The sequence below is a fragment of the Streptomyces candidus genome, from assembly GCF_014207445.1.
GTDB lineage: Bacteria > Actinomycetota > Actinomycetes > Streptomycetales > Streptomycetaceae > Streptomyces > Streptomyces candidus.
Window position 1 is genome coordinate 224,413 of record NZ_JACHEM010000011.1, and the last position, 56,390, is coordinate 280,802.

General features: G+C 73.4%; 48 protein-coding genes and 1 pseudogene (1 of these 49 running past the window's edge). 22 read left to right on the top strand and 27 right to left on the bottom strand.

The genetic code is table 11. The annotated features are described in order from the left end of the window. Positions 1–89 precede the first annotated feature (89 nt). Positions 90–740: a maleylpyruvate isomerase family mycothiol-dependent enzyme gene (locus HNQ79_RS21710; protein ID WP_185033592.1), complete on the bottom strand. Its 651-nt coding sequence runs from the start codon at positions 738–740 to the stop codon at positions 90–92. Between the two features lie 71 nt (positions 741–811). On the opposite strand from HNQ79_RS21710, the gene HNQ79_RS21715 reads away from it, so the two are divergent. Beyond that, entirely contained in the window at positions 812–1,939 is a 1,128-nt protein-coding gene (locus HNQ79_RS21715) for a LysR family transcriptional regulator (RefSeq protein ID WP_185033594.1), read from the top strand. Positions 1,940–2,003: 64 nt separating this feature from the next. Here HNQ79_RS21715 and HNQ79_RS21720 read toward each other — a convergent pair whose 3' ends face one another. Further along, positions 2,004–3,080 carry an enoyl-CoA hydratase/isomerase family protein gene (locus tag HNQ79_RS21720; RefSeq protein WP_185033596.1) on the bottom strand — a complete coding sequence of 359 codons (1,077 nt, stop codon included), beginning with the start codon at positions 3,078–3,080 and terminating at the stop codon, positions 2,004–2,006. A 216-nt stretch (positions 3,081–3,296) separates the two neighbouring features. Then, positions 3,297–4,892 carry an MFS transporter gene (locus HNQ79_RS21725; RefSeq protein WP_185033598.1) on the bottom strand — a complete coding sequence of 532 codons (1,596 nt, stop codon included), beginning with the start codon at positions 4,890–4,892 and terminating at the stop codon, positions 3,297–3,299. A 147-nt stretch (positions 4,893–5,039) separates the two neighbouring features. Here HNQ79_RS21725 and HNQ79_RS21730 point away from each other — a divergent pair, with 147 nt between their 5' ends. Further along, positions 5,040–5,531: a GNAT family N-acetyltransferase gene (locus HNQ79_RS21730; RefSeq protein WP_185033600.1), complete on the top strand. Its 492-nt coding sequence runs from the start codon at positions 5,040–5,042 to the stop codon at positions 5,529–5,531. 93 nt (positions 5,532–5,624) lie between these two features. Here the strand turns inward: HNQ79_RS21730 and HNQ79_RS21735 are convergent, their stop codons facing one another. From HNQ79_RS21735 to HNQ79_RS21755, 5 genes are all read right to left on the bottom strand, one after another. Beyond that, positions 5,625–5,852 carry a hypothetical protein gene (locus tag HNQ79_RS21735; RefSeq protein WP_185033602.1) on the bottom strand — a complete coding sequence of 76 codons (228 nt, stop codon included), beginning with the start codon at positions 5,850–5,852 and terminating at the stop codon, positions 5,625–5,627. Positions 5,853–5,953: 101 nt separating this feature from the next. Continuing rightward, the gene (locus HNQ79_RS21740) at positions 5,954–6,445 is read right to left on the bottom strand and encodes a hypothetical protein (protein ID WP_185033604.1); all 492 of its coding nucleotides are present in this window, start codon (positions 6,443–6,445) and stop codon (positions 5,954–5,956) included. Between the two features lie 278 nt (positions 6,446–6,723). Continuing rightward, positions 6,724–7,620 (bottom strand): C40 family peptidase, encoded by an 897-nt coding sequence (locus HNQ79_RS21745; protein ID WP_185033606.1) that lies wholly within the window; start codon positions 7,618–7,620, stop codon positions 6,724–6,726. Between the two features lie 258 nt (positions 7,621–7,878). Continuing rightward, positions 7,879–11,643 (bottom strand): nSTAND1 domain-containing NTPase, encoded by a 3,765-nt coding sequence (locus HNQ79_RS21750; RefSeq protein WP_185033608.1) that lies wholly within the window; start codon positions 11,641–11,643, stop codon positions 7,879–7,881. Positions 11,644–11,718: 75 nt separating this feature from the next. After that, entirely contained in the window at positions 11,719–12,012 is a 294-nt protein-coding gene (locus HNQ79_RS21755) for a hypothetical protein (RefSeq protein ID WP_185033610.1), read from the bottom strand. Between the two features lie 125 nt (positions 12,013–12,137). On the opposite strand from HNQ79_RS21755, the gene HNQ79_RS21760 reads away from it, so the two are divergent. Beyond that, entirely contained in the window at positions 12,138–12,329 is a 192-nt protein-coding gene (locus HNQ79_RS21760; RefSeq protein WP_185033612.1) for a hypothetical protein, read from the top strand. Positions 12,330–12,601: 272 nt separating this feature from the next. Here the strand turns inward: HNQ79_RS21760 and HNQ79_RS21765 are convergent, their stop codons facing one another. Then, entirely contained in the window at positions 12,602–13,021 is a 420-nt protein-coding gene (locus HNQ79_RS21765) for a CBS domain-containing protein (protein WP_185033613.1), read from the bottom strand. Between the two features lie 578 nt (positions 13,022–13,599). Here HNQ79_RS21765 and HNQ79_RS21770 point away from each other — a divergent pair. Beyond that, on the top strand, positions 13,600–14,751 hold the full coding sequence (locus HNQ79_RS21770; RefSeq protein WP_185033615.1) for a MerR family transcriptional regulator: 1,152 nt from the start codon (positions 13,600–13,602) through the stop codon (positions 14,749–14,751). 113 nt (positions 14,752–14,864) lie between these two features. Here the strand turns inward: HNQ79_RS21770 and HNQ79_RS21775 are convergent, their stop codons facing one another. Then, positions 14,865–15,863 (bottom strand): iron-containing redox enzyme family protein, encoded by a 999-nt coding sequence (locus tag HNQ79_RS21775; RefSeq protein WP_185033617.1) that lies wholly within the window; start codon positions 15,861–15,863, stop codon positions 14,865–14,867. 5 nt (positions 15,864–15,868) lie between these two features. After that, on the bottom strand, positions 15,869–17,515 hold the full coding sequence (locus HNQ79_RS21780; protein WP_229923597.1) for an FAD-dependent oxidoreductase: 1,647 nt from the start codon (positions 17,513–17,515) through the stop codon (positions 15,869–15,871). A gap of 113 nt (positions 17,516–17,628) precedes the next feature. Here HNQ79_RS21780 and HNQ79_RS21785 point away from each other — a divergent pair, with 113 nt between their 5' ends. The 3 genes from HNQ79_RS21785 (at position 17,629) to HNQ79_RS21795 (ending at position 19,579) form a co-directional block, all read left to right on the top strand. Beyond that, positions 17,629–18,294 (top strand): HemK2/MTQ2 family protein methyltransferase, encoded by a 666-nt coding sequence (locus HNQ79_RS21785; RefSeq protein ID WP_185033619.1) that lies wholly within the window; start codon positions 17,629–17,631, stop codon positions 18,292–18,294. Positions 18,295–18,439: 145 nt separating this feature from the next. Continuing rightward, positions 18,440–18,640: a CDGSH iron-sulfur domain-containing protein gene (locus tag HNQ79_RS21790; RefSeq protein WP_185033733.1), complete on the top strand. Its 201-nt coding sequence runs from the start codon at positions 18,440–18,442 to the stop codon at positions 18,638–18,640. A gap of 72 nt (positions 18,641–18,712) precedes the next feature. Further along, complete coding sequence (locus tag HNQ79_RS21795) at positions 18,713–19,579, top strand: DUF72 domain-containing protein (RefSeq protein WP_308437353.1); 867 nt, start codon at positions 18,713–18,715, stop codon at positions 19,577–19,579. A gap of 216 nt (positions 19,580–19,795) precedes the next feature. Here the strand turns inward: HNQ79_RS21795 and HNQ79_RS21800 are convergent, their stop codons facing one another. After that, complete coding sequence (locus HNQ79_RS21800) at positions 19,796–20,803, bottom strand: MarR family transcriptional regulator (protein WP_185033621.1); 1,008 nt, start codon at positions 20,801–20,803, stop codon at positions 19,796–19,798. Positions 20,804–20,967: 164 nt separating this feature from the next. On the opposite strand from HNQ79_RS21800, the gene HNQ79_RS21805 reads away from it, so the two are divergent. From HNQ79_RS21805 to HNQ79_RS21820, 4 genes are all read left to right on the top strand, one after another. Continuing rightward, positions 20,968–21,357, top strand: coding sequence for a hypothetical protein (locus HNQ79_RS21805; protein WP_185033623.1), 390 nt, complete (start codon positions 20,968–20,970; stop codon positions 21,355–21,357). Positions 21,358–21,938: 581 nt separating this feature from the next. Next, positions 21,939–23,765 (top strand): rhamnogalacturonan lyase, encoded by a 1,827-nt coding sequence (locus HNQ79_RS21810; RefSeq protein WP_185033625.1) that lies wholly within the window; start codon positions 21,939–21,941, stop codon positions 23,763–23,765. Positions 23,766–23,919: 154 nt separating this feature from the next. Then, positions 23,920–24,849, top strand: coding sequence for an oxygenase MpaB family protein (locus HNQ79_RS21815; RefSeq protein ID WP_185033627.1), 930 nt, complete (start codon positions 23,920–23,922; stop codon positions 24,847–24,849). Further along, positions 24,831–27,113, top strand: coding sequence for a serine/threonine-protein kinase (locus tag HNQ79_RS21820; RefSeq protein WP_185033629.1), 2,283 nt, complete (start codon positions 24,831–24,833; stop codon positions 27,111–27,113). The genes HNQ79_RS21815 and HNQ79_RS21820 overlap by 19 nt, the downstream gene beginning before the upstream one ends. A gap of 65 nt (positions 27,114–27,178) precedes the next feature. On the opposite strand, the gene HNQ79_RS21825 is transcribed toward HNQ79_RS21820, so the two are convergent. Next, entirely contained in the window at positions 27,179–28,300 is a 1,122-nt protein-coding gene (locus HNQ79_RS21825; protein ID WP_229923596.1) for a CopD family protein, read from the bottom strand. 140 nt (positions 28,301–28,440) lie between these two features. On the opposite strand from HNQ79_RS21825, the gene HNQ79_RS21830 reads away from it, so the two are divergent. Further along, positions 28,441–30,015 (top strand): phytoene desaturase family protein, encoded by a 1,575-nt coding sequence (locus HNQ79_RS21830; protein ID WP_229923595.1) that lies wholly within the window; start codon positions 28,441–28,443, stop codon positions 30,013–30,015. A gap of 108 nt (positions 30,016–30,123) precedes the next feature. Here HNQ79_RS21830 and HNQ79_RS21835 read toward each other — a convergent pair whose 3' ends face one another. The 5 genes from HNQ79_RS21835 to paaK form a co-directional block, all read right to left on the bottom strand. Continuing rightward, positions 30,124–31,977 carry a serine hydrolase domain-containing protein gene (locus HNQ79_RS21835; RefSeq protein WP_185033631.1) on the bottom strand — a complete coding sequence of 618 codons (1,854 nt, stop codon included), beginning with the start codon at positions 31,975–31,977 and terminating at the stop codon, positions 30,124–30,126. Between the two features lie 251 nt (positions 31,978–32,228). Next, on the bottom strand, positions 32,229–32,402 hold the full coding sequence (locus HNQ79_RS21840; RefSeq protein WP_185033632.1) for a CsbD family protein: 174 nt from the start codon (positions 32,400–32,402) through the stop codon (positions 32,229–32,231). 95 nt (positions 32,403–32,497) lie between these two features. After that, positions 32,498–34,831: a terpene synthase family protein gene (locus tag HNQ79_RS21845; protein ID WP_185033635.1), complete on the bottom strand. Its 2,334-nt coding sequence runs from the start codon at positions 34,829–34,831 to the stop codon at positions 32,498–32,500. Between the two features lie 175 nt (positions 34,832–35,006). Further along, a complete protein-coding gene (locus HNQ79_RS21850) occupies positions 35,007–37,397 on the bottom strand; it encodes a penicillin acylase family protein (RefSeq protein ID WP_185033637.1) in 2,391 nt (796 codons plus the stop codon). Positions 37,398–37,515: 118 nt separating this feature from the next. Continuing rightward, entirely contained in the window at positions 37,516–38,802 is a 1,287-nt protein-coding gene (gene paaK / locus HNQ79_RS21855; protein WP_185033639.1) for a phenylacetate--CoA ligase PaaK, read from the bottom strand. Positions 38,803–39,042: 240 nt separating this feature from the next. Here paaK and HNQ79_RS21860 point away from each other — a divergent pair, with 240 nt between their 5' ends. The 3 genes from HNQ79_RS21860 to HNQ79_RS21870 all read left to right on the top strand — a co-directional run bounded on the left by HNQ79_RS21860 (position 39,043) and on the right by HNQ79_RS21870 (position 41,711). Beyond that, positions 39,043–39,504 carry a hypothetical protein gene (locus tag HNQ79_RS21860; RefSeq protein WP_185033641.1) on the top strand — a complete coding sequence of 154 codons (462 nt, stop codon included), beginning with the start codon at positions 39,043–39,045 and terminating at the stop codon, positions 39,502–39,504. A 241-nt stretch (positions 39,505–39,745) separates the two neighbouring features. After that, entirely contained in the window at positions 39,746–41,245 is a 1,500-nt protein-coding gene (locus HNQ79_RS21865; RefSeq protein WP_308437352.1) for an alpha/beta fold hydrolase, read from the top strand. Between the two features lie 88 nt (positions 41,246–41,333). Further along, positions 41,334–41,711, top strand: a complete 378-nt coding sequence (locus HNQ79_RS21870) for a DoxX family protein (protein ID WP_185033643.1) — start codon at positions 41,334–41,336, stop codon at positions 41,709–41,711. A 42-nt stretch (positions 41,712–41,753) separates the two neighbouring features. Here the strand turns inward: HNQ79_RS21870 and HNQ79_RS21875 are convergent, their stop codons facing one another. Beyond that, complete coding sequence (locus tag HNQ79_RS21875; protein WP_185033645.1) at positions 41,754–41,963, bottom strand: DUF4236 domain-containing protein; 210 nt, start codon at positions 41,961–41,963, stop codon at positions 41,754–41,756. Between the two features lie 101 nt (positions 41,964–42,064). On the opposite strand from HNQ79_RS21875, the gene HNQ79_RS21880 reads away from it, so the two are divergent. Further along, positions 42,065–43,048, top strand: coding sequence for a ketopantoate reductase family protein (locus tag HNQ79_RS21880; protein ID WP_185033647.1), 984 nt, complete (start codon positions 42,065–42,067; stop codon positions 43,046–43,048). Here HNQ79_RS21880 and HNQ79_RS21885 read toward each other — a convergent pair. Next, positions 42,999–43,529 carry a DUF4232 domain-containing protein gene (locus HNQ79_RS21885; RefSeq protein WP_185033649.1) on the bottom strand — a complete coding sequence of 177 codons (531 nt, stop codon included), beginning with the start codon at positions 43,527–43,529 and terminating at the stop codon, positions 42,999–43,001. The genes HNQ79_RS21880 and HNQ79_RS21885 overlap by 50 nt on opposite strands. Positions 43,530–43,533: 4 nt before the next feature. Beyond that, positions 43,534–45,057: an ATP-dependent DNA ligase gene (locus HNQ79_RS21890; protein ID WP_185033651.1), complete on the bottom strand. Its 1,524-nt coding sequence runs from the start codon at positions 45,055–45,057 to the stop codon at positions 43,534–43,536. 95 nt (positions 45,058–45,152) lie between these two features. Between HNQ79_RS21890 and HNQ79_RS21895 the strand changes: the two genes are divergently transcribed. Further along, a complete protein-coding gene (locus tag HNQ79_RS21895) occupies positions 45,153–45,581 on the top strand; it encodes an SRPBCC family protein (protein ID WP_185033654.1) in 429 nt (142 codons plus the stop codon). Positions 45,582–45,723: 142 nt separating this feature from the next. On the opposite strand, the pseudogene HNQ79_RS33865 reads toward HNQ79_RS21895, so the two are convergent. Beyond that, positions 45,724–45,937 (bottom strand): annotated as a pseudogene (locus tag HNQ79_RS33865) (AMP-binding enzyme); the annotation flags it as partial. A gap of 248 nt (positions 45,938–46,185) precedes the next feature. On the opposite strand from HNQ79_RS33865, the gene HNQ79_RS33875 reads away from it, so the two are divergent. The 3 genes from HNQ79_RS33875 (at position 46,186) to HNQ79_RS21910 (ending at position 47,652) form a co-directional block, all read left to right on the top strand. Continuing rightward, positions 46,186–46,422 carry a DUF397 domain-containing protein gene (locus HNQ79_RS33875; RefSeq protein ID WP_185033656.1) on the top strand — a complete coding sequence of 79 codons (237 nt, stop codon included), beginning with the start codon at positions 46,186–46,188 and terminating at the stop codon, positions 46,420–46,422. A 55-nt stretch (positions 46,423–46,477) separates the two neighbouring features. Next, the gene (locus tag HNQ79_RS21905) at positions 46,478–46,996 is read left to right on the top strand and encodes a mycothiol transferase (RefSeq protein WP_185033658.1); all 519 of its coding nucleotides are present in this window, start codon (positions 46,478–46,480) and stop codon (positions 46,994–46,996) included. 158 nt (positions 46,997–47,154) lie between these two features. After that, positions 47,155–47,652, top strand: a complete 498-nt coding sequence (locus HNQ79_RS21910; protein ID WP_185033660.1) for a glycosyltransferase family protein — start codon at positions 47,155–47,157, stop codon at positions 47,650–47,652. Here HNQ79_RS21910 and HNQ79_RS21915 read toward each other — a convergent pair. The 3 genes from HNQ79_RS21915 to HNQ79_RS21925 all read right to left on the bottom strand — a co-directional run bounded on the left by HNQ79_RS21915 (position 47,649) and on the right by HNQ79_RS21925 (position 51,501). Continuing rightward, a complete protein-coding gene (locus tag HNQ79_RS21915) occupies positions 47,649–49,562 on the bottom strand; it encodes an N-acetylmuramoyl-L-alanine amidase (RefSeq protein WP_185033661.1) in 1,914 nt (637 codons plus the stop codon). The two genes, HNQ79_RS21910 and HNQ79_RS21915, sit on opposite strands and share 4 nt — an antisense overlap. A gap of 259 nt (positions 49,563–49,821) precedes the next feature. Next, entirely contained in the window at positions 49,822–50,085 is a 264-nt protein-coding gene (locus HNQ79_RS21920; protein WP_185033663.1) for a GlsB/YeaQ/YmgE family stress response membrane protein, read from the bottom strand. 300 nt (positions 50,086–50,385) lie between these two features. Beyond that, positions 50,386–51,501 carry an aminoglycoside phosphotransferase family protein gene (locus HNQ79_RS21925; RefSeq protein ID WP_185033664.1) on the bottom strand — a complete coding sequence of 372 codons (1,116 nt, stop codon included), beginning with the start codon at positions 51,499–51,501 and terminating at the stop codon, positions 50,386–50,388. Between the two features lie 234 nt (positions 51,502–51,735). On the opposite strand from HNQ79_RS21925, the gene HNQ79_RS21930 reads away from it, so the two are divergent. Further along, positions 51,736–53,223, top strand: a complete 1,488-nt coding sequence (locus tag HNQ79_RS21930) for a DNA-binding protein NsdB (protein WP_185033666.1) — start codon at positions 51,736–51,738, stop codon at positions 53,221–53,223. Positions 53,224–53,273: 50 nt separating this feature from the next. Here HNQ79_RS21930 and HNQ79_RS21935 read toward each other — a convergent pair whose 3' ends face one another. Then, on the bottom strand, positions 53,274–54,698 hold the full coding sequence (locus HNQ79_RS21935; RefSeq protein WP_185033668.1) for a PP2C family protein-serine/threonine phosphatase: 1,425 nt from the start codon (positions 54,696–54,698) through the stop codon (positions 53,274–53,276). Positions 54,699–54,874: 176 nt separating this feature from the next. Continuing rightward, positions 54,875–56,113, bottom strand: a complete 1,239-nt coding sequence (locus HNQ79_RS21940) for a glycosyltransferase 87 family protein (RefSeq protein WP_185033670.1) — start codon at positions 56,111–56,113, stop codon at positions 54,875–54,877. Between the two features lie 126 nt (positions 56,114–56,239). Between HNQ79_RS21940 and HNQ79_RS21945 the strand changes: the two genes are divergently transcribed. Next, positions 56,240–56,390, top strand: partial view of a hypothetical protein gene (locus tag HNQ79_RS21945; RefSeq protein ID WP_185033673.1) — the 5' portion only. It continues 14 nt past the right edge of the window; the window shows 151 of its 165 coding nt (coding positions 1–151); it begins with the start codon at positions 56,240–56,242; its stop codon lies off the right edge, out of view.

A 56,390-nucleotide genomic window follows, 5' to 3' on the forward strand; every position in this document is an offset into this window, starting at 1 on the left:
GCCCGCCTCTGCCGCATCGCCGTTCCGTACGCGTGTGTACGGCGCGTACCCCGGGCGGGCCCGGAAACTCCGCCTCGGCGGGCGGGTGTTCAGTGGGCCGCGGCGTCGGCGGTGAACCGGTCGCGGGCCGTCCCGCGCAGCCGGCCCGGTGGCACCTTCCGCCCGAACAGGAGCACCACCAGGTCCTGGGCGGACCCGGTCACGACGCTGCCGCTGCCGTACGCCCAGTCCAGGTCGTCCGCCTGCAGCCGTACGCCGTCCAGCTTCGCGCCGAAGAACCTCGTGCCCAGGGGGCTCGCCGTGCCCAGCACGATGCGCAGCCGCTCCTCGGGCACCCGGCGGTCCAGGCCGAGCGCGATGCTGATGTCCAGCCCGTGCACCACGTCGTGGCCGAGCGCCGCGGGCAGGCCGCCGACCGGCGGTTTCCAGGGGTGGTGGGCGTTGTCCCGCAGCGCCGCCGCCATTGCCCGCGTCGGCATCGAGGCGGCCTCCCTGCGGGCCACCCGGTCGGTCATCCGGTCCACGCTGCCCCGCGCCCGCACCAGCTCCGCCAGCACCTTGGGCAGAGGGTGACGGAACCCGAAGGACAGGTGCGCCGCGACCTCCCGCACCCGCCATCCCGCGCACAGTGTCGGCTCGTCCCACCGCTCGGCGGGCAAGGCGTCCAGCAGGTCCGCCAGCTCCCGGCGCTCGGCCGCGATCGCTTCCCTGACCTGCACGGCATCTTTTGTGTTCCCCATGGTCACAAGGGTGTTGGGGCGGGTCCCATAAGTCCAGGAAGGGTTTCTGCTGCCCACTAGCATCAACGGTTATGGAACTGCGTCAGCTGCGGTACTTCGTCACCGTCGTGGAAGAGGAGAGCTTCACCCGCGCCGCCGCCCGCCTGCATCTCGCCCAGCCCGGCGTGAGCGCCCAAGTGCAACAGCTGGAACGGGAGTTGGGACAACGGCTGCTGGACCGTACGGGTCGGCGCGTCACCCTCACCGAGGCGGGTGAGGCAATCCTCCCGCACGCCCGCGCGGCGCTCGCCGCGGCGGACGCGGTACGCGGCACAGCGGACGGGTTCACCGGGCTGCTGCGCGGCCGCGTCAGGCTCGGGACGCTGACCGGGGCCCCGGCCGACGAGTTCGGTTTGCCCGGCGTGCTCGCCGACTTCCACGACGCGCACCCCGGAGTCGAGTTCGCCCTCAGCGAGGACACCTCCGCCCGCCTGCTGGCCGCCCTGCAGCGGGGTGAACTCGACATGGCGCTGGTGGGCCCGCCCGACGAGCATCCCCCGCCCGGCCTCAGCTTCCAGGTCCTGCTCGACGAACCCCTGGTGGCCGTCGTTCCCACGGACGACCCGCTGACCGTCTCCGCGGACGGGACGGAGCCCGCGGCGGAGCCGGGACCGCGCGACGGGGTGAACGCCGGCGCGGTCGCGGGGGACGCCGCTCCGGCCTCCGGGTCGGGCTCGGGTTCCGCAGTTCCGCCCGGCGGCTCCGGCAGCCCCGGCAGCCCCGGCATCCCGCTCACCGCGCTCCGGGGACGCGCCCTGATCAGCCTGCCCGCCGGTACGGGGGCGCGCGGGGCACTGGAGCGCGGCTGCGCGGCGGCGGGATTCCGGCCGGCGGTCGCCTTCGAGGCCTCGGCGCCGCCGGTGCTCCTCCAACTCGCCGCACGCGGCCTGGGAGTTGCCGTACTGCCCTACGGAACGGCGACCGGGGCCGGGCCGGGCCTGCGTACGCTCGTGCTCACCGACCCCTGCCCGCGCGCCCGTATCGCCCTCGCCCGTCGCACGGCGGGACCTGCGGGTTCGGCGGCCCGGGCGTTCCTGCGGGTCCTGGCCACCGCACTCCCCGAGCGTCTCGGGCACCAAGCCACCGGTCGGCCGCCCGCGAGCGCGCGCACGGTCTTCGCCCCGTCTCCGCGGCCCTCAGGAGCCGCGGCCGACGCGTAGCGCCGCACCCGCCGCCCGGGGGCCGAAAAAAGGCGCGTGCCGCGAGGCGGACACGCGGGGGCGGTCACACGCCCGGCGTGTCGCCGAACGTCAGCTCCCGTCCGGCCCCGCGCGACGCGAAGTGGCGGGCCACCGTCGTCCCGGACACCTCGCCCAGCGTCGCGGGCGACCAGCGCGGATCGCGGTCCTTGTCGATGATCTGCGCACGCACCCCCTCCACCAGGTCCGGTCCGCGCAGCGCCGTGCACGACACCCGGTACTCCTGCACCAGGACCCGCTCCAGCGAGCCGAGTGCACGGGCCCGCCGGACGGCCTCCAGGGTCACCTTCACCGAGGTCGGCGACTTGGCGAGGAGCGTCTCGGCGGCCTCCTTCGCCGCCCGCACGCCGGTGTCCGTCAGACGGCCGACGATCTCCTCCGCCGTGTCCCCCGCGAAGCAGTGGTCGATCCACTCGCGCGCTCCGTCCAGCAGACCGTCCTGCGGGGCGTCGGTGGCCCGGCGCCGCACCGCCTCCCGAGCGGGTACGACGGCCAGGTCGGCGACCAGGTCCGCCAGGCGGTCCGACGGTACGAAGTGGTCGGCGAGCCCGCACTGCAGGGCGTCGGCCGCGCCGACGGCCGTACCGGTCAGCGCCAGGTACGTACCCAGCTCCCCGGGGGCCCGCGCCAGCAGATGCGTACCGCCGACGTCCGGAACGAAACCGATGCCGGTCTCCGGCATGGCGACGCGGGAACGCTCGGTGACGACGCGCACGCCGCCGTGGGCGCTCACGCCGACGCCGCCGCCCATCACGATCCCGTCCATCAGGGCGACGTACGGCTTCGGAAAACGCGCGATGCGCGCGTTCAGCCGGTACTCGTCCCACCAGAACGCCTCCGTCGCCCGCCCGTCCCCGTCCCGCGCGTCGTCGTGGATGGCCCGGATGTCTCCCCCCGCGCACAGCCCGCGCCCGCCCGCGCCCGAGAGCACCACGGTCTCGACGCCGGGGTCCGACTCCCAGGCGGCGAGCGCGGCGTCCAGGGTCCGGACCATGGGGTGGGTGAGGGCGTTGAGGGCACGGGGCCGGTTGAGGACGAGGTGTCCCGCGCGGCCCTCGATGTGCACGAGCACGGGGGCGTCCGCAGGGTCTGCGTGCTGCATGGGCTCAGCCTTTCGGAGACGGATCGGCCCGGTGGCCCGGTGCGGACGGAGGCCGGCGGCGGGGCAGGACCGCCTCGGCGGCCGCCTCGCGCGGGATCTCGCTCACCTTGTCGATCCACATGATCGAGAAGGCTAGTCGACGACCGAACCTGCCCCGTCGGCACGGCCGACAGGATCCCGTCCGGCCGGGCGGGATCCTGTCGGTACGTGCGGTGGTCAGTGCGTGTTCTCCGTAGGGCGCAGGTCCCGCGGGATCCATGCCCACGTCACCGCCGCCGCGCCCAGGGTCAGCACCGCACCGGCCAGGAAGGCCGGGGTGATGGCCGTCGTGTAGGCGGCCGCGACCGTGTCCAGCAGAGTCCGGCCCGCGTCGCCGCCGAGGGCGTGTGCGACGTGCGCGGCCTCGCCGACGGAGTCCCGTACCGAGGCAGCCGTGCCGCCGTCCAGGTCGAGGGCCGGGAGGCCGGCGCGGTACAGGGCGGTGGCCAGGCTGCCCAGGATCGCGACGCCGAGCGCTGCGCCGAGCTCGTAGCAGGTCTCCTCGACGGCCGCCGCACCGCCGACCTCGTCGGCCGGCGTGGCCGCCATGAGCGTCACCGAGGCGACGGTGGTGGCGACGCCGACGCCCATGCCGAGGACGGCCAGGGCCACCGCGACCGCCGGGTAGCCGATGTCCGCGAACCGCTGGACGGTCCACGGCATGGCGAGACCCGCCGTCATGACGAGCAGGCCGATCCCCAGGATGTGCCGGATCGGGAAACGCTGCATCAGGGCCGGGGTCACCATGGACGTGAGGACCAGGCCGAGCGAAGCGGGCAGCAACCGGATGCCCGCCTCGAACGGGGTGTAGTTCTGGCCGTACTGGAGCCACTGCGTGACGAGGAAGAGCACCGCGCCCATGCCGACCATGCCGAGGAAGATCGCGGTGGCGGCGACGGAGAAGGCCTGGTTGGCGAAGAGCCTGACCTGCAACAGGGGGTTCTGCAGTCGGAGCTGACGGCGGACGAAGACCGTCAGGGCGAGTGTGGCCAGCGCGAGGAGCGCCCACGGCAGCGGGTCCGCGAAACCGCTCTTGCCGAGCTGCTTGATGCCGCCCGCGAGGGCGAGCATGCCGACGATCGACTGGCCGACGCCCCACCAGTCCCACCGGCCGCTGCGCGGTGCGTAGGACTCGGGCAGGAACCGGGCACCCAGGGCGATCACCAGGGCGGCCACGGGAATGTTCAGCAGGAACGCCGAGTGCCAGCCGAAGTCCTCCACCAGCAGGCCGCCGACGACCGGGCCGAGCGCCATGCCGCCACCGAAGACGGCCGCCCACACGGCGAACGCGAACGCCCGCTCGCGAGCGTCGGTGAAGACGTGCCGCAGGATCGACAGCGTGGACGGCATGATCGCCGCACCGCCGACGCCGAGCAGCGCACGGGCCGCGATCACGTGCCACGCCTCGGTGGAGAGCACGGCGAGCAGCGAGGCCAGGGCGAAGAGGACGAAACCAGTCAGCAGCATCCTCTTGCGGCCCAGCCGGTCGCCCAGCGCACCCGCCGTGACCAGCAGCCCCGACAGGGCCAGCGCGTACACGTCGATGATCCACAGCTGCTCGACGGAACCCGGCTTCAGGTCGGAGACCAGGGACGGGAACGCGACGTTGAGGACCGTGGTGTCCATCGCGATCAGCAGCAGGCTGCCCGAGAGGATCGCCAGCACGACCCAGCGTCGCGGGTCGAGACCGGAACCGCTCCGCCCGGGGTCCGGCCGGGATTCCGCGGGCGGGGCGGTGGACCCGGCGTCGGGCCGGGCGGCGGGGGAGGACATGGTGCTTCCATTCGAGACAGGGGTGACGTTGCTGAGACGTTACTGTCTCACAACGTCTGTCGATGTCTCAAGGTCGTTTCCCGGGGTCCGTGTGACGCACGGGAAAATGACTGGCGGCGGGCGGGTGCCGGGCCGCACTGTGTCCCGATGCTGATCAGAGAAGCCACCGCCGACGACTGGGCCGCGATCTGGCCCTTCTTCCACACGATCACCGCGGCCGGGGACACCTTCACCTTCCCGACGGACCTCGACCGGGACACCGGACGCGGCTGGTGGATGCTGAACGCGCCGAACCGCACGGTGGTCGCCGTCGACGAGGCGACCGGCACGGTCCTCGGCACCGCCAAGATGAACAACAACCAGCACGGGAACGGCGCCCACATCGCCAGCGCCAGCTACATGGTCGACCCCCGGCACGGCGGCCGCGGCGTCGGCCGCGCCCTCGTCGAGCACACCCTCGACTGGGCGCGCGACGCGGGTTTCCGCGCGATGCAGTTCAACGCCGTCGCCGCGACCAACACCCATGCCGTTCGCCTCTACGAACGCCTCGGGTTCAACATCGTCGGCACCGTCCCGGAGGGCTTCCGCCACCCGGTCCAGGGGTACGTCGGACTGCACATCATGCACCGACCGCTGTGAGCGGCCCGGCGGCCCCGCCGCGGCCCGTGGGGTGACGCGAGCGGGGGAGGGCCGGGCGGGCCGTGACGCCGCGTCCGGCCCGTCCGCCGTGGCTCAGCTCTTGCGGTGACCGTCGTCGTGGTCGGGCCGCCGCGTCTCCCGGTCGCCGCCGCGGGAGCGGGCCAGGGCGCGGTCCCGCGGCTCGGAGTCCGGGGCGGGGCGGTCGGCCTTGCGCGGCTTCCCGCGCGGGACGGCGGCCTCGGCGCCGGGGACCGGCTCCGCGGAGCGGGCGGCTTCGGCGCGGATCATCGCGTTCAGGGCGAGGAAGGGGTCGATGGGCATGGCGGGAACATCCTTTGCGATACGGAAAGGCCCTGCGCGCACCGGGGTGGGCAGGCGGACGCGGTGCACCGGCGGATGCGGACGCGCCGGTACGGGACCTTTCAGCAGCGCAGGACCGCGCAGCGCACCACGTACGGGGCGGGGCCCCGGGCCGGTGCGGTACCGGCGGGCGCCCCGGCCTGCGGGAGACGCACCGGACGGGCCCCGGTGACGACGGCGGGTGGACGGTGCCGCGGCCAGGACGGAGCCACGGAGGGACGGCGCGCACTGCCCGCCTGTGGCCGGAGTTCGGTGTCGACGGACCCGTCCGGCACCGCTTCGCCCTCACCGGAGGCACCGGGAAGCCCGGCGGCCCCGTGGAGCCCGGCCGTCCCGGGGAACCCGGCGGTCCCGGAGCCGCCCGGGAGTCCGAGTGCTCCGCCCTGTTCCGACGCGCCGGACGACGACGCCCCGTTCCCGGCCCCCGCATCGGCGAGGCCGCCCGGGCCGCCCCCCGTCGGCAGCGCGAGAACGGCGGCGCACGTCAACAGCGCGACGAGCGCACGCCACAGGACCTTCCGATGACGGAGTCGGGGGCGGGGCGCGGCGGACATGGGGCACAGGTGCCCCGGCCGGGCGGGGGGTGCAGCCCGGCGGGGGGACAATTCGCCCGGTCGAGGTAGGCCGGATGGCGGACGGCGAGCGGTTCGCACGGCAAAGCGGAGAGGAACGCCCGTATGCCGACGAGCGGCTGTGCGGCCGACCCGGTGAACGGCGCGCACCGGACGTGCGCCGGCGCGCTCGGGGCCCCTCGGCAGGGACGGCGGCCCCGAGCGGGGACGGGACGGTGGTCCGGCGCGCGGCGGGTGTGCTCTGCCGGGCCGCGACCCGCCTACGGGCAGGTCGGGACTCCCTCCAGCCAGGCCGGACCCTTGATGTAGATGTTCGTGATCCACGACTTGTGGTCCGGGAGGTAGGACCAGGCGTCGTTGGTGATGCCCTCGGCCGTCACCCGCTGGGCGCGCTTCTGGCACTGGATGCGGACCGGCGTCGGTCCGGCGAACCTGTGCACCCTGGCGCTCGTCGTCGACGCCTCGGAGTGCGTCCACACGCCGGTGCCCCAAGTGCTGTGGTCCTTGCCCTGACCCGGTTCCGTGTCGATGCGCACCGCTCCGAAGAAGTCGCCGCCCAGCCGCACGTCGCTGACCATGATCCTGGTGCCCGACTCCTTGGCCTCGACCATCTTTCCGTCGCCGAGGTAGACCGCGATGTGGTGGATCTTTCGCGCGTTGCCCCACACCACCAGGTCCCCGGGCACGAGCGGGGCCAGGCCCTGCGCGGCGGTGAAGCGCGTGCTCACCCGGCTGGAGTGGTACTGGCTGTGCGCGTTGCCGTTGAGGATGTCCCGGCCGGTGGCCTGGGCGTAGGCCCACCGTACGAATCCCGAGCAGTCGAATCCTTTGCGGTACGGGTCCTGGGAGCTGTCCGGGTCGGTCGGGTCGACCTGGCCGTACGTGGGGCCGGGCTGCGGTCCGTGACCGCCGCCCCACGAGTACCAGACGCCGAGCTGCGTGCATGCGGCCCGCACCGCCTTCTGCGCCGTGGCGGAGGCTCCGGGTGCCAGGACGTCGCACGCGGCAGCGGCGGCGCCGGCCAGCCGCGTGGCCCGCGTGCCGGTCGCGTCCGCGGTGGCGGAGGCCAGTGGTCCGGCCGCGGACAGGGCCAGGATCCCTGCGGTGGCGACGGCGGCGCTCGATGCCCTGCGCCGGAGACGGCTGGTGTGCTGCATGAGTGGGTTCCCCGTTCGATGCGGAAGTGTGCGTGGACGGCGAGGACGGGCACGTGCCGACGGTGCGTCCGCCGGGCGCCGGTGGAGCGTCCTGCCGGTTCGAGCCTGGAGCGGGCGTGCGGCGGGTGTCGAGACTCCGGCTGTCTCCCGGGCGACGGGAAACGGGAAACGCCCGGGGAAACAGTCCGGCGCGACGCCCGCCGCCGCGCACCACGGCCGGCCCGACCCCTCAAGGCATCCCAACCGACGCCACCGCTGCTACGAAGGCTCGGGACAGCCCACCAGGGCGCACACCGCCGCCTCACGCCGTCCCTCGTCGGTGTCCCAGAGCCGGACGGTGCCGTCGTTGCTGCTGCTCGCGAGAGTGCCGGTACGCCGGTCGAAGGCGATGCCCCAGACCGCCCCGCCGTGCCCGCCCAGCGTCGCCGTCGGCAGCCCCCGGGCGGCGTCCCACAGGCGCACGCTTCCGTCGCTGCCGCTGCTGGCGAGCACGTGCTGTCCGCCGGGGGCGAAGGCGACCGCGCGCACCGCGCCGTTGTGGCCCGGGAGCGCCGCCGACCGGGTGCGGGCGGCGGTGTCCCAGAGGCGTACCGTCCCGTCGTTGCCGCCGCTCGCCAGGGTCCGCCCGTCCCCGGCGAACGCGACCGCCCGCACCGAGCCGGTGTGCCCGTGCAGCGCGCCCAGCGGCCGCCACCCGGGGACGCTCCAGAGCCGTACCGTCAGATCGTCTCCGCCGCACGCGACGGTGGACCCGTCCGGACTGAAGGCGAGCGCGTTGGCGAAGTCCCGGTGGCCGGTGAGGGTGGCAGCCGGACGCAACGTGCGGGCGTCCCAGACCCGTACCGTACGGTCGGTGCTCGCCGACGCGATCCACCGGCCGTCCGGCGACCAGGCGACCCCCAGCACCGAACCCTTGTGCCCCGGGAGTTCCTCGACGACGCGATGCGTACGGGTGTCGAACACCCGCACCGTGCGGTCCGCGCCGCCCGAGGCGAGCCGCCGCCCGTCCGGCGACCAGGCGACGCCGAAGACCGACCCCCCGTGGCCCCGGAGCACCCCGGCGGCACGGTGCGCCCGCGCGTCCCACAGCCGCACCGTGCGGTCCGCGCTCGCGGAAGCCAGCCACCGCCCGTCCGGCGAGAACGCCGGCTGCCACGACTCGGCGAACGGACGCGCCGTCAGCGTCGAGCGCCCCAGGTCCCAGCGGACCACCGTCCGGTCGAAGCCCGCCGTCGCCAGCACCGAACCGTCCGGGCCGCCCCCGACAGCGACGCCCAGCACGTAGTCCGTATGACCCGACAACGTGGTGACGATGCGGTGGCTCGCCACGTCCCACAGCCGTGCCGTGCCCTCGCCCCCCGTGCTGACCACGGTCGAACCGTCCGGGAGGTACGCGACGGCGTTGACGTCGTCGCTGTGCCCGGTGAGGAGGGCCGGTTCCGCGCGCTCCCTGCCGCGGCGGGCGTCCCACAGCCGTACGGTCCGGTCCGCGCCGCCGGAGGCCACCTGACGCCCGTCGGGCGACCAGGCGACGCCGAGGACCCCGTCGCTGTGCCCGCGCAGCACCACGGCGAAGGCCCCGGCAGACCCGTCCGTCGCGTCCCACAGCCGTACCGTCCGGTCCGCGCCCGCCGAGGCGACCCGCTTCCCGTCGGGGGAGTACGCCACCGCCGTCACCGCGTCGGCGTGCCCCCTCAGAGCCGTCCGCTCCGCCCGGCGCGCCACGTCCCACACCCGCACCGTGCGGTCCGCGCCGCCCGACGCCACGCTCCGTCCGTCCGGCGCGAACGCCACCGACCGCACCGGCCCTCCGTGCCCCAGCAGCACCTCCGCGTCCTGGTGGTTCGTCACCCGCCACAGCCGTACGGTGCCGTCCGCGCCCGCCGACGCGAGGCGCTGTCCGTCCGGGCTGAACGCCACCCCCAGCACCTGCCCGCCGTGCCCGGTCAGCGTGGCCAGTGCCTGCCGGTGTCCCGTGCCGCCCCACAGCCGCACCGCGCCGTCGTTGCCCGCCGAGGCCAGGGTCAGACCGTCCGGACTGAACGCCACGGTGTTCACCGGCCCGGTGTGCTCGGTGAGCCGGCCCGCGAAGTACTGCGCCTGGGTGCTGAGCAGTGCACCGCGCGCCTCGACGGTGGGGGCGGTGCGGTACGCCGCCACGGCCAGCCGCATCGACGCCTCCGGCCGTCCCGCGGCGAGCGCCCCCGCCCGTACCGCCATCGCCTGGGACTGCGCCGTACGGCGTTCCTGGTAGGCGCGACCCCGTTGCTGGAACGCCAGGGCGCCCGCCCCGACAGCGAGCACCAGCAGCCCGGCGAGCGTGGCGAGCAGGCCCCGCCGGGCGCGCACCCGGCGCCGCTCGGTGCGCGCCCGGGACCGCTCCTCGGCCCGCGCCGCCTCGATGAACTCGACCTCGGTGGGACCGAGTTCGGCCCTGCTGTCCCGCTCGTCCACCCACGCGGCGACGGCGCGCAGCCGGGAACCGCGGTGCAGCAGCGCCGGGTCGCGGTCCGCCCGTGTCCACTCGGCGGCCGACGCGGCGAGCTGCTGGCGGGCCAGCAGCCCGGCCCGGTCGGCGTCGATCCACTCGCGCAGCCGGGGCCAGGCCCGCAGCAGCGCCTCGTGGCTGATCTCCACGGCGTCCCGGTCGACCGTCAGCAGCCGGGCCCGGACGAAGGCGTCCAACGCCGCCGACGCCCCGCTCCGGTCGGGGAGCCGGCCGAGCAGCTCCTCGCGGGCGGCCCGCCGCCGGGACTCGGTGGCGTCCTCGCCGAGGTGGACCAGGCGGACCAGTATCCGCCGGGCCAGGTCGCGCTGCCCCCGGAGCAGCCGGTTGAACACGTCCTCGGCGGTGCGGGCGACCGCTCCGTGGATGCCGCCCGTCGCCTCGTACCCGGCGACCGTGAGGGTGTTGCCGGTGCGCTGCTGCCAGGTGACGAGCAACGCGTGTGCCAGCAGCGGGAGCGCGCCGGAGGAGCCGGCGGCGGAGGGGCCCGGGCCGAGGTCGCGCAGCAGGATCTCGACGAGTCCGGGTTCCAGGGACAGTCCGGCCCGCTCGGCGGGGCGGACGACCGCCTGACGCACCTCCGCCTCACCCATCGGCCCCAGTGCGAACAGTCCGTGCGTGAACACCTCTGCCAGTGATGGAAGTTCGAGGCAGCGGCCGGTGAAGTCGGCCCGTACGCCGAGCACCACCACGACGGGCCCGCCGGGCACGGCGAGTGCGCACAGGGCGGTGACATACGCCCGGCGCTCGGCCGGGTCCGCGCACAGCGTGAAGACCTCTTCGAACTGGTCGACGAGGAGCACCAGCCGGCGGCCGTCGGACGAAGGGCCCGCCGGACCCTCCGGCCGCCGCCGTACCAGCGCCGCCAACAGCGCGGGATCGGACGCCACTTCACCGGGGGTGTGCCCCGGTTCCGTGCCGAGCGCCTCGGCCAGGCAGCGCAGCAGTTCCCTGAACGGGTGCGCCGTCGGCGTGCACAGGGCGGTCGACCAGTCGCGCGAGCCCGCGACGTTCAGCTCGCCGCGCCGCAGTGCGGGCAGCAGGCCGGCCCTGAGCAGGGACGACTTCCCGGCGCCGGACGGCGCCACCAGGACGACCGGCCCTGTGTCCGCGCGTTCCGCGAGCCGGCGCAGCAGATCGGCGGTGGCCCGCTCCCGGCCGAAGAACCACCGTTCGTCCTGCGGCCCGAAACTCGCCAGCCCCCGGTAGGGGCCACCCCCTTCGGGTGACGGCAGAGGATGCGGCCGGCGCGACGCGGGGACCTCCGGCACCAGCCGCCGCAGGGCGCCGCCCGCGTCCAGCACCTCGTCGCAGCGGCGCGCCACATCCGGCGTCGGTGGCTTCCCACCGTTCTCGATCTTGCTGAGGTAGCCCTTGCTGTAGTGGATGGCCCGGGCCAGTGCGGTGAGCGACATGCCGCGCTCGTTCCGCAGCCGCCGCAACTCGGCCCCGAACGCACAGGGCCGGCTGGTTTTGTCGGGTTCCCCGAGGGGTCGTGCGTCCGGTGCCCCGTTCATGCCCGGCACCGTACCGCCCGGACAGGGGCATTCCCGCCGGAGCCGGACACGTTCACCTGAACTCGCGAACGCTGTTTACAGATCGTCCGTGGAGTCCAGGTCCAGCTCGTCGGCGTACTCCTCGCCCACCTCGTCCCCGGCAGGCTGCTCCGGCTCCGGCTCCTCCTCGGCGAGCAGCTGGTCCAGGGACTCGCCGCGCCGGGCCTCCTGGGCCGTCGTGCCGAAGTACTCGGCCGGCGACCAGTGGTCCGGCGGGACGATGCCGGAGTGGAGCGGGTCGTAGTCGAGGTGATCGCTGATCAACGTGTCCTGCGCGTCGAGGACGCCGTCGTCCTCGGGCAGGTCGCTGTCGTCACGCGTGTCGCTCATGACCACACGCTGCCGCACTCGCGGGGGGAACGCATCCCGGGCCGAAGGTGCGGTACCCGGACGCGGGCACAAGAATCGAGACAGGACCAGAACGTGTGCCACCCCAGGACGAAGCGAGGAGACGCATGAGCGAGCAGGGACCCGACCCGTCCGAAGTGACCCCCGACAGCCGGCTGCACAGCGGCGGCAGCGACGACGCGACCCCCGAGGACCTGGTTCTCGCCTCCGGCCGCGACCTCACACCGGAGAACCTGGAGTGGGCGCGCAAACGGCTGGACCAGGAAGGGCGGGCGGCGATCGAGTCGCAACTGCCCTGACCCCACCGGCCGCCCGCCCTCCCGCGCGGCGCGGAAACGCACAGGTGCCCCGCCCGGTTGTCGATCAGGGCGGGGCACACGTGCGATGCGGCAGGTACGGGAGCGGTGAGCGGTCGCAGGGGCCGGTCCGGGCGGCGCACAGGTACGGGGGAAGCGAAGGGGCGCCCGTAAGCGAGAGGCGGTGCGCCGTACCCGCGAGAGGCGTCCCGCACCGCACGCCATCCGACCGCCCTGGGCCGACGGCGCCTCGGCCGTCGTACCCGGAGCGATGCTCAGCGGCCCGCGTAGACCGCGCTGACGAAGGCCACGAGCTGGTCCGAGGGCAGCGCACGGGCCAGATCCGCCTCGGTCACCATGCCGACCGGCTCGCCGCCGTCCAGCACCAGCAGCCGGCGGATGCGCGCGTCGCTCATCACGCGTACGGCCTCGTCGGAGTCGGCGGACACGTCGACCGACACGGGGTCGCCCTCCGCCAGTTCCCCCGCGGTCGTCTTCGCCGGGTCGTGCCCTGCGGCGACACACTTCACGATGATGTCGCGGTCGGTGACGATGCCGGTCAGCGAGCCGTCGGCACCCCGCACCGGCAGCGCGCCGATGTGGTGCTCGCGCATCAGCTGAGCGGCCCGATCGAGGGTCTCGGACGCGGGAATCGAACGGACGTCGGGGGTCATCAGGTCACGGACGGTGCTCATGCGGTCCTCCGGAGTCGACGGATGCGGGCCGGGGTGTCGGCCGGTTGCGACGGGTGCAGCCACCGTCATGCTGTCCGCGGTCCGCGTCGACGGCGACCGCAAGCCGTCGTACGGGTGAGGGCCGAGGTGCCTGGACGGAAGCCCTTGTGCCCGGGGAGGGCCGGGTTGCGGTCGGGCCCGCTCGCGCGAGCCTTCGGCCGACGGCGGCGGGGTCCGGGCCGCCGCGGCACAAGCACCGGCCTCCCCGGGCCTGCGGGACGGGCAGCGGGGGGAGCGCCCGTCCGCGGTCCAAGGAGAGCGAGTCCGGGGCGCCCGGCCCGGGGGAGCCGAAAATGGACCGGGCGTCCGGTTCTGGGACGGCGTCACGGGCGGCCGATCATCCGTCCGTGACGCCATGTGCACCAGGTGAGGTTCCGTGGCCGGGGCCCGGTCCCTCCGTGCGCGCCCGCGCCCCCGCCACACGCCGGTGGTGGAGGAGGGCGGGCTCGTACACCTGTCGCCGTTCCTGCGTGGACCACCTTCGTGGCAGTTGGGCAAACCCGGCAACCCGCGTCGTTCGTGCGTCGTATCGTCGGCGCATGAACGGGAATCCGACGGGCCCCCGGGGCGCGGAAGAGGACGGACGGCACCGCGGGAGCAGCTCCGCGGGCGGGGTGCGGGACCGACGGCCGGACGGTGCGCAGCAGCTCTCCGGACGGTACCGGGCCGCCGCGGGCGCCGGAACGGCGGGCCTGACCACCGGGGCCGTCGCCCGACGGCTGGGGGTGGCCCCCACCACCCTGCGTTCCTGGGACCGCCGCTACGGCATCGGCCCGGCCGTCCGCGACGACGGCAGACACCGGCGCTGGACCGCCGACGACGTGGCACTCCTGGAACGCATGTGCGCCCTGACCGCCCGCGGGGTTCCCCCGGCCGACGCGGCCCGGCTGGCCAGAGACCCCGGCGGGGACACGGACCCCGGCACGCCGCCGCCCGCCCGACCGGCGCCGACGGCTGCGCACCCGGCGGTCCGCACGACCCCGCCGCCCGGAACGCGGGCACTGCCGGTGCCCGGTCCGCGCACCTCCCCGGACGCGGGAGTCCCGGCCCGTACGGTGCGGGGGCTGCGCAACGCGGCCGTACGCCTGGACTCGCCGACCCTCGACCAGCTGCTCGCGGACGCGGTCCACACCCATGGCCTCGTCGGCAGCTGGCACGAGGCGATGGCGCCCGCCCTGCGCGCCATCGGCCGCACCTGGGCGAACTCCGGGGACGCGGCGGGCGAACGGTACGTCGAGGCCGAGCACCTGCTCTCCTGGCACATCTCCACCGCCCTGCGCCGGAGCGGCGCCGCCAAGGACTCCGGCGACGACGAGCGGCCCGTCCTGCTGGCCTGCCTGCCGGGCGAGATGCACACCCTCGCTCTGGAGTCGCTCACCGCGGCCCTCTCGGAACGGGGCCTGCCGACCCGGATGTTCGGCGCCGCCGTCCCACTGGGTGCGCTGTCCGAAGCCATCCGGCGGACCGGGCCGCGCGCCGTCGTGCTGTGGTCCCAGACCCGGCCCACGGCCGACCGCTCGGTGATCGGCCTGGTGCGCTCCACGTCACAGGGCATCCGCGGCGCCCGCACCCAGCCGATGGTGCTGGCCGCGGGCCCGGGGTGGGCCCGCACCGCCCCGTTCGAGGGCGTGCACAGGCCGCGCGACCTGGCGGGGGCGATCCGCCTCGTCGAAGCGGCGCCGTACGCCTGAGCCCCCCGCACGGTCACGCGCCCCGCACCTGCCGCCCCGGCGGTGCGGGGCGCGTGCCCCCGCTCACATGCCCCCGTCGGCACTTCCACCGGGGCCCGCTCACGCGTCTCCGCTCACGCGCCCCCCGGCCCTGCCCCCCGCAGGGAGCTGCGGCCCGCGTCCCACGCCGCCAGCACCTGGCGCTCCCAGCGGTCCTCCAGCAGCCCGATCGACCGGATACCGAACGCCACGTCCGGCGCCAGCTCCGGCTCGCGCGTCAGGAGATCGCCTATCACGTCGTGGCGCATCACCTGCTCGTGCACGGCGTCCGCCTCGATGTGCTCGGTGTAGAAGCGCGTGCACTGCTCGCCGGCGTCGAACCGTTCCAGTGCCCGTGCCATCCGGCGGGCACCCGGCGGCGAGGTGATCTCCAGGGCGGCGAAGAATCCCACGGCCGCGCCGCGCAGGGCCCGGTGCAGGCCGCACAGCGACATCAGGTTCACCGGGGCGAGCGTGGCCGCCGGCACCGCGTCGAGGTAGTGGCCGTACCGGGTGTCCAGACCCGCACCCGCCATCAGGTCGGCGAACAGCTTGGCGTGCACCCGGTCGCCCCGGCCGGCTCCGAACTCGTCGTACTCGACCGCCACCAGGGACGCCTTCGCCTGGCCCTCTAGACGGGGGATCACCCACGCCTGCGGGTCCGACTCCTTCAGCTGGTAGAGCGAGCGGTGCACCAGCACCTCCCGCAGTTGCTCCCACGTCCCGTCGGCCGCCAGCCGGTGCGAGATGCCGTGCCCCTCGACCGGCTCGACCAGCAGCGCGTCCAGTTCGGCCGTCACGTCGTCGGACCCGGTGTCGGCCTCGCGCAGCGCCCCGAGGAACGCCTCCTCCATCGCGCCGCGCAGGCGCAGCAGCTCCGGGTCCCACTCCAGCGAGTCGGCGACACCGGCGAAGCCCCGGTAGTGGAGTTCGTACGCCATGTACAGGGCCAGCTGAAGGTCCTCACCGAAGGGGTCCGTCCGGGCGGCCTCCTTGAGCAGCGGCCCGACCGGAACGGGGCCGGCGCGCAGCAGAGACCGTACGCCTTCGGACAACTCGCCCCGTGCGGCGGGCAGTGCGGGCCGATGATTCATCTCCGTCACTCCGCCGTGCCCTCCGTTCCCGTCCCCGTTCCCGATTCTGCCTCGCCGAACTTCTGCACGCACTCCAGCGGGTGCACGGCCGGCCCCTGGAGGACCTCCCCGTCCACCCCGAACCGGGAGCCGTGGCACGGGCACTCCCAGGTGCGTTCCGCGTCGTTGAACCCGACCAGGCAACCCAGGTGCGTGCACCGCGCGGACACCGCGTGCAACGCGCCCGTGTCGTCGCGGTGCACCGCGACGTGGCGCATCCCGTCGCGCACCACCGCGCCGCCGCCCGGCGGGATGTCCCGCACCCCGCCGTGACTCGTCAGCCGGTCGCCGACGAAGTGACCGGCGGCGGCCCCCGCCGTACGCAGCAGGGCGGGCGCCTCGCGCAGCGGGGCCAGCCGCACCGGGTCGTACAGCTCCGCCCACTCCAGGGCCTCGTCCGGCTCCCCGTCGCCGGCGTCACCGGCGGCCTGTGCGGTGATCCGGGCGGCCAGCAGCCGTCCCGCCATCACCCCGGCACTCATGCCCCAGCCGTTGAACCCTGCCGCCACCCAGCTGTGCCGGGCCCCCGGCCGCAGCCTGCCGACGAAGGGCACACCGTCCGTCGGCTCGTTGTCCTGGGCGGCCCAGCGGTGCGTGAACCGCACCCCGGGGAAGCGTTCGGACGTCCACCGCTCCAGCCGCGCGTACCGCTCCCCGACATCGCCCTCGCCGGGCGTGAACTTCTCCCCGGTCACGATCAGGAGCCTGCGCGCGCCGTCGTACGGGGCCGTGCGCACCGAACGGGTGGAATTCTCCGGCGTCAGGAACATGCCGCGCGGGTCGTCCTCGGCCGGAATCGTCCCGGCCACCACCAGCTCCCGGTGCGGCTTCAGCCGGGTGAAGAGCAACGACCGGTCGAAGACGGGATAGTGCGTGGCCACCACCACTTCACGCGCCCGCACCTCCCGGTCCGCCTGTTCCTGACCGCCGCCCGCCACGGTCAGCCGGCACGGTTCGCCCTCGTGCAGCCCGGTCACCCGGGCACCCTCGACGATCCGCCCGCCGCGCCGCCGCAGGTCGGCGACCAGCGCGAGCAGGTACTTGCGCGGATGGAACTGCGCCTGGTCCTCCACCCGCACCGCCCCGGTCACCGGGAACGGCAGCCCGGTCTCCGTCACGTACGTCGCGACGAGTCCCGCCTCCCGGGCGGCCTCCGCCTCGGCGACCACGGCACGCGCCTGCTCGCCGGTCTCGCTGTAGGTGTACGCCGGGACGCGCTCGAAGTCGCAGTCGATGCCCAGTTCCTGGCACACCGACTCCACCCGGTCCACCGCGTCCTGCTGCGAGCGGGCGTAGAGCCGCGCGGCGTCCGCGCCCCGGGTGCTCCGGACCCGCTGGTAGGCGAGCCCGTGCAGGGCGGAGAGCTTCGCGGTGGTGTGCCCGGTCACGCCGGAGGCGATCCGGTCGGCCTCCAGCAGCAGCACCGAACGTCCGGCCCGCGCCAGCTCCCAGGCCGCGCACACCCCCGCGATGCCGCCGCCGACCACGGCGACGTCCACGACGGTGTCCGCGTCCAGGTCCGCATGCGGGGGGCCGGGGTGCTCGGAGTGCTGTACGCCATCCGGGTACTCCATCCAGTACGACCCCCAGGGGGCCGAGGAACCACTCGTCATCCGCTGCTCCTTGCCGTGTGCGTGCCGCTTGCCAAGCGTGTGACCGGGACGTTTGAGCCAAGACCCGGTGCGGGGGCCGTTTTGCCCCGGGCTCTGCGAGGTACCCGCGTCGCATGCGCCTACACGGAACACGCCTCCTGAGACCACCCGGTGTGTACGCCCCGCAGGAGGACACCCGCCTACTGGCGCGTGCCGTCCGCGACGAGCCTCGCACCCCCGGCGCCGTCGTGCTCGACGTCTGCACCGGCACGGGGGCACTCGCCCTGACCGCAGCCGCACACGGTGCCGCTCACGTCACCGCCGTCGACCTGTCGCGCAGAGCCGTCCTCGCGGCCCGGTGGAACGCCCGGCTGCGAGGACTCCCCGTCCGGGCCGTCCGCGGCTCCCTGCTGTCCGCGGTACCCGGCCGCACCTTCGACCTGATCCTGTCCAACCCGCCGTACGTGCCGACCCCGGGCCCGCTGCCCTCCGGCGGTGCCGAGCGCGCCTGGCGGGCCGGTGAGGACGGCCGGGCCGTCCTCGACGAACTGTGCGAGGGGGCGCCCGCGGCCCTGCGTCCCGGCGGGGTGCTGCTCGTGGTGCACTCGGCGCTCTGCGGCACCGAGCGCACCGTCGAGATGCTCCGCGAGAGCGGCCTGAGCACCCGTGTCGTCGACCGGGAGATAGTCCCGTACGGACCCGTCATGCGGCGGCACGCCCGCTGGCTGGAGGAACGAGGCCTGGTCGAACCGGGCGTACAGAAGGAAGAACTGGTGGTGATCCGTGCCGAACGCGCATGAAGCCGACGCAACCGTCGGCCCCGAACCGGCAGCGCCCCCGCCCGGCCCCGCCCAGGGCCCCGCGCCCGACGCGCACACGCCCGGCGCGGTCCCCGGACCCGCGCCCGGCGCACCGACGCCCGAACCCGCCCCCACCGGCCGGGAGGTGCGCCGCGTGACCATCGACCCGCAGGGCCCGCTGCTGGTGGAGGGCCCCGTCGAAGTCGCTCTGCCCGACGGCGGGACGGCGCGCTCCGACCGCTTCGTGGTCGCCGTGTGCACCTGCCGTCGCAGCCGGAGCTACCCCTGGTGCGACACCAGCCACCGCCGCAGGACCCGGAAGCCGTCCCGGGACGCGACGGACTGACAAAGAGCGGAAGGACGAGACATCAACGACGCGAGTACCGGCCGCAGCCACCCGGGCGACCCCCGCATCCGCGTGGGGACGTGCTCCTGGACCGACCCCGCCCTGGTCTCCAGCGGCTGGTACCCGCCCGGTGCACGAGGGGCCGAAGGACGCCTGCGGCACTACGCCACCCGCTTCCCCGTCGTCGAGGCCGACAGCACCTTCTACGCGCTGCCCTCCGAGCGGGTCGCCAAGCTGTGGGCACAGCGCACCCCCGACGGCTTCCTCTTCGACGTCAAGGCGTACGCCCTGCTGACCGGACACAGTGCCGCCACCTCCGCACTCCCAGCCCACCTGCGGTACGCGGCCCAAGGCAGAAACCGCATACGCCCCCGCGACCTGACCCCCGACCTGCTCGACGAGGTGTGGCGGCTGTTCCACGAGGGGATAGCCCCGCTGCGCGAGACCGGCCGTCTGGGCAGCGTGCTGTTCCAGTTCTCGCCCTGGTTCCGCCCGGAGGCCCGCTCACTGGCGTACCTGGCGGAGTGCGGGCGACGCGCCGAGGTGCCGATCAGCGTGGAGTTCCGCCATCCCGGCTGGTTCGCCCCGGAACGGCTTCCGGAAACCCTCGCCTTCCTGCGCGAGCACCGCATGCCGCTGGTCGCCGTCGACACCGCGCAGGACCTCCCCCAGTCGATGCCCCCCGTCGCCGAGGCGACCTCCGAGGACCTGGCGGTCGTACGCTTCCACGGCCGCAGCCCGCAGTGGGGGACCGGCAGCAAGGAGGACAGCTACCGCCACCGCTACACCCGGGAGGAGCTGCTCCCCTGGGTGCCGCGCATCCGCACCCTCTCGGCACGCGCCGCCCGGGTCCACGTCCTGTTCAACAACTGCTGTGCGGAGGCCTCCGTGCGGGCGGCCGAGACGATGGCCGGACTCCTCGGCGAGGAGGAGGCCTGACCCGCGCCCCTTCCCGTTCCTGCCACACGAACAAGGGCCGGCGGCTCATCACCAACCAGCTCAACCACGAGCGCGTCACCGTCGCCGCCCACGGAACGACCGCGGTCCCAGGCCCTGCACGACGTGCAACGCTGGGCCATGGCCACCCAGCTCGCCGACGGCCCGTCGCGTCATCGACCTGGGCTGAGTACGAGGCCGCCCCGCCCGCCCGCACAGCTACGAGGCGTTCCCCCGCGAGGCCGCGCGGAGGACCGAGGCGCCCGCGGGGGTCAGGGTGTGCAGCACCGATGTGGCGTGCCGGCTGCTGGTGATGAGCCCGGCGTCACGCAGCGCCGTGGCGTGCCGACTGGCGGACGCCGCGGAGACCCCTGCCGCCCGGGCGATCTCCCCCGTCGTCGCCCCGTCGGCGGCCGCGCACAGGGCCATCGCCCGGGTCCGCCCCAGGAGCGCGGCCAGAGGCACGGTCGGGTCGTCGGCGAGCCGGGGGTCCGGGGGCGGGGCGTCGGCGCCCCGGAGCACCGGATAGCACAGCACGGGAGGCAGCTCCGGATCGGCGAGGCTGTTGGGGGTGCGCCAGCAGAAGTACGTGGGGACGAGCGTCAGACCGCGCCCGTCCAGCCGCAGGTCCCGGTGGGACGCCGGGTAATCGACGTGCAGCACGGGCCGTTCCCAGCGCATCGGCGGGCCCGCACCGCCGAGCAGACCGTCGACGCCGTCGTGCACGAACCCGCGGCAGCGCAACATCCGTTCGGCGTCGAAACGGGCTCGGATCCCCTCGGCGTACGGGGCGATCCCGGCCTCGTGGTAGGCGCGCAGCACCCGTACGAGTTCCCTGCGTTCGTCCAGTTCGGTGAGGCGCGCCGCCCACGGGGGCGCCCCGACCCGGCGGGCGAGCGTGGCCACCTCCCGCGACACCCGCCGCGCGGAGGTCGCGAGGATCGTGTCGAGGCCCGCGTCGAGACCCTCGACGCCCGGCCCCCGGGTGAGGAAGTCGGGGAAGTAGGACGCGCGGGGGAAGAGCGGCAGAAGAATGGTCCGCAGGGCACGGTCGAGTCCCTGCTCCCGCAGCCGGACGCGGACGGTTCTGTGCCAGTCGGCGTACGCCCAGCGGCCGGCCCGGGTCTGGAAGCGGTGCAGGCTGGTGGCGATCTCCCAGAGCGGATTCGGCGCGGCGGCGACCCTGACGGCGCCCAGGTCGGCGTCCTGGAAGTGGATGCGGAGCATCTTGTTCCCCCCTGTGGACTCAGCTTTTACGGTGAGCCGGAACATCATGGCCGAGGGTGCCGGAGACCCGTCATGGTTGGCCGACAGCCCAGTTCGGTGGGCGTGTCCGCACCATCGGGAACCATGACGCAGGAGGATTTGGCATGCGAACTCTCATCACGCGTATGGCAGTTGCGGTAGGAGCCGGGGCGATGCTCTTCGTGGGAATGCTGGGCACGGTCGGTGCCGCGCCGGCCCTCGCCGCCCCGCAGCAGACACATGCCGCACCGGTGGCGGAGCAGGCCCAGGTGAAGGCCACGTACAGCCGTAAGGTCTGGAAGACCGTGAACCACCGGGTCTCGGCGCACGGAGACTCCACGCTGATAGGCAAGCTCTACGCGAACACCTATTACACGGTGAGTTGCTGGAGGACCGGCGAGTCGGTGACCGCCGAGGGCACCACCAACAACGTGTGGATATATGCGAAAAACAGCAACGGGCGCTGGGGCTACGCCAGCGCGATCTACTTCTCGGGCAACAAGTACGCGGACCTGCCGCTGTCCGCCCGGTGCTAGTCCGGTCTCACCGGCGGCTCCGGGGGGTACCGCCGGTGAGACTGGGGGCGAAGTCCCGTGCGGTGCGCGGCACTTCGCCCCCTTGCGTCGTGGTGGGGGCAGTCCTGTGTGAGACGTCCGGAGAGCGGCAGGTTCTGCCGCGGTACGTCCTCGGCGAAGAGTCCGGCGATCCGGCGAAGAACCCGAATCCGTCGGCGGGAAACCCCTGCGACCGCGGGCACGTCGATCCGTCGGACGGGAACGCTCCCAAAGCGCGGGGTGTGCAGCATCACGCAGTGTCATCGCCCGGCAGGTGGCTGTCAATCGGGGGACCGGAAAAGTCACGGATTCAAACGCCACCCAACATCAAAGTGCGACAGACTCCTTGACCGGTCGTCGGCGGCTTCCTACGCTCGCAGCCCGTGGGAGCGTTCCCATACCTCCCATGCCGCTCATGTCCGCGGGCAATCGCCTTCGCGATGTCCGCGGGCAGCCGCGTTCGCGCACCCCCACAACCGGAGGTCACCGTGACCGACGCACATCGGAGCCGCCGCAGGACCCGCTCCGTCTTCCGCGCACGAAGACGGCCGAGGAGCAGGCTGATGCACGGAGTCACCGCCGCGGCGCTGGCCCTCTCCGCGCTCGCCGTGCTGCCGCACACCGCACAAGCGGCCGACGCACGGCAGGTGGAGCGCCTCGACCGCGGGCTGACCAGCACCCACACCGGCAGCGGGAACCTGGTGTCGTGGCGCTGGCTCGCCACCGACCCCGACCACGTGGCGTTCAACGTCTACCGGGGTACCGCCAAGCTCAACTCCTCGCCGCTCACCGCATCGACGAACTACTTCGACGCGGGCGCCGTGAACTCGGCCGACTACACGGTCCGCGCGGTGGTGGGAGGCGTCGAGCAGCCCGCCTCCGAGCGGGCGCTGCAGTTCCGCTCCGGACATCTGGACGTGCCGCTCTCCCCGCCGGCCGGGGGCACCACCCCGGACGGGGTCGCGTACACCTACGAGGCCAACGACGCGTCCGTGGGCGACCTCGACGGCGACGGCAGGCTCGACCTGGTCCTGAAGTGGCAGCCGACCAACGCCAAGGACAACTCGCAGTCGGGCCACACCGGCAACACGATCGTCGACGGCATACGCCTCGACGGCACCCGGCTGTGGCGCGTCGACCTGGGCCGCAACATCCGCTCGGGCGCGCACTACACGCAGTTCCAGGTCTACGACTACGACGGCGACGGGCGCGCCGAGGTCGCCATGAAGACGGCCGACGGCACCCGGGACGGCACGGGGACGGTGATCGGCAACTCCTCGGCCGACCACCGCAACGCCGGGGGATACGTCCTGTCCGGGCCCGAGTTCCTGACCATGTTCCACGGACAGACCGGCCGGGCGATGGGCACGGTGGACTATGTGCCCGCCCGCGGCACGGTCTCCTCCTGGGGCGACTCCTACGGCAACCGTGTCGACCGCTTCCTCGCGGGCACCGCCTATCTGGACGGCGCCCGTCCGTCCCTGATCATGGCCCGCGGCTACTACACCCGCACCGTCGTCGCCGCATGGGACTGGCGCGACGGCCGGTTCACCCGCCGCTGGACCTTCGACACCAACTCCTCCACCAACGCGGGCCGGGGCTACGACGGCCAGGGCAACCACAGCCTGTCGATCGCGGACGTCGACGGCGACGGCCGGGACGAGATCGTCTACGGTGCGATGACCGTCGACGACAACGGCGCCGGGCTGTGGACGAACAGGCTCGGCCACGGCGACGCGGGCCACGTCGGCGACCTCGACCCCTCCCGGCCGGGCCTGGAGTACTTCAAGGTCTCCGAGGACAAGAGCAGGCCCGGTTCGTGGCTGGCCGACGCGCGTACCGGCCGGGTCCTGTGGCAGACCGCCTCCGGCGCCGACAACGGCCGCGGCGTCGCCGCCGACGTCCACGCGGGCAGCCCCGGTGCGGAAGCATGGTCCGCCGCAGACTCGACCCTGCGCTCGGCCACCGGCACCGCCCTGGGCCGGAAACCCTCCAGCGCCAACTTCCTCTCCTGGTGGGACGGCGACCCCGTCCGCGAACTCCTCGACGGCACCCGCATCGACAAATACGGCACCTCGGGCGACACCCGTCTCCTCACCGCCTCCGGCGTCTCCTCCAACAACGGCACCAAGGCCACCCCGGCCCTCTCCGGCGACATCCTCGGCGACTGGCGCGAGGAAGTCGTCTGGCGTACGGCGGACAACCGCGCCCTGCGCATTCACTCGACGCCCCATCAGACGGGCACCCGTATCACCACACTGCTTCACGACACCCAGTACCGCACCGCCCTGGCCTGGCAGAACACCGCCTACAACCAGCCCCCGCACCCCAGCTTCTTCCTGGGCGCCGGCATGCCCGCCGCGCCACGCCCCACCGTGCACACCCCCTGACCACCACACCTCGCAAACATCGCACCCCCGCCCCACCCGCTGCCCCGGGCACCCCGGGCGGCGCGTGGGGCGGCAGCCCCGCACCCCTGACCGAGCAGGCCCACCCCGCGCCCGCCCCTCGGCATGCTGCCTGAACGGCGTTAGCGTGATCGGTATGTCCGTGACCCGTACGTCCGTGACCTCCGTGCCCGCCGCGAACCCCGACCCCGGCCTCTTCGGCCCCGCCTCCGTCACCTGGCAGGTGCACGGCGACCCGATGATGTGGATCGCCGGCGTCCGGGCGCTCTACCTCCAGGCACTGCACCCCCGGGCCGTGCGCGGCGTCATGATCAACAGCACGTTCATGGACGACGCGTGGGGCCGCCTGATGCGTACCGCGGACTTCGTCGGCACGACGACGTACGGCACCACTCCGGCCGCCGAGCAGGCCGGTGCCCGGGTCCGGGACATCCACCGCCGTCTCGGCGTCGACGACCCGGAACTCCTCCTCTGGGTGCACTGCGCCGAGATCGACTCGTACCTGACCGTGGCCCGCCGTTCCGGTCTGCGGATGACCGACGCGCAGGCCGACCTGTACGTCCGTGAACACCGCGAAAGCGCCCGGCTCGTCGGCCTCGACCCGGCCGGAACACCGGCGAGTACCCGGGAGCTGGCGGACTACTTCCTGCGGACGCGGCCTTGCCTGGAGGCCGGCGATGACGCCCGTACGGTCGACGCGTTCCTGCGCAGGCCACCGGTTCGCCCCGTCCTCGTCCCGGCGCGCGAACTGATCTGGCGGCGGGTGGCGCACCTCGCGTACGCCTCCCTGCCCCCGTACGCACATGTCCTGTACGGCAGGGCCGCACCCGCCCCGCGTGCGGCGGACCGCAGGCTCGCCGCCACCGGCATACTTCTGCGCGGCATCCCCGCCCGCCTCCGCTGGCAGCTCCCCCCGGGGCACATCTTGAAGGCGGTTGCCCGCCTCGGGCCCGGCAGCCGCCCCGCCCCGTACAAACTCGACCGCATGGCGGCCATACTGGACGGGCCGGGGAGGGCGCAGTGGAGCGACGGGGGCGACAGTACGAGATGGCGGACACCAGGCTGATCCAGGGCCGGTACCGGCTGCTCGATCTGATCGGGCGCGGGGGCATGGGCGAGGTGTGGCGCGCCCAGGACGAGTCGCTGGGGCGGCACGTCGCGGTCAAGTGCCTCAAGCCGGTGGGGGCCCAGCCCGACCAGGCGATCTCCGGGGTGCTGCGCGAACGCTTCCGGCGCGAGGCGCGGGTCGCCGCCGCCCTCCAGCACCGGGGCGTCACCGTGGTGCACGACTTCGGCGAGTACGAGGGCGTGCTGTACCTGGTGATGGAACTGCTGGAGGGACGCAACCTCAGCCAGCTCCTGGAGGACAACAAACAGCACCCATTGCCCGTCCACGACGTCGTCGACATCGCCGAACAGGTCGCCTGGGCCCTCGCGTACACCCATGAACAGGGCATCGTCCACCGTGACCTGAAGCCCGCGAACATCATGCGGCTCGCCGACGGCACCGTGAAGATCTGCGACTTCGGCATCGCGCGACTGGGCCACGACATCGGCTACACCTCCCGCCTCACCGGCACCGGCATCGCCATGGGCACCCCGCACTACATGTCGCCCGAACAGATCAGCGGCGTCGGCGTCGACCACCGCAGCGACCTCTACTCGCTGGGCTGCGTACTCTACGAAATCGCCACCGGGGTCCCGCCGTTCGACCTGGACGACGCGTGGGCGGTACTCGTCGGCCACCGCGACACCGTCCCCGAACCGCCCCGCACCCACCGGGCGGAACTCCCCGAGTTCTTCGACCGGATCGTGCTCGACCTGCTCGCCAAGACCCCCGACGGGCGGCCCGCCGACGCCAAGGACCTCGGGCGCCGCCTCACCGACGGACGCCTGACCCCGGCCGGGGCCTTCGCCCTGCCCGGCCACTCCCCGACGGTCCTCGGCGCGGCCCCCGGCCCACGCCGCCCCGGCAGACGGGCCGAGCAACTGCCGCCCCGGGCGCCCGCGCTGCCGTCCTGGACCCGCGGCATGACCACAGGGCACAAGGCGGGCGGCACCGGCACCCTCACCCCCGCGCACGGCGATCCCGTCGCCGGACTGACCGGCGAGTGGACCAGCGGTGGCGGGCTGCGCGCCCCCGCGTCCGGCGTGGTTCCCGTACAGGCACAACGGCCCACGCCCCCGCCCGAGGTCCTCGACGTCCTCGACAGCCGGCACAACGCGGGCCTCAGCCTGGGCCGCCTCGGCCGGTGGGAGGAGGCGGGCGAGGTGCACCGCGCGGTCGCCGTCGAACGCGAGCACGCACTGGGCCCCGACCATCCCGACACCCTCGCCAGCCACTACGAGGTCGGGTTCACCCTCAGCCGCACGGGCCGGGCCGCCGACGCGCTGCGCGAGTTCACCCGGGTCGCGGAGGGGCGGGCGCGCACCATGGGCGCCGAACACCCCGAGACGCTCGCCGCCCGGCAGGAGACGGCCTACGTACTGGGCCAGCTCGGCCGGCACTTCGAGGCCCACCAGGTGTACTCCTCGGTGCTGTCCGCCCGCGAACGCACCATGGGGGCCGAACACGTCGACACCCTGCGCTGCCGCCACAACCTCGCCTTCAACCTCAGCAGACTCGGCCGGCTGGAGGACTCCTACCGAATGGCCCGGGACGTGGCGGCGGCCCGCGCCCGCGTCCTGGGCGCCTCGCACCCCGACACCCTCGTCACCCGGTACGAAGTCGCCTACGCCCTCGGTCAGCTGGGACGCTGGACCGAGGCCCTCCAGACCTACCGGGAGGTCGCGCAGGCCCGCGCCCAGGCGCTCGGCGCGGACCACCCCGACACCCTCTCCGCCCGCTACGAGGTCGGCATCTGCCTGGGCCGGCTCGGGCGCAGCGCCGACGCGCTGGAGCTGTACCGCGAGCTGATCGACGACCGTACGCGGACCGCCGGGCCGACCGACGCGGAAACGCTGCGCGCCCGGCACGGCCTCGGCGTCAACCTCGGACGGCTCGCCCGCTGGGAGGAGGCCCTCGCGGAGGCCCGCGACGTGTGCGCCATCCGGGAACGGGTCCTGGGCCCCGGCCACCCCGACACTCTCGTCTCGCGCCGCGAGGTCGCCGTCGGACTCGGCTGGCTGGGCCGCTGGGCGGACGCGCTCGCGGTCTACCGGCAGGTCGCCCAGGAACGCGAACGGGTACTCGGCGCCGACCACCCGGACGCCCTCGCGAGCCGCAACGACGAGGCCCAGTGCCTGGAACAGCTCGGGCGGGGTGCGGAGGCGGCGGAGATGTACCGCCGGGTGGCGGCACTGCGCGGGGAGCGGGGCGCGGAAAGGTGACGCGGTGACCCCGCGGCAGGGCGGGCGGGCAGGCGCCGCGGGCGACCCGGCGCTGCGGGCAGCCCCTACCAGGTCGGCGTTGGCACCACCGTCAGCAGCGCCGAGACCGCCACCACCCCCACCAGCATCACCATTTCCGCCCGCGCGGGCCGTTCCACGGCGTCCTCCGCGATCCGCGCCCGACGCCCCCGCCGGCCCCCGCGCTTCCGGTGCAGCCGGGACCTCGCCACCAGCGCCAGCACGCTCACCACCGCCACCAGCACCAGCTTCACGACCAGGGTCCGCCCGTACGCGGTCGTGAAGACGTCCTCCAGCGGCAGCCTGCGCAGCGTGCTGAACGTCCCGGTCACCGCCAGCGCCACGTACAGGAACACCGCCATCCGCGCGTACCGGCCCAGCAGCACCCGCCCGGCCCCCGGCTCCCCGTCCTGCCGGCCGCGCCACAGGTGCAACGCCCGCAACGCGTACACCAGCCCTCCCGTCCACAGGGCCGAGGCCGTCAGGTGAATCGTCGTCAGGACGATCCCCACCTCCGGGGTGTCCAGTTCCGGATGGGCCCGTACCGCCTCGGCGAGGATCACCGCGGCGAGCGGCAGCACCGCCCAGGCCGGCCGCTTCAGCCACGCGCACGCGGCGGCCGCGAGGAACGCGTTGGCCTGGAGCAGGAGCATGCCCCCGGGATCCGTCGCGTACGTCTCGGTGAAGCTCAGGCGGTTCAGGTCGGCCATCTGGACGATCTGGCCGAAGGCGGCCGCCGCCCCGGCCAGTGACAGCGCGACCCCCCACCCGGGCGGCCTGACCCGCGGAGTCCCCGGCACCGTGCGTGCCAGCCGGTGCCCGACGATCTCGCCGAGGTGGAGGAAGAGCGCGGCCAGGAACACGGAACGCAGCAGCGTCGTGGTCCCGGCCCCGGGTATGTGCAGCTCGCCCGTGTCGCGCGAGACGATGCCCATGCCGAGCAGGGCCACCACGACGAGCACGGCCGCGGCGGCAGCCGGTGTCGTGTACGTCTTCGCCCGCAGCCACCGGCCGGCGTCCCCACCGGGCCCCCGCCGGTCCGTCTCCCGCCCGGTGTTTTCCCGCCCGCCGGGCTTCCGGACGAGGCGCTGATCGGGGTGCCCGTCGAACGGTGCGTCGGGACGCCCGTCGACGGGCACGGGGTGCGGGGAAGGCTCCGGATAGGTCACCCGACGATTTTCCCCATGGGGACGAGAGGGCACAAAGCGGCCCCCCTGTTCCCGTCCGTACTCGTCCCGGCTGTCCACGGCCGTCACCCCCCTCCCCATTCCCGCTGTCGGACACGGGACCCACAGCGTAGGGTCCCGCCATGTCCGCACCTCGCATGTCCGAAGACGCACCGGTGGCCCCCGCGCGTTCCGCGTACGACGCGGTCGTCGTCGGCGGCGGCCACAACGGACTGGTGGCCGCCGCCTACCTCGCCCGCGCCGGCCGTTCGGTGCTCCTCCTGGAGCGGCTCAACGCCACCGGGGGAGCGGCGGTGTCCACCCGCCCCTTCGCCGGGACCGACGCCCGGCTCTCCCGCTACTCGTACCTGGTGTCGCTGCTGCCCCGGAGCATCGTGCGTGACCTGGGGCTCTCCTTCGCCGTACGGAAGCGGACCATCTCCTCGTACACCCCGCGCAAGAGCGGCGGCGGCCTGCTCGTGGGCGGCCCCGGCACCCGTGCCTCCTTCGCCGGACTCACCGGGGGACACAGGGAGTTCCGTGCGTGGCAGGACTTCTACGGGCGGCTGCGCGCGGTCGCCGAGCGGGTCTTTCCGACCTTCACCGAGCCCCTCCCCTCCCGCGACGACCTCCGTCGCCGCATCCAGGACGACGCGGCCTGGCGGATGCTCTTCGAGGAGCCGATCGGTACCGCGATCGAGGAGACGTTCGACCACGACCTCGTACGCGGCGTCGTCCTCACCGACGCTCTGATCGGCACCTTCGCCGACGCCCACGACGCGTCGCTGTCCCAGAACCGGTGCTTCCTCTACCACGTCGTCGGCGGCGGCACAGGCGACTGGGACGTGCCCGTCGGCGGCATGGGCGCCCTCACCGACGCCCTCGCGGCCGCCGCCCGCTGGGCGGGCGCGGACATCGTCACCGGCTGCGAGGCGACCCGGATCGAGACGGACGGGGCACGCGCCGAGGTCTCGTACCGTACGGAAGCCGGCGAGGGGCGCGCCGCCGCCCGGCACGTCCTCGTCAACGCCGCACCGCGGGACGTCGCCCGCCTGCTCGGCCAGGAGCCGCCCGCGCCCGCCCCCGAGGGCTCCCAGTTCAAGGTCAACATGCTGTTGCGCCGGCTGCCGCGTCTCCGCGACACGGCCGTGGACCCGCGCGACGCGTTCGCCGGGACGTTCCACGTGGCCGAGGGATACGACGAACTGGCCGCCGCGTACAGGGAAGCGGCGGCGGGGCGGCTGCCGGGCGCCCCGCCCTCGGAGCTGTACTGCCACTCGCTGACCGACCCCTCCATCCTCGGCCCGGACCTGGTCGCGAGCGGCCACCAGACCCTCACCCTCTTCGGCCTGCACACGCCCGCCCGCCTCTTCACCGCCGACAACGAAGCCACTCGGTCCGCGCTGCTGCGCACCACCCTGGAACAGCTCGACGCCCACCTCGCCGAGCCGCTTGCCGACTGTCTTGCCGTCGACGCGGACGGCGCCCCCTGCATCGAGGCCAGAACCCCGCTCGACCTGGAACGGGAACTGAGGCTTCCCGGCGGGCACATCTTCCACGGCGACCTGTCCTTTCCGTATCTCACGGAGGGGACCGGGCGTTGGGGAGTGGAGACGGAGCACGCCAACGTCCTGCTGTGCGGGGCGGGCGCCGTCCGCGGCGGCGGCGTCAGCGGGATCGCCGGACACAACGCGGCGATGGCGGTCCTGGGACGCTGACCGATCGGTTCCGGAACGCTGCGACCGGCCGGTCCCCAGACGGTGCCACCGGCCGCTGCGCGAGCGGCGGTGCGACCGGCCCCTCCCTGGTGCGGGCCGCGCGGGTGTTCAGTCCGCCGACGCCGTCCACCCGGCCGCCTCGATCCGGGCGGCGTCCCGCGGCCGTTTCTCGTCGAACAGCGTCCGGTCGCCGTCCGTCACCCGCAGTCCGTCGACGTACACCCCGCGCCCCACGTAGCGGGCGTCGGTCGTGTACCGCCACCGCAGGGTGACCCTCTTCCCCTCGTACGGGCCGAGATCGGCGCCCGCCCGGTGCCACAGGCGGCCTGACCACCCGGTGACCGCCCCGCCGGGGTGCGGCTCGGGCCGCCCGCCCCGGCGTACGGTCGTGAACGGCACCGGCTGCCACGTCGCCCCGGCGTCCGCCGACGCCTCCAGGGCAAGGGTGTCGGCGGACGGTTCGACGTCCCACCACAGGTCGCAGCGCAGCAGCCCCCGGCCGGAAGCGAGCGGCAGCACCGGCAGGGAGAGCGTCGCCGTGGCGGCCGAGGCCATGCCCGAGAACCACGCGGTACGCCCCTGCGCGGGCCGCACCGCGACCGCCCGCGCCATGTCGTTCGCCGTCGCCACGCGCGGCGCGGAACCGGAGCGCCAACTGCGTACCGGGTGCACCGAGTTGCCCAGGACGATCAGGAACGAGTCCGTCGTCGGGTCGATGACCAAGCTGGTGCCGGTGAAACCGGTGTGGCCCGCGGTGCGCGGGGTGGCCATCGCGCCCATGTACCAGTGCTGGTGCAGCTCAAAGCCCAGCCCGTGCTCGTCACCGGGAAAATCCGTGTTGAAGTCGGTGAACATCAGCTCCACCGACTCCTCCCGCAGGATACGGGCGCGCCCGTACACCCCTCCGTTGAGCAGCGTCCTGGCGAGAACGGCCAGGTCCCAGGCGGTGGAGAAGACGCCCGCGTGCCCGGCCACCCCGCCGAAGCCGTACGCGTTCTCGTCGTGCACCTCGCCCCAGACCAGGCCGCGGTCGATGCCCGACCAGGGCTTGCGGGCGTCCTCGGTGGCTGCGATCCCCGGCTTCCAGTCGGCGGGCGGGTTGAAACGCGTGCGGCGCATCCCGAGCGGAGCGGTGATCTCCTCGCGGAGCAGCGTGTCCAGAGAGCGCGCGGTGATCTCCTCCAGCACCAGCTGGAGCGAGATCAGATTCAGGTCGGAGTACAGGTACGTCGTGCCGGGCGGGTTCGCCGGGGTCTCGTTCCACAGCATCTCCAGCTTGCCCTCGCGGGTCGGCTGCAAGTACAGCGGAATCCACGCCCGGAAGCCCGAGGTGTGCGTCAGCAGCTGCCGGACGGTGATGCCGCCCTTTCCCGCCCTGCCGAACTCCGGGAGGTACGAGGCGACCTCTGCCTCCAGGTCCAGTGCGCCCCGCTCGATCTGCTGCACCGCGAGCATCGACGTGAACAGCTTCGAGACCGACGCCAGGTCGAAGACCGTGTCCCGGGCCATCGGGATCTGCCGCTCCGGCGGGAACTCCACCGCCGTGCCGCTCTTCTCGTCGTATGCGGAGTACCGCACGGCGTACCCGATCGGTTCATGCAGCGCGACCGTGCCGCCGCGCCCGGCGAGCAGTACCGCCCCCGCGTACCAGGGGTGTTCGGGGGAGGGGCCCAGGAAACCGCGGGCGTCCTCGACGAGCCGGTCCAGGTGGGCGGGCAGGAGTCCGGCGCGGGCGGCCGAGCCGTACCGCAGCGTCGGCCGGTGCCGGGCGCCCCGCACGTCGTCCGTCTCCGTCGCTCCGGCGACGGGAATCTGACCCAGCATCAGTGCTCCTCCCAGCGCTGCGGCGCCGCCCGCGAAGTACCGGCGGGTGACGCCCCGGCGACCCCCGCCCTCGTTGCCGCCGTCCTGGCCGCCGACGGACCTGTCACCGGTGCCGCTGTGCGCGGAGTCCACAGTCATGCCCACCAGCAGGCCAAAACCGGCCCCGGGTGTCAACCGTCCCGCCCGCCTCGCGCGTCCCGGTGCCCGGACCGTCACCCGGGCCGCGCGGACGGACACCCGCGGCCACGGGCACACGACGACCCCCCCGCACACGAAGAAGCCGCAGCCCGACGGGGTGAAGGGGTACCACCCGTCGGGCCACGGCTCTCATGCTGCCGCGTTGCGCTGGACGCGGCGTTCTTCGGTGAAGGGGGGGAGCAGCTCGGGGATCAGCGCTTGAAGGCGTCCTTGGCCTTTTCAACCGACTGCCGACCGTCGCCCTTGGCGCGCTGCGCCCGGCCTTCGGCCTCCAGCCGCTCGTTCCCGACGGCACGGCCCGCGGTTTCCTTCGCGGCACCCTTGACCTGGTCGGACTTGGCCTTCGACTTCTTCTCGGCGGTCATGGTTCGCTCTCCCTTGCTCTGTCGAGGCGTTTCCTTGACAAAGGATCGCCTGCCCCGGCATCCGCAGGGAAAACGGTCCCCGACCGAGAAACCCGCTAGCCGATCACCCCCGTCGTGGCCTGACCCGCCGTGGACCACAGCTCCGCGACCCGCGCCGCCGACGTCCCGAACTCCGAGGCGCCGATCCCCCGTGGCCCGCAGCCCGGTTCGTCCGACCGCGGCCCCCGCACCGCTTCCGCCCCCGGCGGCGCGTTGTGCTTCATCAGGTCCGCCTCCTTGTACCGCACGCACCCCTCGTGCCAGACGAGGATGCCCGCCATCCAGTTCTTCAGCTCCTCCGCGTACTGCGTCAGGGCCTCCCTGGCGTCCTCGTCCAGCCCGAACTCCTCGCACAGCTGCGGAAGTTCCGCGTCGATCACGTGCAGGAACTCCGCCATCCGCGCCTTCATCAGATCGACGACCACGTCCCGCGCCTGTTCCACGGTGCACTGGAGGAAGTGCTGGACCACCAGCACCCCGTTGTGCATCTCCCCCTCGTACTCGATCTCCTTCTGGTACGAGAAGACGTCGTTGAGCAGGCTCGCGTAGTCCATCGCGGACCGCTCCATGGACAGGAACGGCCTCGACCGGTAGATCTCCTCCGGCAGCGTGCTGCCGTGCGAGAGCCGGGACAGGCTCATCGTCATATCCGACCCGAAGGTGAACCTCCGCATCTCGAAGTAGTCCACCGGATCCGGCACCCGGTCCTGCGCCTGGTTCGACAGTTCCCACAGCCAGCTCGCCGTCATGTCCTCGACCGCCCTGCGGAACGCCTTGCGTGCCGGCACCGCCATCGGCCCCGCGGTCCGTGCCCAGATGTCGGCGAGTCCCCGCTCCAGCGGCGTCAGCGGTTCCGGCACCGGCTCACCGTCCACGGGCATGAACAGCGAGAGCCGGTCGTTGGCCGCCTTCGCACCGGCCAGGTCCAGGGTGCGCCCGTAGAGCACGGGGAAGAGGTCGTCGCCGTACGTACCCCAGGCCAGCCAGGCCGAGCTGATGTCCAGTTCCCCAAGGGTGGCCTCCGGGTGGATGCCCGCCGCGCACAGGGGCAGGTCGTAGTCCCGGATCTTCCCCTCGTCCCAGACGTGCGAGCCGGGAACGCCGGGCACCTCCTCCAGGAACCCCATGGCGCGCCCCCATTCCACGACGTTCCGCCGGGAGGCGTCCAGATGCGGGCTGAGCGTCGTCGTGAACGGCATCCCCAGGTCCGGGATCTCCAGCGGCCCGACCTTCTCGAACCGGTGCACCGCCACGTTCTTCGCCCGCGCCGGGAGGCCGGCCGCGAGGGACGACAGCAACTGGGAGGCCGCCGTACCCAGCCCGTTCGGGCCGCCCAGCGAGCAGGCCGCGGGGCCGTGCGCGAGCTGTCCGGCGGTGACCTGTCCCGCCGCGCCGTCGTCCGCCCCGTTCATGTACCGGCTCGACCGCATGTGCCACTCGTGGCCGCCCGCCTGCCAGTCCTGGAGGCCCTTGACGTACGCCAGTACGTCGAGCCGTTCCTGCGCCCCGGTCCCGAACTCGGCGAACAACGGCTCCAGTTCCGTGAAGACCGTCGTCTCGAACTGCTGGAGGCGTGAGGTCAGCAGGTTGTTGACGGTGTCCGCCGCCTCCTGCGTCGAGCAGCCGAGGAAGGTCTCCATCACCAGGACGCCGTTGGACAGCTCGCCCTCGTCGAGGATCTCGCGTTCGTAACTGAAGAGGTCGTTGCGCAGGTGCACGCCGTCCGAGAAGGCGTCCCGCAGCACGCGCAGCGGACGTGACGCGGCGACGGCGTCGGGGACCTCGGCGTTCGCCACGTACTCCACCAGACCCGCCGACCAGGGTGCGCCGCCCACCTTGCGCCGCATCTCGATGTACTCGATGGGGTTGGAGATCCGCCCCTCGCTGATGTTCATCAGCTCCCACATCGACTCTTCGAGCAGATGCTCGGTGGCGACCGCGAACCGCCGCCGCCACGCCTCGGACATGGACGGGCAGGTGCGGCTCCACAGGTCGGCGAGCCCGGCCTCGACCGCGTTCGTCGGCTCGGGCGTCCTCGCGCCCGCCTCCACCGGCATGAACGCGGGCAACCGGTCCAGGTACTCCTTGGCGCCCTTCATGTCGGGGCTGCGCTTGAACAGTTCCACGAAGTGGTCGTCGAAGAAGAACACCCACACGTACCAGTCGGTGACGAGCGCCAACTGCTCGGCCGTGCAGTCGGGATGGGTGTATGCGCACAGCAGCGCGTAGTCATGGCTGTCGAAGTCGTGCTCGTCCCAGATGTCCGAGCCCTCGATCATGACCATCTCGCGCGCCCAGGCCTTGGAGTGCGTCCGCGCGTGCTCCAGGTGGGGATTGAGCCGGGCCGGGTACGGCATGTAGAACTCGGGCAGCCTGAAAGGTTGGGGCATGGTTCCGGGGATCGCCTTCCCTGTGCGACAGCGTGTGACCGCATTGATCCGCTCCACGCTAGGCAGGGCGTACCCCGATGCGACCCCGGCCCCGGGCGATCACCACCGAAGTGGTGAATTGACGCCCGGGGCCGGTTAACAATCTTGTTCCTGGTGCAGGGGACGCGGGGTCCGGTCAGCGCCGATCCCGTGCCCACACCACCTTCAGCTTCGGCGAGCGGAGGATGTCCCCCTCGCAGAACCGGGAGGTCACCCATTTCTCGCCGGAGTACAGCTCGGTCTGGTCGCTGAAGTACGGGGAGTGCGGATTCGAGGACTGGCCGTACGTCAGCAGGGTCCTGGCCACCGGGCAGCGGGTGCCGTTCCAGCCCACCGCCTGGACGTAACTGGTGCCCGTGGTCACCTCCTTGTAGCCGCCGCCCGCCGCGTTCCACACCGGCTCGATCTTGTTCCAGACGCCGAGGGACTCGGTGCCGCCGTGCAGCGGGATGCGCTTGCCGTTGCGTACGACGAACTGGTTGTCACCCAGCGGCGCGTCGAGGGCGATGCCCGCCGCGGTCAGCTCCGCCACGGCGGCGGCGAGCGACGAGGCGACGCCCGGATCGCCGGTGTCGAGAGCGCGCGGGGTACGGACCGGATCGGCCGGGTCGAAGGCGGCCTTCCACCGTCGTTCCGCCGGAACGGCCACGACCAGCTTCCGCCAGAACCGGTCGAAGAGCAGCGCGCCGCGGCTCCCCGTGTCCATCTTCCGGTCCCATGCGCGCAACGCGGCGCAGGCCCCGGCGAGTTCGGGCCCTGCGCAGACCTTCAGCAGGTCCGGGAGCACCAGGTCGGCGGCAGGGACACGGTTCGCGAACTGCTGCTTCTGCAGGTCGGCCACCGTCAGCCGTCCCCTCTTCGCCATCGCCGCCACGTCCTCGATCCCGCCGCGCGTACGCAGCGAGCGCGGTGTGCCGATGTTGCCGAAGACCCGCTCGTATCCGGTGAGCGGCCGGTCCGCGTTGGCCAGCCAGGCGCTGTCGTTGGAGTTCACCGCGTACGGGGCGTCCCGCAGCGTCGGCATCCTCGACGGGCCGAAGATCCCCGCCTCCACCGCGTCCTTGTCACGGCCCGGCGCGCAGTCGCCCCGTGACCCGTCCAGGATCGCCATCCCCGACGCGGGGTAGGTGACCCTGCCCAGCGGCGTCGAGCAGCGCTGTGCCAGGCCGTCGGTGATCCGCGGGAGCACCTGCGACTGGGTGAAGAGCGAGCCGCCCGAGGAGTCGGAAGCGATCGTGTTCACCCACGGCAGGCCCTGGGTGCGGCGCAGCACGTCCTGGATCCCGGCGACGCTGCGTGCCTTGCTGAAACCGAGGGCGGTGTCGGCCGCCCGCATGTTCGTCGCGTTGGGGTCGTTGAGCGCGTACGCGGCCGTGGCCGTCCAGGGGAGCGGAAGCTGCGCACCGAGTCCCGTGACGACCGGCCCGTACCGGCTCCACCACTGGGTACGGGTGACCGCCCGGCCGCCCTTGACGGGCACCGTCACCGTCCGCTTCGTCATTCGTTCCCGGGCGCCGTCGACGAGGTACACCGTCGGGTCCGACGGGTCGAGGGTCAGCTGGTGCAGGTTCATGGGGACGCCGGTGGCGACGGTGTGACTCCAGGCGACGTGCGGATTGTGCCCGATGGAGACGGTCGCCGAACCGAGAAGCGAGCCGCCCGACACGTTGAGCTCGCCGGGAATGGTCTGCTGGGACTGCCAGAAACGGCGGCCGCCGGCCCACGGGTAGTGCGGGTTGCCGAGCAGCAGGCCGCGCCGGTCCGCCGTCGTACTCCCGCTGAAGGCGACGGCGTTGGAGCCCATGGTGGCGTCCGAGGTGTCGAAGAGCCGCCGGGCGGCCTCGGCGGGGTCGGCCGCGCCCCCGGCGGTACCCGAGGCCCGCGCCGGGGTTTTCGCCGGGGGCTGGGCGCCGGTGATGCCGTCCACGGCACGCCCCTGGCCGCCGAGGACCGACAGCGCGTAGTTCCGGGTGTGGACGTCTTCGAGGCTCACCGCCTGTACCCACGGGGCGTCCTTGCAGGCCGGGTCGGTGACCTTGTTCTGCTTCAGCCAGGCGTTGTAACCGGCCGTCCAGCCGCGCATCAGCTCCCTGGCCTGCCTGCTCGGCCCCGCGGGGGCGGGCCTGGCCACCACCTTCGCGACCGTGCCGCTGTCCCGCACGCCCTGGAAGTAGAGGTCGCTGGCCAGGTTGGTGGACGCCGACGACAGGGCGCCGTCCGGTGCACCCTCGGCGCCGAAGTGGCGGGAGCGTTCGGCGCGCACGGTCACGAAGCCCTCGGCCAGTGTGCACACCTGGTCGTTGGCCTGCGCCCAGCCGGTGCCGAAGCCCAGGTTGGCGTAGTCCTTGGCCAGGATGTGCGGGATGCCGTACTCGGTGTACCGGACGAGCGCGGAAAGACCGCCGCCGGAGGGGCGGCCTGCCTGCCCGCCGGGAACGGCGGAGGCGGCGGGTGCGAGCGTTCCGGCGGCGGTGAGCAGGACGACGGCGGTGACGGCGAGAGATCTCGCCCGGGGGCGGAGGGACAACGTGCCTCCCAACAGGGCGTCACAACAAGGCAGTTGTGAGCGGGGCCGGTGATGTCACCCGCCACTCAGTCATTCCCTTCGGGCACCTGTCAACATCCAGGGCGCAAGGCGACCCTGCTCAGCCGGCCCGTCGGTCCACGATCCGCTTGAACTTGCCCACCGACCGCTCCAGCGTCTCCGGATCCACCACTTCGACCCCGACCGACACCCCGATGCCGTCCTTGACCGCCGCCGCGACGGCCCGGCCGGCGGCCTCCCGCTGCTCCGCACTCGCCCCGGCACGTGCCTCGGCCCGTACCGTCAGCGTGTCCATCCGCCCCTCGCGGGTCAGCAGCAGCTGGAAGTGCGGGGCCAGCGCCGGCGTGCGCAGCACGATCTCCTCGATCTGGGTGGGGAAGAGGTTCACCCCGCGCAGGACGACCAGGTCGTCGCTGCGTCCGGTGACGCGCTCCATCCTGCGGAAGACGCGCGCCGTACCCGGCAGCAGCCGGGTCAGATCCCGCGTCCGGTAGCGGATCACCGGCATCGCCTCCTTGGTGAGCGAGGTGAGGACCAGCTCGCCCTCCTCGCCCTCCGGCAGCACCTCGCCGGTCAGCGGGTCGACGACCTCCGGGAAGAAGTGGTCCTCCCAGATGTGCGGCCCGTCCTTGGTCTCCACGCACTCCTGAGCGACCCCGGGCCCGATCACCTCCGACAGGCCGTATATGTCGACGGCGTCGATCGCGAACCGCTCCTCGATCTCGTGTCGCATCTCCTGGGTCCACGGCTCCGCACCGCAGATCCCCACCTTGAGCGAGGTGGAGCGCGGGTCGAGCCCCTGCCGCTCGAACTCGTCCAGCAGGGTCAGCATGTACGTCGGGGTGACCATGATGATCTCGGGCCGGAAGTCCTGGATCAGCTGGACCTGGCGCACGGTCATCCCGCCGGACGCCGGGACGACCGTGCAGCCGAGCCGCTCCGCGCCGTAGTGCGCGCCGAGCCCGCCGGTGAACAGGCCGTACCCGTACGCCACATGGACGGTGTGGCCCGGACGGCCACCGGCCGCCCGGATCGAGCGGGCCACCACGTCGGCCCACATCGACAGGTCGTTCTCGGTGTAGCCGACGACGGTCGGGCGGCCGGTGGTGCCGCTGGAGGCGTGGAGGCGACGGATGTCCTCCCGCGGCACCGCGAACATCCCGAACGGGTAGTTCTCGCGCAGGTCGGCCTTGGTGGTGAACGGAAAGCGGGCGAGGTCGCCGAGCGAACGGCAGTCGCCGGGGGACAGGCCCGCCCTGTCGAAGGCCGCCCGGTAGAACGGCACGTTCGCGTACGCGTGCCGCAGGGTGCTGCGCAGTCGCTCCAGTTGCAGCACCTGGAGTTCCTCGCGGCAGAGCCGCTCCGCCGCGTCGAGCAGGGCCGTCATGGGTCACTCTCCCGTCCGTCACGCACGCTCACAGAGGACGACCGACCATTCGGTAGCCGCCGGTCGGGTCAGTAACGCAGCCCGGAGGGGGTCCTGACAAGGGGCCGACGACCGACGCGTCGTGGTCCGGCGGGTGTGCCCACCGCCCCACCGGGGCGAACCACCGCGACATGCGCGGAACCGGTTGATCACGGCAGTGTTGACCGCAGAAGCACCGGAGCGAAAGCGAGGACGTCAGAGATGCAGCGTCGAATCCGCAGGACAGCCCTGGTCGTGATGCTCGCGGGGACCGCCCAGGCGGTACTGGCCGCCTGCGGCGGGAACGGGAGCCCGGCCCCCGCCGTCACTGCGACCGTCACCGCCCCAGCGCCGACCGTCACCGTGACCGCCACCCCCACCGCCCCCGCGCCCCCGCCCACCCCGTCCGCCCCCGCCGCCCGGCCCACGGCGCCCCCACAGGGCGCCGAAAGGCCCACCGTCGAACTCACCGGGGACCCGGCCGCGGCGGGCAAGGAACTCGACCGGCTGAAGAAGACCGGCTGGTGGAACCCGAACAAGATCGAGTACGCGGACGACCCGGTGACGGCGCTCCAGCAGTTCGACAGATGGCTGAGCAAGGGGTACATCGCCCCGGGCGGCGCCTGGACTCCGGCGGGCGTCGCGGCGGTGCGGGCCGCGAACGAGAGCGGCGAGGAGCTGTAGCCCCGCACGGCGGGGCCGCCGGGCCCGCGCAGCGGGGGCCGGTCCTGGGCGGGCCGGGACCGGCCCGCGACGACGGGTGCCGCCGGGTTCCGGACGACCTGGCCCCGGCGGCGTGTTCTCGCGGCGTCCCGGGCGCAGCCCGGGGGCGGCATGGCCTCGCGCCTCCGCCAGGGAGCACGCCGGAAGCGCGGCCCGCCCGATGTGCAATACAGGTGTGCGCACACGGCATTCACCTGTTTGGATGAACCCCATGCCCGACTTCGCCGCCGCCGACGGAACGCGACTCGCCTACCGCCTGGTGGGGGAGGGGGAGCCGCTGATCTGCCTCCCCGGCAGTACGAGGGGCGGCGGTACGGACCTCGGGGAACTGGGGAGCCTCTCCGCCCACCGGCAGCTCGTCCTCCTCGGCCCGCGCAGCGCCGGCGTCCCCGAGACACCCGTCGACCCGGTGGACTGCCACTGTCGTCGGCAGGTCGCCGAGGTCGAGGCGCTCCGCGCACACCTCGGCCTGGAGCGCGTCGACGTTCTCGCCCATACGGCGGACGGCAACCTCGCCCTCCGGTACGCCGCCGCCCACCCGCGGCACATCCGCAGCCTTGCGCTGATCGTCCCCACCGCGCGGGAAGCGGACCTCCCCGTCGAGGACGGGGAACTTATCGCGGCGGCCGGGCTCAGCAGGGGCGGACCGCGCTCCGAGGAGGCTGCGTACGAGGCCCGGTCCGTCGCCCGTACTCCCGCTCCGCACGGCCAGCGGGACGAAAGCGCGCATGCTGACGTTGCGTCGGGTCTCGTCTCCGGCCGTGCGACGACCAGCACGGGCTGCCCCGGGACCGACCCGCTCGATGTGCGCGACGCCCTCGCCTGGCTCGACGCCCCCGTGCTCGTCCTCGCCGGGGAACCCGACGGTGCGTCCGCCGGAGCGGCCGGGGTCGCCGCCCTGTTCCCACGCGGTGAGGTCGCCGTCCGGGCGGGCGGCGGCCACCTCCGCGCGCTCGACGACCCCGGCGGCTTCACCCGTACGGTCGCGGCCTTCCTCGACCCGGAGGTGCACGGCGTGCGTCTGCCGGACGGCACCCGGCTCGCCTACCGCACCTGGGGCGACCCGGCCGCCCCGCCCGTGGTCCTCCTGCACGGACGTGGAGGCAGCAGCACCGACTGGGCGCACATCGCCGAGATCCTGGCCGCCTCCCGCCGGGTGTACGCGCCGGACCTCCGGGGGCACGGCCTGAGCGACTGGTCCGGGGGATACGGATACGCCCGACTCGCCCGGGACGTCCTTCAGTTCCTCGACGCCCTGGGTATCCACCGGGTCGACCTGGTCGGCCACTCGATGGGCGGCGGAGCCGCCTACCAGGCCGCCCAGGTCCAGCCCGGCAGGGTGACGAGGCTCGTCCTGGAGGACCCGCCTCCGCCTTTTCCGCTGAACCCGCCGCGCCTCCCGCAGGAGCGCCCGGCCCCGGAGGAACTGCGCGTGTTCCGCTTCGACTGGGACCTGATCCCGCCGACCGACGAGGACCTCAACCATCCCGACCCGGCGTGGGCCGCACGGCTGTGCGCGATCACCGCGCCGACACTGGTGCTGTCCGGCGGCCCCACGAGTTTCGTGTCGGAGCAGGATCTGCGACGGCTCGCCCAACTGGTCCCCGTCGGCCGCCTGGTGACGATCCCCGTGGGACACCTCATCCACCAGGACGCACCCGACAGGTTCCTGGCGGCACTCAGGACTTTCGGTATCCCGTGACCCGCGAGCCCGAGCACACGTTCCCGAGGGTGGACACGCCACGCAAGCCCTTCACCACGATCCCGAACCCCAGCCCAGGAGCCCCCGGTTGACCCCTGACAACGACCGTTCCGCCCGCCTGCTCGTCGGCCTGCTCGCCGGAGCCGGCGCGGCCCACGTCGTGGCTCCCCAGCTGTTCGACGACATGGTTCCGGAGTTCCTGCCGGGCAAGCAGCGCACCTGGACGCACGCCAGTGGCGTCGCCGAACTGCTGCTCGCCGCCGCCGTCGCCGTACCGCAGACCCGGAAGCCGGGTGGGCTCGCCGCCGCCGGGTACTTCGCGGCGATTCTCCCCGCGCACCTCAAGATGGCGCACGACTGGCGCGGGAAGCCCACCGCTCTGCGTGCCGGCGCCTACGCCCGGATTCCCCTCCAGATCCCGCTGGTGTTGTGGGCGGTGAAGGTGGCACGGAACGTGGCCCGCTGAGTCCCGGGCCACGGTCGGGCCCCTCGCCGGGCCGGGCCCGGCTCAGTGGCCGCCGCGTCGCCGCTTCGTTGTCGTCTTGCGCCAGCCGAACGGCCCCGGAAGGTCCATGGACGTGGTGCGGCGGCCGGTGCTGCTGCGGGTGTGACGGGGCCCGTTGCCGTTGCCGCCCGTGGTGATCGACCACGAACGGCGATTGATGTTCAGCCGTACGCCCGGCAGGATCCGAAAGCTCTTGCGGAAAGTGAGCGGCATCGCATGCGTTCCTGACTCCGTGGGCGGATTCCGATGCCGTTCGGGTTTCCGATGCACGGGGGGTGTATGCGCCTCCCGGCCGAGAGAAGGGCTCAACCCGCATGAGAATCCTGGTGGTCGGCGCCGGAGCGACCGGCGGCTACTTCGGCGCGCGTCTGGCCCTGGCCGGACGGGACGTCACCTTCCTGGTACGGCCGCGGCGGGCCGAGGTGCTGCGGCGCAGGGGTCTGCGGATCACCGGGCTCGGCACGGAGGAGGTGCTGGACCCGCGGTGGGTGACGGCCGACCGGCTCGACGGTACCTACGACCTCGTCCTGCTGACCGTGAAGGCCACCGCGCTCGGCCCCGCGCTCGACGACCTCGCGCCCGCGGTCGGCCGGGACACCGTGATCGTGCCCGTCCTCAACGGGCTCGCGCACCTCGACGCGCTTGCCGGGCGCTTCGGCGCGGGGCGGGTGTTCGGCGGGGTCGCCAAGGTCCTCACGACGCTCAACGGCGAGGGCGACATCGTCCGGCTGGCACCTCCGGCGACGCTGACCCTCGGGGAGACCGGCGGGGGCACCACGCCCCGCACCGACCGTATCGGCGCCCTCCTCGGCGGGGTGCCGGGCATGGAGACCGAGCTGTCGGCGGACGTGCTCGGGGCGATGTGGGCCAAGTGGGCGCTCATCGTGACGGTCAGCTCCGTGAACCTGCTCGGGCGCGGCACCGTCGGCGAGGTCGTCGCCGTGCCGGGCGGGGTGCGGCTCGGGCCGGCCGTACTGGCAGAGGCCGCGGCGGTCGCGGACGCGGCCGGTCACCCGCTCCGGGCGGAGCACCGGGCCGCCACCGCGGCGCTCGTCACCGAGGACGGCTCGCCGCTCACCACGTCGCTGTACCGGGATGTGGTGGCGGGCGTGCACTCCGAGGCGGAGCACCTCTTCGGAGACCTGGCGGCCAGGGCGCGGACGCTGGGGGTGAGCACCCCGCTGCTCGACCTGGCGACCCTGCAACTACGTGTCGCGGAGAGCCAGGTGACGCCGCGTCAACAGGTGCTCAGCGTGCCGTCGGCTGCCACAGGGACGTCACCGGGTCGTACACCCTGACCCCGGCGGGCAGTCCGAGCGCCGCCGCCGTGATCCGCCGGCCGCGGTGCGCCGGGTCCGCCGCCACCACGATGTCACGGACCACCCGTACGTCGGCCGGGCTCGGCGGGGCGAGGACGGTGCGGACCGTGGCGTACGCGGACGCTTTGGCGCCGACGGTGTACGGGGCGCTGCCGACCTGGGGGACGGGGCGGGCCGCACCGTCGAGCTTGCCGAAGGAGACCGTCGGGATGCGGTCCACGGTGCAGGCGCGCGTTCCGTTGTTGGTGAAACGGAGGGCGAGGACGTCGGGGGTCGGCGCGGCAGTGACCTTGAGGGTCAGATCCTTCTCCTTGCAGGCAGGAGCGAGGCCGGGGCCGGGAGCCGGGGCGGTGGCGTGGCGGGTCCCGGTGGCGGCGGCGCTCGTGGCGGCCGCGGCCGAGGCGGTGAGCAGGAGGGCGGCGACGGAGGCCGCGGCGCAGAGGCGTCGGTTCGTGTGCATGCCGTCAATCGTCCGCCCGTACCGGTCCGGACGCCAGTACGTCGGCGACCGTGTCCGCGTCCGACGCACGCTTGTCCTCGCGGTAGCGCACCACCCGTGCGAACCGCAGCGTGACCCCCTCCGGGTAGCGGGTGGAGCGCTGCACGCCGTCGAAGGCGATCTCCACCACCAGCTCCGGCCGCACGTGCACCACGTACCCCTCCTCGGACACCTTCAGCGCGTTCAACCGCTCCGTCTGCCACGCCAGCATCGCGTCGGTGAGCCCCTTGAAGGTCTTGCCGAGCATGGCGAAGGAGCCGTCCGGGCGGCGCGCCCCCAGATGCAGGTTCGACAGCTTGCCGGTCCGCCGCCCGTGGCCCCATTCGGCGGCGAGAACCACCAGGTCCAGGGTGTGCACCGGCTTCACCTTCAGCCAGGAGGCCCCGCGCCGCCCCGTCTGGTACCGGGCGTCCAGCGCCTTCAGTACGACACCCTCGTGGCCACGCTCCAGGGTCCGCGTCAGAAACCCCGCCTCGTCGCCCTCCTCGGCGCGGCGCACGCACAACGGGCCGGGAGCCAGCCGCTCCAGCCGCGCCCGCCGCTCACGGTAGGGCAGGTCCAGGGTCACCTCGCCGTCGGCGGCCAGTACGTCGAAGAACACCGGTGACAACGGCAGCGCCTCCCGGGCCGCCGCCACGTCCAGCCGGGACCCGACCCGGCCCGCCACGTCCTGGAACGGCAGTGGCCGTCCGTCCCCGCCGAAGGCGATCACCTCGCCGTCCAGGACGAACCGGTCGCCGTCCAGCTCCCTGGCGGTGTCGATGAGTTCGGGGATGCGGTCGGTGACGTCCTCCAGGGTGCGGGTGAAGACCCGTACCTCGTCCCCGTCCCGGTGCACCTGCACGCGGATGCCGTCCAGCTTCTCCTCCACCGCGCAGGGGCCCAGTTTGGCGAGTGCTTCGTCGAGGGTCTTGCCGGGGCTCGCCAGCATGGGCGGCACCGCCCGTCCCACCCGGAGCGTGAACCCCGCGAGCGCCCCGGGACCCTCGGCCAGCAGCGCCTGCCCGACCGTGGTCAGTGAGCCGCCGAGCATCACCGCCCGCCGCACCTGGGCGGGGTCGGCCCCCGCCGCCGCGGCCAGGCCCTCGGCGGCGAGCGCGTCCAGGGCCCCCTGCCGTACCTCGCCGGTGAGCAGCCCGGTCAGGAAACGCTGCTCCTGCTCGGTGGCGCGGGCCATCAGCTCGCGTACCAGCCGGGCCCGCTCGGTCTGCGCGCCGCGCCCGGCCACCGCGGCGAACGCGGTGAGCGCGGCGTCGACGTCGGCCACGGTGAGGGTCGCCTCCCCGGCCGGTGCGACCGGGTCGCGCAGCAGGTTCCAGCCGATGCCGATCCGGCCCTGCGGGAGGCGTCCGGACAGGTAGGGGACGACGATCGGGACGTCATCGGGGGCGGCCGCCCGGAAGAGCTCCGCGAGCAGTGCCGTCTTCTTCGAGCGGGCGGAGGTCGCGGAGACGCCCCGCGACACCCGGGCCAGGGTCTCCAGCAGCATGCGTTCCATCCTGCAACGCATGCCCCGTCCCGGCATGTCCTGACAGGGCCGTGTCCTGGTTCCGTACGGCGGCCCGCGCTTCGTACAGTCACCCCGTGGCCCTCTTCCGTATTGCAGCCCGCACGCCCCTCGCCCCCGCCGAGGCCTGGCGCCGACTCACTCACTGGGAGCGGCACGCCGCCCAGGTGCCCCTCACCCGGATCTCCGTCACCACCCCGCCACCGACCGGGCTCGGCACCGTTTTCGTGGCCCGCACCCGGCTGGGGCGGTTCGGCTTCGACGACCCGATGGAAGTGGTCGACTGGCAGCCGCCGTACCACTGCCGGCTGGAGAAGCACGGGCGGGTGGTCACGGGGTGGGCGGAGATCGACGTCCGGGAGGCGCCCGGCGGCGGTGCGTACGTCGGGTGGACCGAGGACCTGCGGGTCCGGGGGCTGCCGCGGTTCTGCGACCCGCTGCTGGGGCGGGTGGGCAAGGCCGTGTTCCGGCGGGCGATGCGGGCCCTGCTGGAGGACCGGCGGTGACCGGGACGGGCCAACGGCCCGCCGGGTGAGCGTCCCGGGGGGCGATGGCCCGCCGAGTGGGCTTGCCGGGGGGCGACGGTCGGCCGGGTGCAGGTGGCCGCGGGTCGGCGGTCCGGGCGGGGGAGGGTGTGCCGATCAGAGTCGCTCGGGCCGCCGCCCGCGCCCAGCGGTCGTCCGCCTTGCCGCTCGGCGAACGCCGAGATCCGGTCCGTCAGCACCAGCCGCCGGGGGATCCTGTACCCGGCGAGCCGGGACCGGCAGTGCTCCTGGAGCTCGGCCGGATCCGGTGGCGCGCCGCCCACGCGAACCTGCGCCACGGCGGCCACCCGGTTGCCCCACTGCGCATCGGGCACCCCGGTCTGCATGATCCGCTTCGACGAGGCAGCCCTCCAGGTACGCGGCCGGGCGGGGCACCAGGTGGAGGGGGCACGCACCGCACTCGGGCACGCGTACGGAGGCGGGTCCCCGTTCTTGCCATGTGGGTCGCGGGCGCGGCAGAACCCGACGGGTGACGCACTGCGCCGGGCGGCGACGGGGCCTGTCCGCCGACCGGTGCGCTCGCTACTGTGGCCCGGGGACGACGACGAACCGGAAGGAGCGCGACGTGGCGGCAGGCACGCAGCAGGGGCCGAGGGGCGGGGCCAGGCCGGAACTCGACCTGAGCGGGGCCGACTGGCAGCCGGGCGGCAGGGGGGCCGACGACGTGCAGATCGCTTTCGTGGAGGGATTCGTCGCGATGCGCAGCGCGTCGAGCCCCGGCAACCCGTCGCTGATCTTCAACCCGGCGGAATGGCGGGCATTTGTGCTCAATGCGCGCAATGGTGCATTCGATCTGACCTGACCGGGTAGGCGTGGCACTCCGAAAGGGACGAACCGCATTCCGTACGGAGGCCCCCATGCGTACCCGTGACGTGCTCGCCGAAGGATTCGGAAGGGTCCGCGAAGCGGTCCACGAAGCCGTCGACGGACTGACGGCGGAGGAACTCTCCCGGCAGCCGTGGCCCGGGGCCAACACCATCGGGTGGCTCGTCTGGCACCTCGCCCGGGTGCAGGACGACCACGTCGCGGAGGTCGCCGGGCGCGCACAGGTGTGGACGGGGGAGGGGTGGGCCGACCGGTTCGGCCTGCCCCTGGACACCGATGACATCGGGTACGGGCACACGGCCGAGCAGATGGCCGCCGTGCGCGTGCAGAGGGCCGCCGACCTGCTCGGCTACTACGACGCCGTGCACGCCCGCACCCTCGACTTCGTGGCGTCGACCGGCGACGACGACCTCGAACGGATCGTCGACAAGGCGTGGAACCCGCCGGTGACGCTCGGCGTGCGGCTGGTCAGTGTCCTCGCCGACGACCTCCAGCACGTGGGCCAGGCCGCGTACGTACGAGGAGTGCTGCGCAGCGCCGCGCAGGAGTGAGACGGCATCGGCCGTGTACCTGGGACACGGGCGGCGCGGGCCGTCGTGCACGAGCGGGACGGCCCGGGGCGGCGCGGTGTGCCGTCCGCCTCCGGCCGCCCGCGCCGTCGCGCCCCTCCGCTTTCCGGCGGCCGGCCCCGGCCACGTACCATGTCGGCATGTCCTTCCTCCGCCGCCGCCCCTCCGCCACGCCCGCGGGCCCGGAATTCGACGTTCTCGCCATGGACCCGGGCGACTGGCCGGGCAACCTCGGGGCCGGGCTGCTGCCCGCCCCCGACGGCAGCTGCCAGGGTGTCTTCCTCCGGTACGACCTGTTCGGCGGCCGCGGTCCCGCGATGATCATCGGGAACCTCCCCGAAGGGTCCCCGGCCCGCGAACTCACCGAGGGCCAGGTCCCCTTCGAGGTCGCGCAGCTCCTGCTGGCGCTGGAGAACGACGAGGAGGTGCAGGTCGTCTCCACCGAGGAGGACCCGGTCATGCAGGGCGACAACCTGCTGATCGTGCGCCGGCTCAAGCTCTCCGAGAGCCGGATCTCCTGCGTGCAGTTCGACCGCAGCGACAACGTCCTGGTCACGATCGCCAGTTGGGACCGGCCGATCACCGGTGATCTGTACACGCTGCTCAAGCCGCTGCCCGCGGAGATGTTCCAGGGCTAGGACGGCACCCCGCCGGACACGGTGACATCGGACGCCTTCACGTACCCGATCCGGTGCCCGTACTGGATCTCGTAGTAGATCTCCTCGCCGCGGACCACCCGGCCCGGCTTCCCGTACTCCGGGGTGTGGAAGTACTCGCCCGGCGTGCGCTCCCCGACGACGTACCGCTGCCCGGCTCCGATCCGGTACGGCAGCGGCACCACCGGCTGGACCGGAACACCCGCCGGGTACGCGGACGCCTCCGGGTAGGCCCTGCCGAACACCGGGATCTCCGGCAGACCCTCGCGCGGGGTGAGGAACGGGGCCTTCGTGGGAACGGCGGTGGGGCGGCCGGCCGGGTTGTGGAACCAGGCCTTCTGCCCCAGGTACCAGATGGCCGTCCAGTCTCCGCGCCGTTCCGCCACCGCGAAGGTCTGGCCCGTGGAGGCCCGCGCTCCCGTGTCGTTGACACCGATCGTCGAAGCCCCGCCGCCCGGACGCAGGCCGATGTCCTCGACCAGCGCGGAAGCGGCGTCCGGCGCGGTGTGCAGACGGACCGCGCCCGAGCCGTGCCCGGGACACGGTTCGGCCGGCTTCTTCCCGCAGCCCGTGTACGGCGGACGGTGCGTGCGGTACTCGGGGCGGACGGTGACGACGTCGCTGCCGGACCCCGCCGTGGGCTCGAAGGGATTGCCCAGCAGCTCGAAGTAGTGCGCCCAGTCCCAGTACGGGCCAGGGTCGGTGTGCATGCCACGTACCGCCTGCGGGGTCGCGCCGGGGACGTTGTCGTGGCCGAGGACGTGCAGCCGGTCCAGGGGGATGCCGTACTTCGCGGCCAGGTGGCGCACCAGGCGGGCCGACGACCGGTACATCGCCTCCGTGTACCAGGTGTCGGGAGCGGTGAGGAAACCCTCGTGCTCCAGCCCGACCGACTTCGCGTTGAGGTACCAGTTGCCCGCGTGCCAGGCCACGTCCTTCAGCGGTACGTGCTGGGCGATGTGCCCGTCGGCGGAGCGCAGCGTGTACTGCCAGGACACGTAGTCCGGCTTCTGGACGAGCCGCACAGCGGTCTTCCAGGACCCCTCCGTGTTGTGCACGACGATGTAGTCGATGCCGCCCTGCCGCTCGCGGTCGCCCAGGTCGTGGTTGCCCCAGTCGCCCTCCTTCGGGTCCCCGAACCTCTCGTACGGGGCGGCGATCCACTCGCAGGACACGGACACGGGGCACTCGACGGGCCCTGAGCGGTCACCGGCCGTCGTGCCGGCACGCGTACCCGGCCGCGCGGCAGCAGCGGGGCCGCCGGGGCGAGTGGAGACGGCGGGAACACCGTGGGCGGGGGCGGCGTCCGGTGCCGCGGGCAGCACCACCTGCTCGCCGCTGTCGGTGGTGCGGCGCTGCCCCGCCCGGATCACCGCGTACACCTCGTCCGCGTACGCCCGCGCCGCCGCCGGGTCGTCGGCGCCGGAGAAGCGGGCCACCGCCCCGTACCAGTGCGCCGGATCCGTGCTCGGCGGACGGCCCAGCTCCCGCTGCGCCGCGGCCAGCAGGGCGGCCCCGCCGCGCACGTTGGCCGCGGGATCGCTGCGCAACCGTTCGGCCGGCAGCCCGGTGAGCGCGGACGCCCGCTCCATCGGCCCCGGCGCGTCGGTGGGCCGGGCCCGGTCACCGCCGTTGGTGAGGTGCATCGGCCCGTAACCGCCCGTCACGCTCGGCGCCCCGCCGTGCGCGTCCCAACGGGACTGGAGGTACGACACTCCGAGCAGCACACTCGTCGGCACCCGGTACGTAGCGGCGGCAGCGGCGAATTGCTGTTGCAGGGGGACGGCCGGCGGGTCCTGGACCGCCGCGGTCGCCGGGACGAGTGGCACGAGGGACAGCAGGAGCACGGCGGACGCCGCGACGCCCCCCGACCTGACAGCGGAAAGGTGCAAGGCGTCCTCCGGGAACGGGCCGTACGGCGGAACCGCTCATGATGCCCATCACGCCGCCCCGGGCCGCGTAGGACCTGTTCGGCGATTCGACCGCCCCGCACCAACAACCCCCCACCCCGGCCGTCGGGTTGTTGTCTGTCCGGTCCTCGGGACGCCCGGCGGCACGCCACCTGATCGGGCGACCGCACCCATGCGAAAGCCCCGGCCTGCGCAGCCCTGTCGAGAGGGCTGCGGAGGCCGGGGCCGGCACTGCGGCCGGTCAGGCCCTGCGACCCGTGACCAACCGGTAGAGGACCAGCACGATGACCGAACCCACGATCGCGGCAATCCATGTGGAGAGCGAGAAGAACCCGTCGATGGACTCGACCCCGAAGATGACCTTGCCCAGCCAACCGCCTAGCAGGCCGCCGACGATGCCGATCAGCATGGTGATCAGGCAGCCGCCCGGGTCCTTGCCGGGCATCAGGGCCTTGGCGATGGCTCCGGCGAGCAGTCCGATGAGGATCCAAGCGATGATGCCCACTGTGATGCAACCTCCGTAGGAAAAAGAGTCCCGGCGTCGGCCGAGGCTTCTTCCTGCTTCCCTTGCCCCCCTACGCCAAACACCACAGAGCGCCCGTATGGGTGCACGGGGGGCAAAAGCGGGTCGAAGGTCCCGCCGAACGTGGGCCCCAGGTCCCGCCGTACGAGGGGTCAGGGGTCCCGGCACCCGGAAGCGACGGCGCATCCGACCGGGCACACACGGGGAAGGGCGGAGGGCAGTGCCCGCGCCCAGGCACTGCCCTCCGCCCTTCCCCGCCGCCCGCCGGGACGTCGCCCGCGCTCAGCGGGTGCCCACCGCCGCGCGCACCGCCCGGCGGGCGAGCGCGCAGTCGTCGTGCAGCCGGCGCAGCACCAGCCGCTGCTCCTCACCCGGCGCGAGACCGGCACCGGACGGTGTCGACGGCGCCTCGCGCATCGTGCGCTGCACCTTCGCCTCGTACGCGCGGACCTCCCGCGTGGTGACGAGCATCAGGTTCACCAGGAAGGCGTCCCGCGCCGCGGTTCCCGCGGCCTGTGCCAGCTGGCTGATCTGCCGGCGGGCGACCGGGGAGGCGTCGCCGAGGACCATCCAGAGGGTCGCCAGGTCGTACCCCGGCAGATACCAGCCCGCCTCTTCCCAGTCGACCAGCACTGGACCGGCCGGCGACAGGAGAATGTTGGAGAGCAGTGCGTCACCGTGACAGAACTGCCAGGGCGTCGAGGACCGGGAGATGCCGTGCAGCAGCTTCTGGAGGTCGCCCAGGTCGCGGTCCGTCAGCAGGCCCAGGGCGTGGAAGTCCGTGAGCCGCTTGCCGTAGTTGAGGGGGCGGCCGAACATCTCGCTCGGCGGCCGCCAGTGGTTCAGCCGGTCGATCGCGCCGAGGGCGGCCCGGACGTCGGCGCGCGGCGGGGCCTCGGCGGGGTGCCGCGTCAGGGCCGCCGCCCGGCCCGGCATCCGCTCGATCACCAGCGTGCAGTTGTCGGGGTCCGCGGCGATGAGCCGGGGAACCCGCACCGGCGGACGGTGCCGGACGAAGGCGCGGTAGGCGGCTATCTCCTGGCGGAAGTGCTCGGTCCACTGGGCGGAGTGGTCGAGCAGACACTTCGCGACCGCGGTCGTGCGTCCGGCCGTACCCACGATCAGTACGGAACGCCCGCTGCGCCGCAGCACCTGCACCGGCTGGAACTCCGGGCAGATCCGGTGCACCGAGGCGAGGGCCGTCCGCAGCTGCGCGCCCTGGGGGCCGGACAAGTCGATTCTCCCGCTGAGGGGTTGGGTTCCGGGGCCCGCCGCCCGCCGTGCCCGCCCGGTGACCGCTGCCGCGGCGTGGTGGGGGTCGAGGTACGGGCCGCTGCCCGCCGTGAGCGGACGGTGCGGCCGGGGCGGGGCGGACACGGAGGACGATGCTGTGTACATGGGCGGTACAGGTCCTTTCGTGCGCCGACGAGTTGCCTTGGCGCTGCCCGCCCCGGCGACGGTCCGCACCCTGGGGAGTACGAGCCGGCTGCCGGGCCGGGGTGGCGCTTTCCTACCTGACCACCGTCCGCGGGTGGCACACCATCTGGCGCACCCTGGCGAACCCTGGCGAATAGTCGCGACGCATATCGCCGCGGGTTAATGTCAAGTCAGCCGAGAACCTGGGGGCTTGACGTGACCGGAGAACCCAACACCCGCCTGAACGACCTGTTCGGCCTCACCGGCTGGTCCAAGGGGGAACTCGCGAGAATGGTGAACCGGAAGGCGGCGGCCATGGGCCACCCGCAACTGGCCACCGACACCTCGCGGGTACGACGCTGGATCGACATGGGGGAGTCCCCCCGCGATCCCGTGCCCAGGGTGCTGGAAGCTCTGTTCACCGAGCGGCTCGGCCGTGTCGTGACCATCGAGGACCTCGGGTTCGCTCGCACTGGCCGCACGGGACGACGAGGAGCCGCCGCGAAACAGGACGTGCCCCTCGGAAAGCCTCTGACGCCCGAAGAGTTGGCCGAGCTCCTCTCGGAATTTACGGGAATGGACCTCATGCTCAACCGACGCGGCCTGGTGGGCGCGGGCGCCGCGCTCGCCGCCGGCTCCGCCCTCACCAGCGCCATGCAGGACTGGCTCCACACCGAACCGTCCACCGCCGCCACCCCAGTTCACCCCCTGTACGCCGAACCCGCGGGATTCGACCGCTACGAGTCGGCGCCCGTCGGCACCGAAGAGGTCGAGGCTCTGGAAACCTCGGTCGAGGTCTTCCGCAAGTGGGACGCCGCCCGTGGCGGCGGCCTCCAGCGCAAGGCCGTCGTGGGACAGCTCAACGAGGTGGGCGGCATGCTCACCTACCGTCAGCCCGCCGACCTGCAACGCCGGTTGTGGGGAGTGGCAGCCAACCTCGCCGTACTGGCGGGCTGGATGTCGCACGACGTGGGCCTCGAACCCACCGCGCAGAAGTACTTCCTCATCGCCGCGCACGCCGCCCGGGAGGGCGGAGACCTTCCCCGCGCGGGGGAGGCCATGTCACGGGCCGCCCGCCAGATGGTGCACCTCGGCAGGCCCGACGAGGCGCTGGACCTGATGAAACTGGCCAGGACGGGTTCCGGGGACCGGACCCTGCCGCGCACCCGGGCCATGCTGCACACCATCGAGGCCTGGGCACAGGCGTCGATGGGGCACGGGCAGGCCATGCGGCGGACCCTCGGCGAGGCCGAGGAACTGTTCGTGTCCGACAACGGCGACGTACCGGCGCCCAACTGGATGCAGATGTTCGACGAGGCCGACCTGCACGGGATGCAGGCGCTCGCCTACCGCACCCTCGCCGAGCACGACCCGTCGGTCGCCAAACTCGCCCAGCGCCACGCCAGGCTGGCTCTCGAACTGCGCCCCGAGGGGCGCGACCGGTCCAAGCTCTTCGACCACATCTCGATGGCCTCGGCCTGCTTCCTCGGCAACGAACCGGACCGTGCCGACGTGTACGCGCGGCTCGCGCTGCGGACGATGAACGACACGTCCTCGCACCGCACCTGGGACCGGCTGCGCAGCATGTACCGGCTCACCGCGCACTACGCGGACTACCCGGCGATCGGGCAACTGCGACGCGACCTGGAGCAGGTGATGCCGAAGAAGGAGGGCGGGGGAGGCAAGGGCGTCGCCACCGTCTAGCGCCGCGGCACGCCCGCGGACCATCCCGACGCAGGCCGGCCGTCCGTTGGTCAGTCGTCGATCCTGGCGACCAGTACGCAGGCGTCGTCCTCGCGCTCCGTCTCGCCGAACTCCTCCAGTACCAGCCGTACGCACTCGCGTGCACTGTGGGCAGCGGCGAACCGAGGGGCGAGCGACAGCAGCCTGCCCCGGCTCTCGTGGTCCGTGCTGCTGCGCCGGGACAGCCCGTCGGTGTGCAGGACGAGCAGGTCGCCCTTGCGCAGGCTCGCTTCGGCCTCCTCGTACACGGCGCCGGGTGTGGCACCCAGCAGTACGCCGCGCGGCGGGTCCAGCGGGCGGCCCCGGCCGTCGCGGAAGAGGAGCGGGGCCGGGTGGCCGGCCTGCGCCCAGGTGAGGAGGCGGGTGCCCGGGTCGTACTGGCAGCAGACCGCGCTGCCCAGGGAGGGCTGCGCGGCGGACGTTTCGAGGAGTTGGTTGAGGTGCCCCATCAGCGAACCGGGGCGGAGCCCGGCCAGGGCCAGGCCGCGCAGAGCGCCGAGCAGCATCGCCATCGAGGAGGTGGCGGGCACGCCGTGCCCGGTGAGTCCGCCGACCGTCAGCAGTGACCGCCCGCCGGACAGTTCCATCGCGTCGTACCAGTCTCCGCCGACGAGTTCACCGCTGGCCGAGGGGAGATAGTAGGCGGCGAGGTCGAGCGCCCCGCCCGCCCGGAGCGGTGCCGCGCCGCGCCATGGCGGCAGGACGGCCTCCTGGAGCTGTACGGCCGCCCTGCGTTCGGCCTGGGCGAGCTGGCGTTCGCGCTGGAGCGAGTCCTGGTTCTCCCGTACGGCGCGCTGGGTGCGGCGCAGCGTGCTCACGTCGCGCAGCACCGCCCACATCGAGGCCGTGGAGCCGTCGGTGTCGAGGACCGGTTCACCCATCAGGTGCAGGGTGCGGACCTGGCCGTCGTCGGCACGTACGATTCGGAACTCGCCGTCCAGGGGCTTGCCGTCGACCAGGCAGTCCGTGACCATCGCGGTGAGCAGGTGCTGGTCCTCGGCGAGCAGCATGGACGGCAGCTCGTCCAGGGTCAGCGGGCCGCTCTCCGGGGTACGGCCGAAGATCTCGTACAGCTCGTCGGACCAGCTGACCTCGTCGGTGAGCAGGTTCCACTCCGCGCTGCCCACCCGGGTGAGCAGCGATACCGGCGCCGAACCCGGGAGGGAGGCGGCGGACGGCTCCCGCGGCACCGGCAGGGACGGCAGGCCGTCCTTCAGCTGGCCCAAGTGGGCGCCCAGGTCGTCGAGTTGGTGGACGGCCAGATCGCACAGGGCGCGCTGCCAGCGCACCTCGGCGTCGTCCTCGTCCACCGTGGCGTCCCGGCGGACCGCGTCCACGTCGCCGCGCAGCCGACGGGTCTGCGTGATCAGTGCGTCGACCATGCCCCGCTCGGGAGGCTGCGGCGCGGTGCGATCCGCGAACAGGGACGGCGGCATGGCGTACTCCGATACAGGCGCGGCCGGAAGGGGTCCGTCGGGTCTTCGGGTCGTCGCGTACGTGGGCGTGAGAAGTCGACCGTTAAGACTTTGGCACAGCGGGCCGAGGGCCGTAAGGCGTTTGGCAACACTCGATCCGGTGGTGCATCCGGCATATGCCGACGGCCCCGGGAGGGTTACGGCTCCTTCCGTCCCAGCTGCCCCACGCGCCACAGCCGCACGGCGGACAGACCGGCCGCGGCGATCAGCAGCAGGTCCCGTACGAAGAGGTTGGCGATGGCTAGCGGATCGGCGTCGTCCCGCAACCCCCGGTACAGCAGGGGGAATCCGAGCGTCGTGAAGACACAGGCCGCCAGTACGAGCCACGCGGCCGGCCGCTGCGAGGTCTCCCGCCCCAACAGGCAGACGGCCGCCAGGCCGACCAGCCACACCAGGTACTGCGGGCTGATCACCCGGCTCGTCACGACGAACAGCAGTACGGCGGTCAGGGAGGCGTCCGGCAGGAGCCACGGCGCGCCGTCCGACGGCGCGGGGCGCCGGGTGCGCCAGTACAACAGCCAGCCCAGCGCCAGCACGGTCAGGCACTGCATCACCAGGGACACGGTCTCCACGTACGGACCGACGAACTCGTGCGACCCGTCCTTCGCCTTCCACGTCCCGGACCACCCGAAGTGCCGGGCCACGTGGAACGGCAGCGCTCCCACCGACTCGATCTGGATGCCGCGGGACTTCTGGGCGGTGAGGAAGGAAAGGGCGTGCGGCATGGCGAGGGCGAACCCGGCGAGGAGCACCGCCCCGGTGAGCGCGGCCGACAGCCAGGAGTGGCGGGTGCGCCGGCCCCGTCCGGTGCCCGCGAGGAGCAGCGCGGGCCACACCTTGATCAGGGCGCCGAGGGCGACCAGCGCGCCGAACGCCCGGTCGGCCCAGGGGCGTGACGAGGCGGCGACGACGAGCGCCGCCATCGCCACCGCGGTCACCTGGAGGTCGAAACGGTTCCACGGCATCGTCGACAGCACGGCGAGCGCGGCGGTCCACAGCCACGCCGCGGCCAGTGAACGGCCCTTGCGCATCGCGAGCCACAGGAGCCCCGCCGTCACCAGGGCGTCGGTGAGGGCGGCGGTCAGGACGAAGGCGTGACCGTAGTCGAGGGAGGGCAGCAGTCCCGGCGCGAGGATCGGGAGGGCGGCCCCCGGCGGGTACTGCCAGCTCACGTCGTGGGCGGGGAACGTGCCCGACGCCAGTACGCCGAACCAGCCCCGGTACACCGTGTCCACCGAGGGGTCGAGCGTGCCGTCACCGGCCAGCGGGGGCACCTTGAGCGCGGCCGCGACGAGCCACAGGCGGCTCAGGGCCCAGACGGCGATCAGGGTCCAGGGGGAGGCGGAGAGGCGGGCGAGCGGGCCGGTGCGGAGCATCCGTGCACTCTACGAGGGCGACGCGGACCGCAGAACGCCAGGTCAGCAGGGGCGGGCATGAGAAGTGGGGGTTCGGGTACGCGCGGCAGACACTGGACATAGCGTCGTCGAGCCGAGGAGAGAGCCATGACCGACCGCCGTCAGGACCGTCCGGAAGAAGAGCCCCCCGGGATTCCGAGGGACATGCCGGACCAGCAGGCACCGTCCACCGGGGACCCGGGGGACTCGGTGGAGGGCAGGGGCCCGGAGGAGCACAGGGAGGACGGAGCCGCCGAAG

Bases quoted from the DNA above. Each gene is read 5' to 3' on its own strand.
- HNQ79_RS21760 (WP_185033612.1), top strand. From the start codon at position 12,138: ATGAGCGAGCAGGGACCCGACCCGTCCGAAGTGACCCCCGACAGCCGG.
- HNQ79_RS21735 (WP_185033602.1), bottom strand. From the start codon at position 5,852: ATGCCCATCGACCCCTTCCTCGCCCTGAACGCGATGATCCGCGCCGAA.
- HNQ79_RS21730 (WP_185033600.1), top strand. From the start codon at position 5,040: ATGCTGATCAGAGAAGCCACCGCCGACGACTGGGCCGCGATCTGGCCC.
- HNQ79_RS21725 (WP_185033598.1), bottom strand. From the start codon at position 4,892: ATGTCCTCCCCCGCCGCCCGGCCCGACGCCGGGTCCACCGCCCCGCCC.
- HNQ79_RS21880 (WP_185033647.1), top strand. From the start codon at position 42,065: ATGAGAATCCTGGTGGTCGGCGCCGGAGCGACCGGCGGCTACTTCGGC.
- HNQ79_RS21775 (WP_185033617.1), bottom strand. From the start codon at position 15,863: ATGAATCATCGGCCCGCACTGCCCGCCGCACGGGGCGAGTTGTCCGAA.
- HNQ79_RS21865 (WP_308437352.1), top strand. From the start codon at position 39,746: ATGAACCCCATGCCCGACTTCGCCGCCGCCGACGGAACGCGACTCGCC.
- HNQ79_RS21890 (WP_185033651.1), bottom strand. From the start codon at position 45,057: ATGCTGCTGGAGACCCTGGCCCGGGTGTCGCGGGGCGTCTCCGCGACC.
- HNQ79_RS21835 (WP_185033631.1), bottom strand. From the start codon at position 31,977: ATGACTGTGGACTCCGCGCACAGCGGCACCGGTGACAGGTCCGTCGGC.
- HNQ79_RS21840 (WP_185033632.1), bottom strand. From the start codon at position 32,402: ATGACCGCCGAGAAGAAGTCGAAGGCCAAGTCCGACCAGGTCAAGGGT.
- HNQ79_RS21860 (WP_185033641.1), top strand. From the start codon at position 39,043: ATGCAGCGTCGAATCCGCAGGACAGCCCTGGTCGTGATGCTCGCGGGG.
- HNQ79_RS21815 (WP_185033627.1), top strand. From the start codon at position 23,920: ATGTCCGTGACCCGTACGTCCGTGACCTCCGTGCCCGCCGCGAACCCC.
- HNQ79_RS21925 (WP_185033664.1), bottom strand. From the start codon at position 51,501: ATGTACACAGCATCGTCCTCCGTGTCCGCCCCGCCCCGGCCGCACCGT.
- HNQ79_RS21800 (WP_185033621.1), bottom strand. From the start codon at position 20,803: ATGCTCCGCATCCACTTCCAGGACGCCGACCTGGGCGCCGTCAGGGTC.
- HNQ79_RS21785 (WP_185033619.1), top strand. From the start codon at position 17,629: ATGCGCCTACACGGAACACGCCTCCTGAGACCACCCGGTGTGTACGCC.
- HNQ79_RS21885 (WP_185033649.1), bottom strand. From the start codon at position 43,529: ATGCACACGAACCGACGCCTCTGCGCCGCGGCCTCCGTCGCCGCCCTC.
- HNQ79_RS21910 (WP_185033660.1), top strand. From the start codon at position 47,155: ATGTCCTTCCTCCGCCGCCGCCCCTCCGCCACGCCCGCGGGCCCGGAA.
- HNQ79_RS21935 (WP_185033668.1), bottom strand. From the start codon at position 54,698: ATGCCGCCGTCCCTGTTCGCGGATCGCACCGCGCCGCAGCCTCCCGAG.
- HNQ79_RS21745 (WP_185033606.1), bottom strand. From the start codon at position 7,620: ATGCAGCACACCAGCCGTCTCCGGCGCAGGGCATCGAGCGCCGCCGTC.
- HNQ79_RS21805 (WP_185033623.1), top strand. From the start codon at position 20,968: ATGGCAGTTGCGGTAGGAGCCGGGGCGATGCTCTTCGTGGGAATGCTG.
- HNQ79_RS21875 (WP_185033645.1), bottom strand. From the start codon at position 41,963: ATGCCGCTCACTTTCCGCAAGAGCTTTCGGATCCTGCCGGGCGTACGG.
- HNQ79_RS21940 (WP_185033670.1), bottom strand. From the start codon at position 56,113: ATGCTCCGCACCGGCCCGCTCGCCCGCCTCTCCGCCTCCCCCTGGACC.
- HNQ79_RS21830 (WP_229923595.1), top strand. From the start codon at position 28,441: ATGTCCGCACCTCGCATGTCCGAAGACGCACCGGTGGCCCCCGCGCGT.
- HNQ79_RS21755 (WP_185033610.1), bottom strand. From the start codon at position 12,012: ATGAGCGACACGCGTGACGACAGCGACCTGCCCGAGGACGACGGCGTC.
- HNQ79_RS21845 (WP_185033635.1), bottom strand. From the start codon at position 34,831: ATGCCCCAACCTTTCAGGCTGCCCGAGTTCTACATGCCGTACCCGGCC.
- HNQ79_RS21770 (WP_185033615.1), top strand. From the start codon at position 13,600: ATGAACGGGAATCCGACGGGCCCCCGGGGCGCGGAAGAGGACGGACGG.
- HNQ79_RS21715 (WP_185033594.1), top strand. From the start codon at position 812: ATGGAACTGCGTCAGCTGCGGTACTTCGTCACCGTCGTGGAAGAGGAG.
- HNQ79_RS21820 (WP_185033629.1), top strand. From the start codon at position 24,831: ATGGCGGACACCAGGCTGATCCAGGGCCGGTACCGGCTGCTCGATCTG.
- HNQ79_RS21765 (WP_185033613.1), bottom strand. From the start codon at position 13,021: ATGAGCACCGTCCGTGACCTGATGACCCCCGACGTCCGTTCGATTCCC.
- HNQ79_RS21905 (WP_185033658.1), top strand. From the start codon at position 46,478: ATGCGTACCCGTGACGTGCTCGCCGAAGGATTCGGAAGGGTCCGCGAA.
- HNQ79_RS21750 (WP_185033608.1), bottom strand. From the start codon at position 11,643: ATGAACGGGGCACCGGACGCACGACCCCTCGGGGAACCCGACAAAACC.
- HNQ79_RS21710 (WP_185033592.1), bottom strand. From the start codon at position 740: ATGGGGAACACAAAAGATGCCGTGCAGGTCAGGGAAGCGATCGCGGCC.
- HNQ79_RS21780 (WP_229923597.1), bottom strand. From the start codon at position 17,515: ATGACGAGTGGTTCCTCGGCCCCCTGGGGGTCGTACTGGATGGAGTAC.
- HNQ79_RS21720 (WP_185033596.1), bottom strand. From the start codon at position 3,080: ATGCAGCACGCAGACCCTGCGGACGCCCCCGTGCTCGTGCACATCGAG.
- paaK (WP_185033639.1), bottom strand. From the start codon at position 38,802: ATGACGGCCCTGCTCGACGCGGCGGAGCGGCTCTGCCGCGAGGAACTC.
- HNQ79_RS21810 (WP_185033625.1), top strand. From the start codon at position 21,939: ATGCACGGAGTCACCGCCGCGGCGCTGGCCCTCTCCGCGCTCGCCGTG.
- HNQ79_RS21740 (WP_185033604.1), bottom strand. From the start codon at position 6,445: ATGTCCGCCGCGCCCCGCCCCCGACTCCGTCATCGGAAGGTCCTGTGG.